The following is a 53065-nucleotide window of genomic DNA, read 5'->3' as shown; positions in this document are numbered from 1 at the left end:
GCGCGCCCGCGTAGTAGAGCGGCTCGCGCGGCCCGGGCACGTTGGAGATCACGACGTTGAACGGCACGGCCACCCGCTCTGCCATCTTGAGCGAGGCGGCGGTGCGGGCCACCAGCTCCGCCGCCGCGGGAGCGGCGAACTGGGCGTAGTCCTGCAGCAGACTCGCGGGGACGGCGGCGAAGTCCTCCTTCGCCTGCTTCATCGTCTCCCGGATCGCGGCCAGCCGGCCGAGCGGGTCGGCGACGTCGGTCGGCAGGTCAGCCACCATCGCCGAGACCTGGTTGCCGGCGTCCGCGCCCGCATCGGCAGCCCGGATCGAGACCGGGACCATCGCGCGGATCGGGCGGTCCGGCAGCTCGTTGTGGTCGATCAGCCAGCGCCGCAGCGCCCCGGTGGAGAGCGTCATGACGATGTCGTTGATCGTGCAGCCGTGCTGGTCCTTGACCTTCTTCACGTCCGCGAGCGAGACGCTTCCGAAGGCCCAGTTGCGCCGGGCCGTCGCGCTGACGTTGAAGGACAGCCGCGGCGCGGCGGGCGACTTCGTCATGCTGCGCGTGGCGACGCCGGTGATGCCCGGCAGGGACTTGCCCCACTCGGTCATGCTCTTCAGCATCAGCGCCGCCGCACGACCGGGCTGACCGAGGACACCGAGGTAGCCGCGGGTGAGCATCTCCATCTCGCTGGGCTTGGACTCGGAGGCCGGCATCGGGTCCGGCGGCGTGGGAACGGTCGCCTGCTGGTCCGGCGAGAGCATCGTGGTGAGGATCGCCATGCCCGCCTTGCCGTCGATGGCGGCGTGGTGGAGCTTGGTGTAGATCGCGACCTTGTCGCCCTCGAGACCCTCGATGACGTAGAGCTCCCACAGCGGGTGCGCCCGGTCCAGCGGGCGGGCGTGGATGCGGCTGACCTGGTCGATGAGCTGCTCGCGGCTGCCGGGAGCGGGCAGCCCGATGCCGCGGATGTGGAAGTCGAGGTCGACGTCGTGGTCGTCGTACCAGTAGGGCAGGTCGATCCCGAGGGGCACCTCAGCGAGCTTCCAGCGCAACGGCGGCAGCACAGGGAGTCGCGCGGCGACGTGCGCCTTGATGGTCTCGACGTTGATGGGATGGTCGGCGGTGCTCGGGTCGAGCACGATCAGACCGCCGACGTGCCCGGTCAGCCGTCCGTCCTCGAGGTGCAAGAACGAGGCGTCGACACCGCTCAGCTGCCGCATGGGAACTCCTCCTGTGCGCGACGCGCACGCTCACGCCCGATTCGTCGAAATCATGGACATCCCGACTGGGCGGTTTGTATGTTAGCAACGTCACACCATCTGGCCGAGAGGGCAAGAGATGAATCGCAGTGAATTTTCCGGGCCGTACCAGCGGCCGAGCGAGCTGCTCTGGCGCACCGAGGGGCTGCGCACCCTCCGCGACTTCGCCGCCTTCTGGCTGACGTGGCCGCGACTCGCCCCGCGGGAGGCCGGCGACGGCCACGGCGTGCTGGTGCTGCCCGGCTTCCTCGCCGACGACGCGAGCACGCTGACCCTGCGCACCGTTCTCACCGCGCATGGCTTCCGCGCCCGCGGCTGGCGGTTGGGCACCAACCTGGGCCCGACCAAGCGGCTCTGGGAGGGCGCACAGCGCAAGCTCGAGCGCCTGTACGCCGACACCGGCCGGCCCGTCACGCTGATCGGCCACAGCCTCGGCGGGATCTTCGCGCGCGAGCTCGCCCGCGCGCACCCGGAGAAGGTGCGCCAGGTGATCACCCTGGGCTCGCCGTACCGGATCTCGAGCGACGACGCGCCCACGATCACGACCGTGGGCCACATCTACGACGCGCTGCAGCGGCTGCACGTCGACGTGTGGTCCTCCTCCGTGCGCGAGGAGGAGCGCCCGCCGCTCCAGGTGCCGGCGACGTCGATCTACTCGCGCACCGACGGCGTCGTGCCGTGGCAGACCTGTGTCGACATCGACCGACCGCAGGCGGAGAACATCGAGGTGCGGGCCAGCCACTGCGGCATGGGCGTGCACCCGGAGGCCCTGGCTGCGATCCTCGACCGGCTGCACCAGCCCGAGGACGGGTGGACGCCGTACGCCGGCCGGTCCACGACGGACCTGCCGCTGGCCTCCTGAGGCCTCACCGGACGGACGAACGGGGTCGCTCCCGCTGGGAGCGACCCCGTTCGCATGGGTGGCGTCAGGCCTTCTTGGCGGCCTTCGGAGCGGGCGCGGCGGCCGCGACCTTCTCGCTCGACGCGGCGGCGGCCTCGAGGACCTTGAGGGTCAGGTCGCGCTGCGCGGTGAGGAGGCGGTTGGTGAACTCGAAGTTCGCCTCGACGATCTCGCTGGGCTTGGGGAGGTGCTCGGAGAGGACCTCGTTCAGCTTCGCGAAGGGCTCACCGGCGGGGAGGCTCGGGGTCGGGATGGCCTCGACGACGCGCTGGGCGTTCTCGGAGAGCTTGGCGACGGTCTCCTCGGCGGTCTTCAGGGCGGCGACCCACTGGTCGGCGATCTGCGTGGTGATCTCGGCGTAGGTGGTCATGGTGGTGTTCCTCTCGGTTGGGTGGTGCTTGGTGTGATGGAGCGATGGGACGGCGGCGCCGTCGGGCGACTCAGCCCTCGACCATCGACTTGTACGTCGCGATGAGCGCCGACTTCTGCGACTGCGAGAGCTTGTCGTCGCCGGCGATCGCGTCGAGGACGCCGGCGAACCTGCCGGGCGCCTCACCGTCGGTCGGCAGCCAGCCGGCCCGACGGAAGAGCTGATCAGGAGCCATGCCCAGTCCCTCGGCGATCGCCTTGAGGACATCCGGCGAGGGCGTGTACATCCCCCGCTCGACCTGGCTCAGGTAGGAGTCCGAGACGTTGATCGCCCGGGCGAAGGCCCGCAACGACACCTGCGCGATCTCGCGCTGGGCCCGCAGGTACTTGCCGAGGTCCGCCAGGGCCTCCGCGTTCGCTTGCTGGTTCATCTGCTTCTCCTACTTCGCATCTGCTTGATAGACCAAGCATGCACCTCGAGTGCGTGGCATGTCAAGCATGCGCGCGATCTTCTTTATCGCGCTCCGGAGATGCACGCGGCCGGCACGGTGCGCCACCGTGCCGGCCGCGTGGTCGGGGTCGAGCAGTCCCGGGAGGCTAGGCGCCCTTCACCTTCGCCAGCTCGGCGGCGACCGCCGCGTCGTGCTCGCGCAGCGCGGCCTTGGCCTTGCGCGGGTCCCAGTAGCCGGCCATCAGCCAGATCATCGGGATGAAGATGACCGCTCCGCCGACGCAGAGCCACCAGTAGTTCTGCCACTGCTTGGGTGCCTTGGCCAGCGCGGGAAGCACGATCGGTGCGTTCTCCGCGACGTACTCGACGTTGGCGGCGACCTTCGGGTCGGTCATCGCGGTCGACACCGCGCCCACCGTCTCGGCGACCTTCGGGTCGGTCATCGCGGTCGAGACCGCACCGACCGTCTGCTCGACAGCGGGGTCCGCCGTCGCCGACTTGACCGCCGCGACCGTCTTCGCGACCGTCGCGTCACCCATCGCCGACTTGACCGCGGCCAGCGTGCCGGTGACCTTCGGGTCCTTGAGCGCGCTCGCCATCGACGGGGAGGTCGCTGCCTTCGGGTCGGCGATGATCGTCGCGACCGCCTTGTTCTCCGCGGCGCTCAGGGTCGGGATCTTGCCCTGCGCGGCGGCCAGCACGGTCTGCACGCCCTTGTTCTGGTCGGCGCTGAGGGTGGGCAGCTTGCCCTGCGCCGCGCCCAGGACGAGCTCCACGCTCTTGTTCTGGTCGGCGGTCAGGGTCGGGATCTTGCCCTGGGCGGCCGCGAGGACCGTCTCGACACCCTTGTTCTGGTCGGCGCTCAGCGTGGGCAGCTTCCCGGTGGACGCACCGAGCACGAGCTCCACCTGCTGGTTCTGCGCCGGGGTCAGCCGCTTGTCGAGCCCGTTGGCCATGACGCCGACGGTGTGGCCGCGGCCGCCGTCGATGGTGAGGCCACCCGGGTTGTCGATGATGGGCGTCGCGGTGTTGATGATCGCCGGCATGATGACGACGGCGATCGCGAACAGCGCACGGATGAGCAGGCCCCAGACCGCGAGCCCGGTAGCCGTGAGCGCGGGGTTGCGGCGCTCCACGGTCTCGGTGTAGCTCGCCATCCACGACACGTAGGCCATGCCCGCGAAGAAGAGCGCTCCGGCGACGAGGAACGCGAGCTTGCCGAACAGCGGCGTCCCGCCGAACGGGAGCACCTCGGTGCCGAAGTGGGTGGCCTCCAGGGCGAACAGGATCATGAAGATCGTCGAGAGGACGCCACCGATGAGCATGAACGGCTTGCGCACGCCGAGCTTGTCGGAGATGAAGCCGAACAGCACCAGACCGGTCGCGTTCGCGACCCAGGCCGCGATGAGGACCCGGTTCGCGTCCTGCTCCTTGTAGTTGAAGACGATCTGGAAGTACGTCGGACCGAAGGCCACCAGCACGATGTAGAACACCAGGAACAGGCTGATCGCCAAGCCGGACAGCAGGATGTCGGGCTTGAGCATCTGCCGGATCGGGTGCTGCAGGCTCTCCTCGACGTCGATGCCCTTCATCTTCGCCTCGATCAGGGCCCGGTCACGCGCGTCGACCATGACCTGGTCGCGGATCGACGGAGGCAGCTCCTTGAGCCCGAACAGGGTGATGACACCGACGATCAGGCCCACGATGCCGGACACGACGAACTTGTCCTGCCAGGTCTGGGTGTCCGACCCGGACGCCACCACGATGGTCACGACGACGCTGCCGAGCACCGGACCCATCGTCCAGAAGCCCATCGCAGAGGCACGTCCGACCTGCGGGCTGAAGTCACGGACGACGGCCGGGGTCGCCACCAGGATGACGCCCTCGCACACGTTGAGCAGGACGAACATGATGCTGAAGGAGGCTTTGCTGCTGGCGTTCGGGATACCGAAGATGCACAGCAACGAGACAACGAACATGCCGATCGAGATGACGTTGGCACGTCCGTACTTGTCGACGACGTGAGCCGCCTCGGCGGCGACGGCGGCCAGCACCAGTGCCGCGACGTTGAGGTAGACGAACGGGGCGAACGACATGTGCAGCGACGCCATGACGTGGATCGCCACGCCACCGGTCAGGTACAGCTGGTAATACAGGACGACCGTCGCCGCGACCACCACCGCGAGCGATGTGTAGCGGACGGCTGGCTTCGGATAGTGGTCGAGCTCGCGCTTCAACCACCTGGGTCCGGCTGTCGCCGGCACAGGTGCAGCTGTCATGGCATCTACCTCTTCTCTTCCAGTGCTGGCGGTCGGATCTCGCGTTTGAGGATCTTCCCGGTGGCGCCCTTGGGCAGCTCGTCGAGGAACCAGACGACGCGTGGGTACTTGTAGGGCGCCACACGCTCCTTCACGTACTCGCGCAGGTCCTCGGACGTGGTGGTCGCACCGGCGACGAGGGACACCGCGGCGCCCACCTCCTCGCCGTGCGTGGGGTGCGGCAGCCCGAGCACCGCAGCCTCGCGGACCGCGGGGTGCTCGTAGAGCACCTCCTCGATCTCGCGGGGGTAGACGTTGAAGCCGCCACGGATGATCAGCTCCTTCTTGCGGTCGACGATGTAGTAGAAGCCGTCCTCGTCGACCTTGGCCATGTCGCCGGTCTTGAACCAGCCGTCCTCGTCGATCGCCTCGGCGGTCGCCTCGGGGCGCGCCCAGTAGCCCTTCATCACGTTGTGACCACGGATCCACAGCTCGCCCGGCTCACCCGGCGCGACGTCCGTGCCGTCGTCGCCGACGACCCGGAACTCGACACCCGAGATGGGTGTGCCGATCGATCCCACCCGGGCCCGGTCCACCTTGTTGAAGCTCGCCACCGGCGAGGTCTCCGAGAGCCCGTAGCCCTCCAGGATCTTGGCGCCGTACGTCGCCTCGAAGGCGCGCAGCACCTCGGCGGGCAGAGCCGCTCCGCCCGAGGAGCACACCCGCAGCGTGGCCACCTTCTCCGGCGTCGCCGTCTCGAGGTGGGACAGGGCGGTGTACATCGTCGGCACGCCCTCGAACACGGTGACGGCGTTGTCGGTGATCGAGTCGAGGACCTGCTGCGGGTCGAACCGAGGGATCAATACGATCAGCGCGCCTGCCCCGATGCTGGCGTTGAGCCCGCAGGTGAGCCCGAAGACGTGGAACAGGGGCAGGCAGCCCATGATCACGTCGGTCTCGGTGATCGTCATCAGCTCGTCGGTGCACACGCGCTGGTTGCGGTCCAGGCCGCCGTGGGTGAGCTCCGCGCCCTTGGGCGTACCGGTGGTGCCGGAGGTGTAGAGGATGACGGCGGTGTCGCCGTCGTCCTTCTCGGCGTACGGCACCGGCTCGCTGCCGGCGAGGTCGGCCAGCAGGCCGGCGCCCACGCGCACCACCCGGCAGCCCTCCGTCGCCTCCGCGGTGTCCGCCTCGGCCACGGACTCGTGCGCCCACAGCAGCGACATCCCGGAGTCGCCGGTGTAGTGCCCGATCTCGCGACCCTTGAGCAGCGGGTTCATCGTCACGACGACGGCCCCGAGCCTCAGCGCGCCGTAGAACAGCACCGGGAACTCCAGCCCGTTGGGCAGCATCAGGCCGACCCGGTCGCCCGGTCCGATACCGAGCTCCGCCATCCGGCCAGCGGCCCGCCCGGCGAGGTCCTCGAGCTCGGTATAGGTGACGGTCGTGTCGTCCAGCCGCAGGGCCGGGCGGTTCGGGAACTTCGCGGCGCTCCGCTCCAGGTTCGTGGCGAGGTTGGTCATGCGCGCTCCTAATGGTTCGGTACGACGGCGGGCTGGTCGGGCAGGTCAGGTGGTGAGGATCCCGCCCTCGACGGGGATGTTGATGCCGGTGCAGTAGCCGCCGGCGTCGCTGGCGAGGAACAGCAGCGCCGCGGCGAGCTCGTCGTGGTCGCCGAGCCGGCCCATCAGCGTGCGCGGGATGACCGTCTTCTCGATGTACTCGCCCTCGAAGACGTCGGTCATCTCTGAGGCGAAGTAGCCCGGCGAGATGGAGTTGACCCGGATGCCCTTGCGGGGCGTCCACTGCTGGGCGAGGTCGCGGGTCAGGCCGAAGACGCCGGCCTTGCTGGAGGCGTACGCCGCCTGGGGCAGGCCCATCGTGGTCATCCCGAGGACGCTGCTGATGTTGATGATCGAGCTGCCCGGCTGCATCACCTTGCCGCAGGCCTGGGCCATCCAGTAGCAGGCGTTCAGGTTGAGCTCGATGACCGAACGGAACTGATCGGGCGTCTCCCGGGTGGCGGGTACGGCAGTGCCGACGCCCGCGTTGTTGACCAGGATGTCGACGCGGCCGAAGTTCTCCATCGCCGCGTCGACCAGGCCCTGGCAGTCCTCGGGGTCGGTGACGTCGGTGCGCACCGCCACGGCCTTGCGGCCCAGGGCCTCCACCTTGGCCACCGTGTCGGCCAGCTTGTCCTCGCGCCGGGCTCCCAGCGCGAGATCGGCCCCGGCCTCGGCGAGCGCGAGGGCGAAGCTCACCCCCAGACCGCTGGACGCTCCGGTGACCACCGCGACCTTGCCCTCGAGACGGAACTTGTCCAGGACTGCCATGTCACTCTCCTCCCAGCACGTCGGCCAGGCCGACGGCACTCATCGCTTCGAACGTCTGCTCCGCGAGGAACGCGAGCATGATCAGGTCCTGCAGCTGACCGGTCCGGTCGCGGAAGTGGTCGCGCAGGAGGGCCTCGCCGGTGAAGCCGATGCCGAGGAACATCTCGATGGTGCGTTCCTGGCCGGCCGGCACCTCGACGACCACCTTGAGCAGGCCGTCGCGGATCGCCTCGGTCACGGCGTGCTGGGCCAGCCGCCTGCCGATGCCCCGGCCGCGGGTGGACGGGTCCACCACCAGACGCAGCTCGGCGACGTGGTCGGACCAGCCGGTCAGCGGGATCATCGCGGCGAGCCCGAGCACGGCGCCCTTCTGCGGGCCGTCGTCGGCCACGTCGATCCAGCGCCTCCCGGCGGCGCCGGGCCAGGTCGCCACCGCGGCAGGACTCACGTCCTCCTTGATGAAGGTGACATCGCTCTCGGGCAGGCGCTGGAACATCGCGCCCAGCGCCTCGACGTCCTCGGACCGGAACTCGGCGATCATGCCGTGACCTCGCTTCTCTTCATGAGGGTTTCGATGAGGACAGGGACGGTGTTCTTCGCGGCGGTGCGGCCCACCATCAGTCCGACGTGGCCGGCGTCGAGCCGCATCTCGTGCTTGTCCTCGGAGCCGACCAGGCCGACCAGGGGGGCTGCGGCCGGCACCGGGATGATGTGGTCGCGCAGGCCGATCACGTGCAGGAACGGCAGCTTGATGTCGCTGAGCCGGACCCGGTCGCCCCCGAGGAAGATCCGATCGTTGACAAACGCGTTGTCCTCGATGAGCTTCTTGAACTGCCGGGCCACCCCACCGGGGAGCGGCACCTGGTCGTTGCCCCACCCGGCCATCGCCTGGTAGGCGGTGACGAAATCGTCGCTCCACAGCTTCTCGAGCAGGTCGACCCGGCCGGTCACCTCACCCATCGGCGCCAGCGAGCGGAAGCCCTGCAGCACCACCGAGGGCGGCACCAGCCCGTCGACGCCGAGCACGTCCTCGAGGTCGGTCCGGGTCATCACGTCGACCATCGGGCCGAGTTCCTGGAGGTCGCACGGGGTGGTCAACACGGTCAGGCTGCGCAAGGGGCTGTCGGTGTGGTGTGCGGCGTGCAGGACCGAGAGCAGGCCGCCGAAGCAGTAGCCGAACAGGTTGATCGAGTCGCTGCCGGACAGCTCGCACACCCGCTCGATCGCGGCAGGCATGTAGGAGTCGACATAGTCCTCGAGCCCGTTGGCGGCATCACGCTCGTCAGGGACGCCCCAGTCGAGCATGTAGACGTCGAAGCCGGCGTCGATCAGCTGCTCGATCACGCTGTTGCCCGGGCGGAGGTCGAGGATGTAGCTCTTGTTGAACAGGCTGTAGATGATCAGCAGCGGCGGCCGGATCGTCACCTTGTCGCTGCGGTAGTGCCACAGCTCGGTACGGCCGTGGCTCCACACCACGTCCTTGGGGCTGAGCCCGACGGCGGTCTGCGTGATGCCGGTCGCCATCTTGATGCCGTTGCGCGCCCGCAGGGCGTTGCGCTCGACCTCCTTGCGGACCCGGTCAATCGTGCTGAGGCCCGGAATCGCCATGGCGCTTCGCCTCCTTCCGGGCTCGCTGCAGCTCCAGGGAGAGCAGCCGCAGCTCACGGTCCAGCGAGCCGACCTGCTGCTTGAGACGCTGTACGTCGGTGCCCGCGGGCAGGTTCATCGCGTGCCAGACGCGCGCCTGCAGCTTGTCCGCCTCGGTGCGCACCGTCTTGTTCACCGCGGTGAGGATCGCCGCCGCCTGGGCGAACTGTGGCGTGCGGGTCGCCTCGTTGACGATCGGAGTGACCGTCTTCTCGAACTGGTTGTAGAGGTCGCGCAGGCCCATCACGCACCCCTTCCGGAGCCGTGGGTACGACGCGTAGGGCGCGTCAGTCGCGCAGCAGCGCCCCCACGACGAGCCGAACCTTCTGCGGGTCGGGCGTCTCGCCGGCCACCACGTCGGCGTACACGAAGGTCTCGGTCATCCGGGTCACGACGTAGGCCAGGTCGTGCAACGGCAGCGCCGGCTCCAGATGACCCGCCTCGATCTCGGAGCGGATGAGGTCCTCGATGAGCACCAGCAGCCGGCCCTGGAACCAGGTCGCTTTCGTGGTCAGCAGCCGCAGCGCCCGCTCCGACTCGCGCTGCACGAAGCCCATGAACGGCGGCGAGGCGATCGTCGCCTCGGCGAAGGCGCCCATGACCGCAGCAACCCTCCGCCCGCCGGTCAGGTCGGTGGTCCGCTCCAGCGCGGACCGGAAGGTCGGCTCGGTGATCGACCAGACGATCTCCACCAGCAGGTCGTCGCGCGAACCCACCCAGCGGAAGACTGTCGCGCGGCTCACTCCCAGCTCGGCGGCCAGCTCCTGCATCTCGACGCGGTCGCCGGCGAGGAAGCGGCGGCGGGCCAGCCGGAAGGCCGCGAGAGCGTCGGGCTTCGGATCCCTCTCCGCGAGCATCCGGGACAGTGGCGTACTGCTCATGGGACACCTCCCTGCTTCCTCGACCTGTCATCACAGCAGACAGGGCCAAGGCCGCCCGGGCCGCTGCCGGACCCCCTCGCCATGAAAGTGACGCACGTCTCATGTGGCGAAACGTTAGGGGCTGTGTCACGACAATGCAACACTCTTGAAAATGTTTCACCGCGGGGTGTAGAACCGACGCGGACCCCAATTCCAGCCCAGGAGGAAACATGCGCCGCACCGTCTTCGATGAGGACCACGAGTCCTTCCGTCAGACGCTCCGCTCGTTCATCGAGGCCGAGGTGGTGCCCCACTACGACGAGTGGTTCCAGGCCGGCATCGTGCCGCGCGAGCTGTACGGCAAGCTCGCCGAGCTCGGCATCTTCGGGATCAGCGTCCCCGAGGAGTACGGCGGCGCCGGGATCGAGTCCCACAAGTTCCTCGCGATCCAGTACGAGGAGACGTCCCGCGCGGCCACCACCTTCGGCGGCTCCGGCGTCCACGTGCTGCTCGCCCTGCCGTACCTGAAGATGCTCGCCACCGAGGAGCAGAAGCAGCGTTACTTCCCCAACTTCGTCAGTGGCGAGGAGATGTGGGCTCTGGCGATGACCGAGCCCGGCACCGGCTCCGACCTGGCCGGCATGCGGACGACCGCAAAGAAGGACGGCGACGAGTACGTCCTCAACGGCGCGAAGACCTTCATCACCGGCGGCGTGCACGCCGACCGGGTCATCGTCGCGGCCCGCACCAGCCCGCCCAAGGACGACGACCGTCGCTTCGGCATCTCGCTGTTCGCGGTCAACACCCACTCCCCCGGCTACACAGTGGGCCGCAAGCTCGACAAGCTCGGGCTGCGCACCTCCGACACCGCCGAGCTCTCCTTCGTCGACGTCCGGATCCCCGCCGAGGACCTGCTCGGCGAGGAGAACATGGGCTTCAGCTACCTCGGCCGCAACCTCGCCTCCGAGCGCTGGGGTATCGCGTACGGCGCCTATGCCCAGGCCGCGGCGGGGCTCCGGTTCGCCCAGGCGTACGTCGAGCAACGCACCGTCTTCGGCAAGTCGGTCGCCTCCTTCCAGAACACCAAGTTCGAGCTGGCCGCCTGCAAGGCCGAGGTCGACGCGGCCCAGGCGGTGGCCGACCGGGCGCTCGAGGCGCTCGACGCCGGCGAGCTGACGCCTGCCGAAGCCGCGTCGGCCAAGCTGTTCTGCACCGAGGTCGCCCACCGGGTCATCGACCGCTGCCTGCAGCTGCACGGCGGCTACGGCTTCATCAACGAGTACCCGATCGCCAGGCTGTACGCCGACAACCGGGTCAACCGGATCTACGGCGGCACCTCGGAGATCATGAAGACGATCATCGCCAAGGACATGGGCCTGTGAGCGCCGACGGTGTGACCGACCGGCCGATCGCGGTCATCGGCGCCGGGACCCTGGGCCGGAGGATCGCCCTGATGTTCGCCACCGGCGGCGGCACCGTGCGGATCTGTGACCTCGACGCGGGGCAGCGGGCCGATGCGGCGGCGTACGTCGAGGAGCAGCTGCCCGACGTGCTCGCCTCGGTCCCGGGCAGCTCCGCGGCGACGCTGGAGCTCACCGACAGCATGGCTGACGCCGTGGCGGACGCCTGGCTGGTCGTCGAGTCGCTCCCCGAGCGCCTCGACGTGAAGATCCCCGTCTTCGGACAGCTGGACCGGCTGGCGCCGGCCGACGCGATCATCGCGACCAACTCATCGTCGTACCCCTCCCGCGAGGTGATCGCGGAGGTGAGCCGGCCGGAGCGGGTGCTGAACATGCACTTCTTCATGCCTCCGGCGGCGGTGGCCGTGGAGCTGATGACCTGCGGGCAGACCGATGAGACGGTGCTGGACCGGCTGATGGCGGCCCTCCCCCGGTTCGGGCTCACGCCGTTCCGCGCGCACGCGGAGTCGCGAGGCTTCATCTACAACCGGATCTGGGCCGCGATCAAGCGCGAGGCGCTGATGGTGGTCTCCGAGGGTGTCGCCTCCCCCGAGGAGGTCGACGCGCTCTACGCCAAGGTGACCGGCCAGAAGGAGGGCCCGTTCCGCAAGATGGACCGGGTCGGGCTGGACGTCGTGCTGGACATCGAGGAGAACTACGCCGCCCACCGCGACGGGATCCCGGAGGGCCCGCGCGCGGTCCTCCGCGACTACCTCGCCCAGGGCCGGCTCGGCGAGAAGTCGGGCCGCGGCTTCTACGACTACGAGGAGCAGGCATGACCGACCCGCTGTTCAGCGGTCTCAAGGTGATCGACTGCGGCAGCTACATCGCCGGCCCCGCCTCGACCACGATCCTGTCCGATCTGGGGGCAGACGTGATCAAGGTCGAGCCCCCCGGGGCCGGCGACCCCTACCGCCAGCTGCCCCGGCTGCCCGGCAACCCGGTCAGCGAGCGCGAGTTCGCCTGGATCCACGGCAACCGCAACAAGCGCGGCCTGGCGATCGACCTCGGCTCCGCGGAGGGCCGGCGGATCATGCACGAGCTCGTGGCGCAGGCCGACGTGTTCGTCACCAATTACCCGCTCGCCGTGCGGACGAAGCTGCGGATCGACCACGAGACGCTGATGGGCCTCAACGACCGGTTGGTCTACGGCTCCTTCACCGGGTACGGCGAGGCGGGTGCCGAGGTCGCGAAGCCGGGGTTCGACGCCACGTCGTACTGGGCGCGCTCGGGGATGATGGACCAGGTCCGTCCGTCGTACGACGCAACACCGGCACGCGCCGTCGTGGGCCAGGGCGACCACCCCTCCGCGATGACCCTGTACGCCGGGATCGTGACCGCGCTCTACCAACGCGAGCGCACCGGACGCGGGACCAAGGTGTCCTCCTCGCTGCACGCGAACGGGCTGTGGGCCAACTCCTACCTGGCCAGTGCCGCGCTCTGCGGCGCCGAGTTCATCCCGCGGCCGCGCCGCGAGGAGCTGTTCAACGCGCTCAGCTGCCACTACCGGGCGCAGGACGGGAAGTGGCTGCTGCTCACGATCCTCAACGAGGACCGGCACTGGCCGGTGCTGGCGCGCTGCCTGGACCGTGAGTGGCTGCTCGAGGACGACCGGTTCGCGACGAAGCCCGACCGGCTGCGCAACGCCCAGGAGCTCATCGCGCTGCTCGACGCGGCGTTCGCCGAGCACCCCCGGGCCCACTGGGAGCGGCTCCTGGCCGAGCACGGCATCGTCTTCGACATCGTGGCGACGCCGGCCGACATCCCGCACGACCAGCAGCTGCGCGACAACGGCGTCGTCCTCTCCTTCGCCGAGGACGAGCAGGCCGGCGCGATCGCGGCACCGTTCCGCCTCGACGGCGTCGAGCCGGTCGCGCCGCGGCTGCCCCCGGCGATCGGCCAGCACACCGACGAGCTGCTCGCGGAGCTGGGCTACGACGCCGCCGCGATCGCCGAGCTCCGCGCGAACGGCTCGGTGTCCTGACGTGCCGGTCGTGCTCGTGGTCGGAGCGGGCGTCATCGGCCTGTCCTGGTCGCGGCTCTTCGCCGAGCACGGGTGGCAGGTCCGGGTGTCCGACGTCCGTGCCGACCTCGCCGAGGTCGTCGCGGCCGAGCTGGCCGGGCTCGACGGCGTGACGGTCACGCCCGACCTCGCGGCCGCGGCCGTCGACGTCGACTTCGTGCAGGAGGCCGGTCCGGAGCGGATCGAGGTCAAGCAGGAGCTGTACGACGTCCTCGCGGCCCACACCCGCGACGACGTCGTCCTCGCCTCCTCGTCGTCCTCCCTGCTGCCGTCGCGGATCGCGGAGGGCAACCCGGCGGCGGACCGGATCCTCATCGGCCACCCGTTCAATCCGCCGCAGCTGATCCCGCTGGTCGAGGTAGTGCCGTCACCGGCCACGAGCGCGGAGGCCGTGGAGCGGGCCATGACGGTCTACCGCGAGCTCGACCGGCTGCCGATCGCGCTGAAGAAGGAGATCCCCGGCTTCGTGGGCAACCGGCTGCAGAAGGTGATCAACGAGCAGGCGACGTACCTGGTGCAGCAGGGAGTCGTCAGCGTCCCCGACCTCGACGAGCTGTTCAAGGCCTCGCTCGGGCTCCGCTACGCGACCGTCGGGCCGTTCGAGAGCCGCCGGCTCGGCGGCGGTCCGGCCGGCATGCGACACCTCGTCGAGCACGTGGGGTCGCAGATGCGCTTCGAGAACGGCATGCCCGACCGGGACCGGATGGACGAGGTCATCGCCCAGGTGGAGGAGACGTACGGCGCCGACGAGGCCAGCTACCGGCAGCTGGCCGAGCGCCGCGACCGGCGCACCCGCGCGGTCGCGGAGGCATTGCGCGCCAGCGACGAAGGAGAGCAGGGATGAGCGAGCTCGGGCAGATCCTGGCGCTGGCGATCCGCCACGACTCGATCGTGCGGATCGACCTGGACACCGGCACGATCGAGACCTTCCTCGCCGACGCCGGCGCGCGCCCCGACGGGATCGTGGTGCGGGGCGGATCGGCGTACTGGACGACGATGGGGCGACCGACCTTCACGCCCGGCGAGCCGCCGAGCGAGAAGACCTCCGACTACACCCACGTCAACGGCGGCGTGCACGCGATCGACCTCGACGGCACGCACCTGCGAGACGTCGTGCCGGTCGGCGCGATCACGACGGGCAAGCAGCTCGCGTGCGACGGCGAGTGGCTGTACTGGAGCGATCGCGAGGGCTGCCGGGTCAGCCGGGTGCGCCTCGACGGCACCGGGCTGTCGGACCTGGTCGTCCGCGACCCGGCCGAGGGCATCGACGCGCAGTGCGTGGGCGTCACGGTGGACCCGGCGAACGGACACCTGTACTGGACCCAGAAGGGTCCCGCGAAGGGCGGGCGCGGCCGCATCTTCCGCTGCTCGCTGGAGGCCCCCGAGGATCCGGCCGTCCGTTCCGACATCGAGACGCTCTGGGACGGGCTGCCCGAGCCGATCGACCTGGAGCTCTCCGACGGCTGGCTCTACTGGACCGACCGCGGCGCGGCGCCCGACGGCAACACCTTGAACCGCGCCCCCATCCCGGGCCCCGGCGAGCGCGGGCAGGCGCCCGAGATCCTCGTCGACGGCCTGCGCGAGGCGATCGGCCTGGCCGTCGACACCACCCGCGGGTGGGCGCACGTGTCCGACCTCGGCGGCACCATCACCTCGGTCGCCCTGGAAGCCGGCCCCGACGGCACGCGCGAGGTACGCCGTGTCGACGCCGGTGCGCCGACCACCGGCATCACCCTGTGGCCGGTCCGTTGACACCCGCGGGCGTCGTCCGCTGTCCTATCCATACCGACTAACCCGTATGTAACCATCTCGGAGGAACCCCATGCCCCATCGATCCCTGACCCGGCGGCGTCGCGCCGTCGTCGCCCTCGCAGCAGCCGCCTTGAGCGTGACCGGCGTCGCCGTCGCCGGCGCCGCCCAGGGCCCGGCGGGCGGCGCCACCGGCGACCTCACCCAGCAGGCCCACGACGCGGCCCTGCCGGCGTACGTCATCGGCTACCCGCTGGTGGTGATGCGGCGGACGGAGGCCGTCCAGACCTGCGCCACGGGCGTCAACACGCTGCACCACGCCGCCCGCCTGTTCACCTCCGCGGACCGCGACGTGGTCACCCCGAACAACGACACCATCTACTCCATGGCATGGCTGGACCTGCGCCCCGGCCCGCAGCGGCTGTCCCTGCCGCCGGCGTCGGACCGCTACTTCAGCTTCGGCTTCCTGGACATGTACACCGGCGTCTTCGACGTGGCCCACGGCGTCCCCGGCACCCGCAGCGACGTGTACGTCGTCGGGCCGGACTGGCACGGCACAGCGCCCGCCGGCGTCCGGGTCGTTCACTCACCCACCAACGACGTCTGGGCCATCGGCCGCACGTTCGTCAACGGCCCCGCCGACCTCGACGCGGCCAAGGCCTTCCAGCAGGGCTACCACCTCAGCGGGCCCGCGGGCACCCCGGTCGTGCCGCCCGGCACCGACTGCAGCACCCTGCCGACGCCGCAGAGCGTCGACACCGAGGGCGCGGGCTTCTTCGACGAACTGGACGCCGTGCTCCGGGCCGACCCGCCGACCAAGGACGAGCGCACCCAGCTCAAGCCGCTGCTCAGGCTCGGCCGCGCGGGCCACCTGCCCGGCGCCGGCTCCGACCCGGCGATCGTGGCCGGCCTGGAGTCCGCGATCCACGACGCCCAGGCTCAGATCGACGCGCGGGCCCGCACCCGGGAGAACGTCGCGAACGGCTGGAGCTGGAGCCTCGGGCACGGCATCTGGGGCACCGACTACCTCCGGCGGGCGATGGTGACGAAGTACGGCCTGGGCGCGCTGCCGGCCAGCGAGGCGATCTACTACCGGGCCGCGACCGACACCTCCGGCGCCCCGCTGAGCGGTGCATCGACGTACCACCTGCACCTCGCGGCGGATCAGCTGCCGCCGGCGGGCGCCTTCTGGTCGGTCACGATGTACGACGCCGCGAGCCGGATGCTCGTCGACAACCCGATCGACCGGTACGCCTTCAACAGCGCCAGCCCGGACCTGGTCCGCAACGCCGACGGCTCGATCGACATCACCATCCAGAACGCCGCACCCACCTCTCCGGATGCGAACTGGCTGCCGGCGCCCACGGGTGCGTACTACCTGATCCTGCGCGTCTACGTGCCGCAGCAGGCAGCGCTCGACGGCAGCTGGACCCCGCCGGCGCTCCAGGCCGGCTGAGACCGACAGCACGACGCCCCTGCACCCGTCGGGTGCAGGGGCGTCGCCGTTCCTGGGCGGGGCGGCGCTCAGCCGCCCTCGAAGATCCGGCGCGGGACGTCGACCAGCATGGTGTCGATCTGCTGCTGGGTCACGCCGTGCTCGAGGACGTAGGGGAAGACGTCCTGGAAGAGGTGGGTGAAGTGCCACTGCGGGAGCAGCGGCATCACGTCGGGCTGGATCCAGTCGATGTAGCAGGACGCGTCCTGGCTGAGCACCATCTGGTCGGCGTACCCACGCCGCACCATCTCGACGAGGGTGTCGGCGCGCGCCTCGAAGGTCGTGTCCAGGTTGATGCCGAAGCGGTCCATGCCGAGGATGAAGCCGGCATCGGCGAGCGCGGTGAGGTGGTCGCAGTCGGTGGTGTCGCCGCTGTGGCCGAGGACGATCCGGCGCGGGTCCACGCCCTCCTCGTCGCACATGACGCGCTTGACGTGCAGCCCCGCCTCCGTGCCGGGGTGGGTGTGCACGGTGATCGGTACGCCGGTCTCCAGGTGGGCCTTCGCGACGGCGCGCATCACCCGCTCGACGCCGGGCGTGAGCCCGTTGTGGTCGATGGCGCACTTGAGCATGCCGGCCTTGACGCCGGTGTCGGCGATGCCCTCGCGGATGTCGTGGACGAACATGTCGACCATCGGGTCGGGGAGGTCCGCGCCGAGCGCCTCGTTGAGCGCGGGGCCGCGGTAGTGGAAGAACTTGGGCACGTCGTCGTAGGTGTAGATGCCGGTGGCCACGACGATGTTCAGCGGCACTTGCTCGGCGATCCGCTGGATGCGCGGGATGTAGCGGCCCAGCCCGATGACGGTCGGGTCGACGAAGGTGCGCACCCCGGCGTCGTACGCCGCCTGGAGCTTGGCGACCGCGTCGCTGACGCGCGCCTCCTCGTCGCCCCAGTGCTCGGGGAACTCGGCCTGCACCTCGGGGGTCAGCACGAAGACGTGCTCGTGCATCAGCGTCACCCCGAGCTCGCCGCTGTCGACCTGACCCCGAACGGTCTCCACCATCGCCATGACCTCTCCCATCGATCGGCCACCCGAGGACATTCCGACCGGGTGGTATGCGGAGCGTAGCCACCGCTCGCGGCCGCGTCGAGGGGCGTGGGCCCTGCGCCCGGCGCGTCTTCAGACCGGCGCCCGGTCGCCGCGCCACCACAGCAGCTGCAGCGCCGCGCCGACGGCCACCGGGTTGTCCGCGAGCGGCCGCGGGAGCAGCTCGTCGCAGCGCGCGAGGCGCCGCACGATGGTGTTGCGGTGGGTGTACAGCGCCTCGGAGACCCGTACGGCGTTGCACTGCTCGTCGAGGTAGGTGCGCAACGTGAGCTGCAGCTCCGGGTCGGCGGTCGCGAGGTCGCCCAAGGTGTCCGCGATGAACTCGTCGGCCCGGCCCACGTCGCCGCTGAGCAGCGCCACCAGCTGGGCGTCGGCGTAGCTCCCCGCCCGCCGCGAGGTCGCCAGCGTCGCCATCATCCGCTGCACCGCGGCAGCCTCGAGGTGGCTCTGCCGGAAGCCGTCGAGGTCGGCGCGCGGCCGGCCCAGCGCCACCTGGACGCCGGTGAGACCGACGAGCTCGGCCTCCAGATCGGCCATCCGGGGCAGGCCGTCGACGGGCAGCCAGATCCACAGCGAGGAGCCCGTGGCGAGCACGGTCAGCCGCCGGCTGCCCCCGGTCAGCCGCAGGACGTGCTCCGCCGCGGTCTCGAGCTGCTGCCCGGTCGCTCCGGTCCCCCAGACGATCGCGGCCAGGTGCGGGCCGGTGAGCGCGTAGCCGAGCCGCGACTCGGCGGCGGCGCGCGGAACGGGCGCGCCCTCCAGCAGCAGCGACACCGTCGCGAGCCGCTCGGCGTGGGTGCCGTGGGTCAGGTCCTCGCGCTCGTGGCGCATCACCTCGGCGACGGCGGCGATGGTGTCGTCGACGAAGGTGCTCATCGACCGCGAGGTCACCGAGAGCACCTCCTGCAGCAGCGCCGAGTCGGAGGTCAGCCCGAAGCAGACGTCCATCCAGCGTCGCCACAGCACGTTCTGTCCCAGGCGCCAGGTGTGCAGCGCGGTCTCGTCCAGGTCACGGCGTACGACGTCGCGGGTCGCCTCCAGCACGGCCGGGCTCAGGTTGGGCGCGACCCGGGCTCCCGGGTTCTGCAGGTTCGCCGCGGTCCAGTACGCCGCATTCGACATGTTGGCGTTGCGCAGGCCCTCGGCGAGCACCGGATCGGCGTACATGGAGGCGGTGAGCTCGTCGTTCTGGCCCGCCTCGTTGAGCTCCTCGATCCAGTCGTGGGCGCTCTCCATCGCGAGCTCGACCGCGCGCCGGATGACCTCCTGGGCGGCCTTCGACGGCGGTGCCCAGTCCCTGCTCATGTGCACATTTCACACCATCGCGGACCCTGGTGTGGAGCATCTTGACCATCGCCGCCGACGGCTCGGGAGCGCACGCTGGTCGCATGAGCACCTCCACCACCGAACAGCTCGACGTCCTCGTCATCGGGGCCGGCATCTCCGGCATCGGCGCCGGCCACTACCTGAAGACCGAGCAGCCGTCGAAGACCTTCGCGATCCTCGACGCGCGCGACCGGATCGGTGGGACCTGGGACCTGTTCAAGTACCCCGGCATCCGCTCTGACTCCGACCTCTACACCTTCGGCTACGAGTTCAAGCCGTGGCGCGACAAGGAGACCATCGCGACGGCGCCGCGGATCCTCAGCTACCTCGAGGAGACCGTCGAGGAGAGCGGCCTCGCGCCGCACCTGCGCTTCGGCCACAAGGTCGTGCGCGCCGACTGGAGCAGCGCGGCTGCGCGTTGGCTCGTCGACGTCGAGGTGACCACGCCGGAGGGCACCAGCACGCAGCAGATCAGCGCGCGCTGGATCTTCTGCGCCGCGGGCTACTACCGCTACGACGAGGGCTACACCCCCGAGCTGCCCGGCATCGCCGACTTCGAGGGCCAGGTCGTGCACCCGCAGCACTGGCCCGAGGACCTCGACTACGCCGGCAAGAGGGTGGTCATCATCGGCAGCGGCGCCACCGCGGTCACCCTCGCCCCGTCGATGGCCGGCACCGCCGGCCATGTGCAGATCCTGCAGCGCACCCCGAGCTACATCCTTCCGGTGCCGAAGGAGGACGGCGTCGCGCGCCTCGCGAAGCGCTGGCTGTCCCCCGACCGCGCCCACCGCGTGATCCGCGCGAAGTTCGTCCAGCAGCAGCGGCTGGTCTACGGCTTCGCCCAGACCTTCCCGAAGACGGCGCGCAGCCTGATCCGCTCGGTCAACATCAAGGCGCTGCCGGAGGGCTATCCGGTCGACGAGCACTTCAACCCGCCGTACGACCCGTGGGACCAGCGCCTGTGCGCCGTGCCGGACGGCGACCTGTTCCGGGCCATCCGGCGCGACGAGGTCGAGATGGTCACCGACCGGATCGAGACCTTCACCCCGACCGGGATCCAGCTGACGTCCGGCCGGCACCTCGAGGCCGACCTCGTCATCACCGCGACCGGGCTCAACCTGCAGATGCTCGGCGGCCTCGCCCTCAGCGTCGACGGCCGGGCGGTCGACCCCGCGGAGACGGTCGCCTACCGCGGCACGATGCTGAGCGGCGTACCGAACCTGGCGATGGCCATCGGCTACACGAACGCCTCGTGGACGCTGAAGATCGGCCTGCTCTGCGAGTACTTCGTCTCGATGCTGGCCTACCTCGACGAGCACGGGTACGACGCCGTGTGGGCCGCCGCGGACCCGGACATGGAGACGCGGCCGCTCCTCGACTTCAAGGCCGGGTACGTCCAGCGGGTGCTGGCGACCCTCCCGAAGCAAGGACCGACCGCGCCGTGGTCGACCTCGCGCAGCTACGTCGACGACCGCAAGCTGATCCGCGGCGGGAAGCTCGCGGACGAGTACCTGCACTTCACCCGCGCGACCGCGGGGGTGGTGCGGGCCGAAGCACCGGTCAGCTGATCGGGCCGCCTGGGATCAGGCGCGCGGGACGTCGTTCGGCTCGACGTACGTCGTCCGGCGGCCGTCGTGGACCACGTCGGTCCGCCGGCGGGTGCCCCAGATGACCATGGTCACGACCAGCCCGATCACCCCGACGACCATCATGATCGTGCCGACGGTCTGCAGGTCGATGCCGCTGACCTGGGCGTCGACCGCCCACTTGAGGATGGCGCCGACGGCGATGAGGAAGAGACTTGCACCGATACCCATGATGTTCCTCCCAGGGTTGCGACACGGTTGACGCCACACGGTGCCCAGGCTCGCCCGGATGATGCGTCCTCGTCTCAGCCGACGCTGCGCAGGAAGGCGGCGTAGTCGGCGGCCGCGCGGCCCGGGATCTCCACCATCGGCATGTGCCCGATGCCCGGGTAGGTCACCGAGATCGCGTTCGGGATGCCCTCGGCCCAGACGCCGGCCGCTGACGGCGCGACGAGGCGGTCGAGGTCGCCCCACATGACCAGCGTGGGGGCGGTGATCTCGGCGAGGTGGTCGTCGAGCAGGTCGCGCTCGTAGAAGCCGTCGAAGATCTCGGCCAGCTGGGGCTCGCGGTCGACGTACTGCTGGGCCATGGCCGCCTTCACGATCCTCGGCGCGTACGGCGGCTTGGCCATCGTCATCGCGAAGAACGGGTAGAACCGCAGCGGGTCGCGGAAGAGGAACGGGTTGGTGCCCTGGGCGAGCATCACCTCGGCGTCGCTGGGGACCGGGGCCTTCACGCCCGCGGCGTCGGACAGGCAGATCGAGCGAGTGCGCTCGGGGTAGGCGCGGGCGAAGCTCGCCACGACGAAGCCGCCCATCGAGTTGCCGATCAGGTGGGCCCGCTCGATGCCCAGGTTGTCGAGCAGCCCCGCCACCCGCGCCGCCTGGGCCGGGGCCGAGTAGTCCGCACCGGCCACGAACGGGGTGTCGCCGTGGCCGGCGAGGTCCGGGATGACGACGTCGTACCGGTCCACGAAGCGGCGCGCGAACCGCGACCACAGCTGCCGGTCCGCCGAGTAGCCGTGCACCATCACGATCACCGGCGCCCCCACGGGACCCGCGCGGTGGTAGGCCATCCGCAGCCCGTCGACGTCGGCGTACGCCGTCCGCAGGCCGGCCCGCTTCGCATCGGCCTTCATGCCGGCGGCGTACAGCTTCGCGCCGAGGCGCACGTATCGGTCGGATCGAGTCATGGGGCCAAGGATCGCGGCGCCGCCGGCGGTGCGGAAGGTTCACTTCGAACCTCGGGCCCGGTCGGGTGGTGCAGGCTGTCCGCCCGGCCCGGCGGCCCGTGACAATGCGAAGAGCCCCGGCTGTCAGCCGGGGCTCTTGCACTGTTGGACTCGCTGCGCGCCTGTGCCGCTCGCTGGCGCTCGCGGCGCAGCGCGCTCGCTCGGCGCAAGATCTCCGGCAAGCCCCTCGCGCAGGTCGAACGCGAAAGCCCCCCGCGCCTTCCGGCGCGAGGGGCTTTCCTGCGATCTTGACCTCGCTCGCGCGCCTGTAGGGATTCGAACCCCAAACCTTCTGATCTGGAGTCGCGGCGCCTGGAGCTGGCGCCCGTGGGCGGGCGTGAGCGCGCAACGGTAGCCGAGGCCGCCGGCCGTGCCGGCGCCCGGGTCATCCCGTTCCCGCTGGGCCGCCGGAGGGCGTCGTGACCACGTTGACGGCCACGGCCCGGGAGACGATCCGCTGGTCGTACTGGGGGGACGACCAGCGGATCAAGGTCACGATCGCCGGCTACATCCGCCGGTACTTCGGTGACGGCCCGTGGCGCGGCGACAAGTGCGGGTGCGTCGACGACCGGTGCATCGGCTTCCACCACGACGAGCACGAGGAGTGCCACTGCCTGACTGCGTGGCTCGAGGAGTGGATCCGCGAACAGCGCGCCGCGCTGGCCGCCGAGCCCATCTGGGCGGCGTACCGGGCCGCGGTGGAAGCGAACGACGGCCGGGGCGACCAGGAGGCCTACGAGGCCGCGTGGGCGGCTGCTGAGGCCTGGGTCCGCGAGTTCAAGAGCCGCGCCGTGGTGTCGTTCTCGCTGGACACGGTCGTCGACGGCCGTCGCGGGATCTCGATCCGCACCAGCTACAACGACCAGGACTGGTTGGTCTGGAAGGCGCCCATCGAGGCCGTGAGGGTCGGAGGCGACGGTGCCCAGCGGGTGTGAGTTCGCGCTCTGCTCGCGGCCGGCGGAGGTTGAGGCGATCTTCGCCTCCGGCCAGGTGATGGCCCTGTGTGCGCGCCACATCACGCCGGCCTGCGAGTGGGGTCGGCCGTTCCCATTGGAGGCTCGGGTCAGGGCGTTGCGCGAGGCTTCGTGACGACGGCGCCACAGCCGCCCGAGCCAATTTCGCTGACCCGATCTGACTACGTCTCTTGGGACCCTCCTGGGACCTTGGACCTACTACTGCCGGGTAGCGGTCACGAAGGTAAAGAAACCTTCGGCGTGCCGGGTTTGCTGACAGATATTCCTTTCCTGGTGGGACCAGGTACACAACATCGAGCGCAGTGGGAATGGCAGACAGCGATCGTCGAGTGGGAGCGCTTCGCGCGCCTGCACAGGGGGCCTGAGACGACGATCCGGACACGGAAGGACCACCTTCGGCTGCTCGCGAAGTCGATCGGCGTCGGACCGTGGGACGTGACCGGCGAGCAGCTGCTCGAGTGGTTCGCCGGCCGGTCGTGGGCGGCGAACACCTACCGGTCGCGACGCACGACCATGCGGGCGTTCTACAAGTGGGCGCTCGAGGCCGGGAAGGTCGAGACATCGCCGGCGATCGTCATCCCGGTAGTGGCTGCTCCGCCACCGAACCCGTCACCGGTGCCTGATCGTGTCTACGACGCCGCACTGACGACCGCCGACGAGCGCGTCACGCTGATGTGCATGCTCGCGGCCGGACATGGCCTGCGGCGCGCCGAGGTTGCCGTCGTGCATCCGCAGCGCGACCTGGTCGAGGACCTCGACGGGTGGTCGCTGCTGGTGCACGGCAAGGGCGGCAAGACGCGCCTGGTGCCGCTCGAGGCGGAGACGGCGCGGCTGCTGCGGGCGCTGCCGCCAGGGTATGCGTTCCCGGGACGGATCGACGGTCACCTCTCGCCCCGGTACGTCGGGATCCTGGTCTCGCGTCAACTCGAGGGTGCGTGGACGATGCACAAGCTGCGGCACCGTGCGGGGACCTACTTCGCTGAGGACGCCGAGCACGACATGCGGGTGGTCCAGGAGCTGCTCGGGCACGCGAACCTCAACACGACGATGCTGTACGTGAAGGTGAACCAGAAGCGCGCCCGAGCGGCGATCGAAGCTGCGAGGTCGACGCCCGCCGCGGCGCGGGAACGCCGGCTCGGCCGGTCATCCGCTTGACCGGGTGTATATACACCCGTTACGCGCGGCCGAGCTCCGCGCTGACCCCCCTCTAGCGTCGCCGGGGTGCCTGACAAGCCCGCGACGCCGATACGGACGTTTCGGGCTCCGGACGAGGAGTGGGACCTCGCGTTGCGGATCGCGGCGTCGAGGGGCGAGACCGTCACCGACGTGTTGAGACGGGCTCTGCGGCGCTACATTCGCGAGGCCGATACCGAGATCTCCGAGGACGAGGCTTAGAAGAGGCCGGCGTCGTCGACTTGGGTGGGTGGCGCCTCGTTGGTCTGGCGCTCGAGCTCGTCGATGCGAGCGACGTGCTCGGTGTACTCGGTGTACTCGTCGGCGAGCTGCTGGTGGGTCTCGGCGTCGACCTCCATGCGACGGACCTGCTGGAGGCCGATGGCGTGCTTGTGGCCGTCGGTCATGGTGGCGAGCTCGCTTCGGAGCCGTTCGGCCTCCTGGTGGTGCCAGGTGGCGGTGTCGACGAGGTTCTGGCGGCGGGTCACTCGGTCACCGCTTCGGCGATCGCGTCGGCGGCGTCGTCGGCGGCCGCGGCGTAGAAGGCCATCGTGGTACTCACCGAGGCGTGTCCCATCTGGTCTGCGAGTGCCTTGGGGTCCTTGGTGCGCTGGTAGGCCAGGGAGCCGTAGCGGTGGCGGAGCTTGTGGAAGGTGATGTCGACGCCGGAGGCGTGGATGGCTCCGTTGACCTTCCGGCCGAGAGTGTCGATGGACCAGCCTTCGGCGCGGCCGGTGACGACGTTGCCGTCGTGAGGCTGGCCGAGCTCGTCGATCAGCTTGGCGGAGAGCTTGATGAGGCGGGTTTTGTTGCCCTTGCCGAGGACGCGGGCTCGGTTGGTCTCGAGGTCGATGTCGGCCCATTCGAGCCGAGCTGCCTCGGAGACCCTCAGTCCTGCCCATGCTCCGAGCAGGATCGCGCGGCGGAGCGCCGGGCCGTCCTTGGGGAGGAGGGCGACGAAGGTGAGCATGGTCTCGAACTCGCGGCGGGTGGCGGGTCTGGGTGTGCCACTTGCGACGTGCGGCGACTGGATACGGACTGTGGGGTTGTCGGCACGGTGCTCCCAGACCTGGCACCAGGTGTAGAAGGTCCGGAGGATCGCGAGCTCGTTGGCGCGGCTGGTGTCGGCCCGCGGGAGGCCGGTGGGGAGGGTGCGGCGGCTGTCCCACCATGCCTCGATGTCCTCGCGGGTCGCGGTGCCGGGGTTGCCGATGGCGCGGAGCACGGAGCGACGTCGGCGGATGGTGTTCTTCGGCTGCCGTTCGCGTTCGCACCAGGCGAGGTACGCCGCGGCGATCGGGTCGGTGAGCTCGGGCGGTTGGCGGGTCACGAGGCCCCACTCTCGGGCCGCGGCGTCATGCGGTGAGCTCGTCCTGGATCGCGGAGGCTGGGCACCAGTCCTCGTGCGGCGGGTCGGCGTTGTGGCAGGTGCAGCAGTGTTCCTGCGCACGTCGGATGATGGCTTCGGCCCGATCGGGGATGGCCTCGAGCGCGGCCATCGCGAACGGTAGGGCCTGCTCGCGCAGCTGTAGTTGGTCGAGCGGGCTGAGGTGTCCGAAGTCGAGCTCCAGGCGCTGAGCGATGCGGCGCGCGATCGCGTCGGTGGCGACGGTGAGCTCGTGCTCGGTGGCCCTCACCGCTTGCCTCCGGGGCGTCGGCGGCCGCGGCGCGGTGCGGTCGGCGCCGGACTCTCGGGCGGTCGCGGGTGCGCGCCGACCGGGCAGCTGGCGAAGTGTGTCATCGCGGAGTACTCCTGGGGCCGGTCGGTCGACGAGCTCGCCGCGGGCGAGGACCCGGGCGGTGAGCCGGCTGCCATGGGTGGGCCGGACAGCGACGTTGCCGGCGAGGTTCTCGACGGGGTCGATCGGCATGGCCTTGCCGCCGCGGCCGTTCGGACCGGCGACGGTGATGGTCCAGACGATGTCGCGGCCGCAGCCCTCGCAGACGCCGGCGGGGCTGAGGTCGGAGGTCGGGATGTGCCGCGGTGGGAGTGCGAGGTCGTCATTCGGCACGGATGCTCACCCTTTCGGCGGGGATGTGCTCGGTGGCGTAGCGGTGGCGGCCGAGGCTGGTGACCTTGAAGAAGCCGGCGCCGGTGAAGTAGGCCTCGCGGCGAGCCTTGACGATCTCGTCGGGCCGCAGGTCCTCGAGGCGGCGCTCGGTGTTGGTCAGCTGCTCGCGAAGGTGGCCGGCGAGGGCCTGGCAGCGGTTGACCTGGGCGTTGAGGTCGCGGATCTCGGCGACGGCGAGCCGGTGTGTCTCCTCGAGCGCGTAGAGTCGCTCGACCTCGGCCTGGAGCTCGGGGTCGAGGTAGTTGCGGGCGAGGGCGCGGAGGCGGCCGGCGGTCTGGCCCTCCAGCGTCACCACTGCTGCTCCGCTGTGACCTTGGAGATCGCGGGGTCTCGGTCGTACCGCTTGAAGGCCTCGTTGAGAGCCTGGTCGCCGCGGTAGGTGGCCTCGTGGACGAGGAGCTGGGTCTTGCCGGTGCCGGAATAGGCACGCATGCGCCAGGGGCGGGTCGCCTTGTCAGGCGACGGGCCGGTCACGACGTGGTCATCATGGGGTCCATGGTGCCGGGTGCTGCCGACGGCGCCCTGGCGCCACGCCGCTCCGTCCCGTGTAACGACAGTTATCGGGATGGATTGTCGGTGGGTGGTGTGACGCTGGCGGGCATGGGGATGACCGACGGGATCCGGATCGCGAAGATCAACGGCACCGCGGCGCGCATGGCCCACGCGCTCCACGGAGCTCCGTCACCAGCCGTCCGGACCCGGCCGACCCGCGAGCAGGCGGTGGCCGAGATCGTCGCGGCCACCGACGGCCGAACCGACCTGCTCGATCGCGTCGCCGGCGAGCTGCTCGGCGCCTGGGAGGCCGACCAGGTCACCTACTGGATCGCCGAGCGCGCTGTCCCGCTGCTGCGCGCTGCGGGGGCCGACGGCGAGCGGATGGAGCCCTGGCGGGTCGCGATGCGTGAGGAGCTCACGGCGCGGGCCTCGCGCCGCGGTGGCGAGCCGTGGAACGCGGGTCAGGCGCGACAGGTGGTGTAGGTCGCGGAGTCGGCGGCGGCGGAGTACTTCTTGATCGGCTGGCCGGTGATCGCGATGAACTGGTCCTTGCCGGTGGCGTCCTGGTGGATGTACATCGAGGAGCCGTCGGTGCAGTCAGTCGAGCCGACGTCGACGAGGGTGTCGCCGTCGAGGCAGCCCTTGTAGCCGGCCGGGAGGACCTTGCCGACCGCCCACACCTCCGCGCAGCTCGGCTGTGCGGAGTCGCTCGAGGCGCTGGAGGTGGCGCTCGTCGACGTCGCCGGTGACGGGACGCTCGCACCGTTCGTCGTGTCGTTGTTGCTGCCGCAGGCGGTCACGGTAAGTGCGAGGAGGGCAGTGGCTCCGAGAGCGATGGGGGTACGCATGACGGGGAGGTTAGCGCCGGAACGACGACGCCGCCCCGGTCTCCAGGGAAGTCGGAGACCGGGGCGGCCAGACAGGGGCGTGCGCGAGCTACACGTGTCTCGAGCGGCCGGGCGGGTTCTGCTCGCTGAGCAGCTTCGTGAGTTCGCGGGCGGTCTCGTGTGGCTCGTTCGCGCCGTGGACCACGATCTGGTGGATCTTCGGGCGGACGGGCTGCTCCTTGAGGTTCGCGTGCGCCAAGAGGCTCGACAGGCTGACGACGAAGTTGAAGACAGCCACGAGGATCACCAGGGGCGGCGGAGCGTGCTCGAGGCCGAACCAGGCTCGGGTCCAGGGCAGGCACACGATGAGCAGCGCGATCGCACCGCCGGCCGCGAGGACGCCGTACACGGCGCCTCGGAACCGGGGCGGTACGCCGCGCAGCAGGTCGATGAGCTGCATCGCGAGGGTGAGCAGGGCAGACACGTGAGTTACTCCTTCTCGGGGTCGGTCGTCTCCCACGGCGGGAGGTCGACGGTCTGGCCGGCGAGGGCGTGGGTGCTGTCGCCGAGGAACTGGATGCGGCCGTCGGTGACGAACGAGTGGCAGCGTGGGTGCTGCTTCTTCCACTCTTCGGTGACGTCCCCGTAGAACCCGTTGACGAGCACCGAGGGCGTGAAGGTCGGCCGCTCGAGGTCGCCGTTGAATACCCAGCCGTTCGGGGCCTCGACGACGACCCCGTGCACGCGGTCGCAGCCCGGGCAGCGGAAGTGGACGCGGCGGCCGGGCGCGGTGCCGTTGCTGGCGTACTTCGCCCGGGCGGTCACCGGGCGCTCCGGGGGAACCAGGTGAACAGGCCGCGCTTGTGGTCGGCGTTCTGGCGCGCGTAGTGGACGGTGCTCGCATGGCCAGGGGCGCCGTGGTTGACGCCGGCGTACAGCAGGCCGGGGCCGGTGAGGCGGGTGTAGCCGTGGAAGGTGAACCGCTTGGGCCGGTTGATGTCGCCGACGGGGAAGACGACGTCGCAGTGCCGCTCGAGGTAGCGGAGCCGCTGCTCGATGACGAGGCGGTGCTGACGCCAGCGCCACCGGATCAGGGGCGCGGCGATGATCTGCCGGCCGCGGGGTCGCCACCCGCCGGGGGCCATGTGTGTGGCGAGGAGCCCGACCCGCGGCCCGCCGCCGGCGTGGTCGAAGATCCCCCAGGTGTGGTGGCGGTCGGGCATGATGCCGCGGATCGCCTTGCAGCCGAACTCGACACCGCCCTCGACCTTGGTCCAGTCGTCGGTGTGCACGATCGGGCAGTCCGAGCCGGTCACGCCGACGCGGTTCTGGCCGAACACGTCACGGATCACCTGCTTGATGTCCGCGCCGGTGATCTCGGTGAGCCCGGCCAGGCCCGAATCGCCGAGCGCCTTGAGCAGCTGCTCGGCGTCATGCTTGACCTTCGCGGCCGACAGCGGCGGCCGGGACCGAGAGGGCGCGACCGAGACGTGGAACGGGTGCTCGATGATCGGGCGGGTCACAGCTCGGCCCTGGCGTCGTCGACGAGCTCGACGACCTTCGCGATCGCGTAGCCGAGGTAGACCATGCCTGCGCCGATCACCGCGGCCGCGCCGGCGGGCCACAGCGGGAGCCCGTCGAAGCGGATCCGGGGGCGGTTCATCGGGTCGGGATCCCGTGCTTGGCGACCCAGCGGTCGTAGTCGAACGCCGCGATCCGCCGCGGCCGGTACGTCCGGTCCATACGGGCGGCGTGCTGCCCAGCGAGGCCCTCGGCGGCGTTCATGTAGTCGACCAGCTGCGAGGACGTCGAGCCGGGGTGGCCCTGGGATGCGCCGCCGTCGACGTAGATCCCGACCTCGGTGGTGAAGTGCTTCAGATCGGCCGGGAGTGGGAAGCCGTGGACGTGGTACGCCGAGGGGCTGGCCCAGGTGCCGGTGTGGCGCCACCAGGCCGCGGCGCAGTGGTTGCGGAAGAACCGCTGGAACCGGAGCCAGCGCCAGGTGAGGGTGGGGCGGCCGAGGGTGCCGATGAACCCGAAGTCGAAGACGGCGTCCTTGTCGTGGGTGCCGGCGGAGGCGGCGACGCCGGTGTCGTAGCAGGGCTGGAGCATCACGAGCCGCGCCCGGGGGAAGATGCGGGCGAAGTCGGCGATGATCCAGTCCAGCCAGGCGACGGTTCGGCGGCTGGCCCGGAAGGTGTGCCCGAGGCGGGTCACGGTGATGAGGTCGGTCTGCTTGAGACCGGGGCTCGTGGGCATGGCGGGACTCCTGACGTGGATGCGGGTGGATGCGAACCAGCCCCTCGCCGAGCATCCGGACGACGAGGGGCTGGGGACTGCTGTGCGACCTGCTAGTCGAGGTCGGCGGGCGGTTCGGCGTGGAGCGCGGTGTCGATGACGCGGAGCACGCTCTTGGAGGCTTCGGCGGCGTTGGCAAGGGTGTCGGCCGCGACGACCAGCTCATCGGCGAGCACGGTCTCGATCCGCTCGAGGCGGTCTGCCTGGTCGTCGAACCTGCGGTCGCCGTCCTCGAGGCGGGTGCGGACCTCGCCGAGTACCCGTTCGAGCCGTGTGGCCTGGTCCTTGAGGCTGCTGCCGCCGTTGGGGTGGAGCTCGTGGTGCATGCTCGTGGCGAGTCGGGTGAGCGTCTCGAGCGCGGCCCTGAACTCGGAGATGGCGCGGCCCTGGTCGGCGACCTGCTGCCCGATGGACGGCTTGGCCGGTTGGGCGGGTTCTCCGGTGATGGGGTTGGCCGGGATTGCGTCGCGGCCGAGGAGGACCTCGTTGGTGGCCTTGCGCTCGTCGGCGCGAGCCTTGACCCGCGGGCGGGCCCAGCGCCACCAGCCGAGCGCGATCCCGGCGAGGGTGATCAGGCTGATGATGGTGTCGACGTGGTCCTTCACGTCCGGCATCTCAGGACGTCGGTCCGGCGTACTCGACCTCAATGGCGATCTCATTCTGGCTGCCGTCGGTGCTGACGCGGGTGCCGCTGCTCTGCTGGACGACCTTCATGCCGATCACGTCGCCGGCGTTACAGGGGACGGTGACGGTGCCGCTGACGGTTGTGGACCCGTTGGAGAACAGGGCGAACGGGACGCGGCCGATGGAGATCAACGGCGAGTGGCTGGATCCGGTGATCAGGACGTCGAGGTTGCCTGTCGCGTCACCTGTGCCCGCTGGGGCGGGGTTCGCGAGAGAGAACACGCCCGTGAGGCGCCAGAGTCCGGTGATCGGGATGGTGATGCCTGAGGAGCTGACGGTGAGCCCGCCGCGGTTGTAGGTCGTCGAGTTGAAGGAGACTGCGGTGGAGGTCCCTGCGCCCGACGTGAACCCGGTCTGCACGCCGATGCGCTGGCGCCGGGCGGCGGGCCGCTGTGCGAGCTTGTCCTCGGTGACGGATCCATCGATGAGCTTCGCGGTGGTGACGGAGATGTCGGCGAGCTTCGCGGTGGTGACGGATCCATCGATGAGCTTCGCGGTGGCCACCGAGACGTCGGCGAGCTTCGCGGTGGTGACGGAGCCGTTGCCGAGCTTGGTGTTGGTCACGGAGCCGTCGGGAGGGGTGCGCTGGTCGGAGAGGCGGGAGTCGTCGGCCCTGACGATCTGTGCCGGCGTACTGGTGCCTGAGGTGGCTACGGGGAGACGGGCGATGTCCACGGTGCCTGAGACGATCTGGGCCGCGTCGAACTGGATCGGCGCCCAGTTGCCTGCTCCTGCGGCACCGGTCTTGTTGATCTCGAGCTGCTGGGTGGTCGAGTTGAAGATGACGCGGCCGGCCCAGACGTCGACGCCGGTGAGGACGTCGCGGGCGGCGGTGGTGAAGGTCGTGATGCCGGGGTGTGCGTCGACCCAGTCGGCGAGGGCCTCGAGGTCGGTGGGGACGTCGTTGGGGGCGGTACCTACGGGGTACGGGGCGCCCTTGGGGGTGGTGCTCATTGTGTCCGCTCCTTACTCGGGGAGGTGGTTGGTGGCGTCGTCGTAGGTCGGGAAGGAGACCTCGAAGTCGTCGTAGGTGGGGCCGTGGATGGTGCGCATGTGGTCGTAGCTGGCGCCGGCGGCGACCTCGACGACGAGGACGATCCCGACGGGCTTCTGGGTGAGCGCGGCGGCCTTGAGGTCGTCGGCGGTGATGCCGGGCAGCAGTTCGCTGTCGTAGACGCGGACCGTGAGATGCCAGGGCGACCCGTCGCGCTCGAGGAGCGTCACGCGGCGGCTGCCGGTGAGGAACGGCACGATCGCGGCCTGGATCGCCGCGGGCGTTCCGCGGCGCCAGTAGGCGCGGTCCCGGACGAAGGATCGGGCTTCCTCGACGGTCAGGCCGCCGGGGACGCGGGAGCCGATGGCGTCACCGAGCCAGGCAGGGTCGGGGGTCGCGTCGAGGTCGAACACGGCCGCCCATCCGCGGGGCGTCGCGGCGATGCGGGAGTCGGTGTCGTCGAGTGGCGCTGCGAGAGCGTCGATGATCTGCTCGAGCAATGGGCCTGCGGCGGCGCGGTAGCCCTCCCCCAGGGCGTCGAGAATCCGGAGTGCGGCCGGAGTGGTCACGAGACCGTCCCGGAGATCGTCGAGGGCGACGTTGCGGCGTCGAGGGGGGTCGGGAGTGCGGCAGGGCCGGTCATGAGGTGGTCGGCCGCGGTGCCGTTGATGGTGATGGTGTCGACGTAGGCGACACCGGCGACGGATCCGAGGATGCGGACGGCGTCGAAGATCCGGACGGTGAGGGTCTCGACCCATGCCTGCTCGTCGTCGCTGGTGCGGCCCCAGCTGGTGAGCCAGTCGGCGAGCGCGGCCTCGGTGTCGGCGAGGACGGCGGCGTGGTCGGCGCCGGCCTCGGCCACGACGTCATAGACCAGGTTGATCGGCTGGTAGGTCGGGGAGGCGACGTGGACGATGAAGTTGACCTCGCGGGCGGCCTCGAGCATGGCCTGCACCTGAGCCTGGAGGGGCGCGGAGACGTAATGCCCGGTCTCGTCGATCGGGAACACAGTGACGGTCCGCTCGGTCTCGACGGTCGGGTTGGCCGGGTCGTAGAGGTCGACGCCGAGGGCGCGGTGCACGCCTGGCACGGATCGGGCGAGGGCCTCGAGGTCGGCCCCGGTGACGCCGCCGGGGCGGAGTGTGGAGAGGTAGTCGGTGAGGCGGTCGAGGTAGTCCTCGACGAGCTCGGCGTCGGCGCCGTTGGTGGAGGCGGTGGTCGCGGATACAGCGTCGACGTTCGTGGTGACGGTGACGACGGTGAGGGGTCCGACGGGTACGCCGTTGGTGTAGTCGCCGACCTCGGACGCTACGAGGGTGACGGTGGCGCTGGTGCCTGCGACGCCGACGTCCTCGGAGAGCTCGAAAGCGACCTCGGCGCCCGAGGGGTTGACCCCGGTCGCGGTGAAGCCGGCAGGGATGATGGTGCCGGCAGCGTTGGTGGTGATGGTCGCCGTGATGGAGGCGGGCACGCCCGGGAAGGCGGGGAAGCCGAACGCGGTCTCGCCCATGGCCGCAACGGCCAGGTCGAGGATGTCGATCGTGGTCTGGTTCATGACCGCGATCTCACGGCCGAGCTCCTCGGCGAGCGCGACCTCGGGCGCGCCCTCGTAGGCCTGCCAACCGTCGAGGCGGTCGACGAGGCCGTCGAGGATGCGCGCAGCGACGGCGTCTTCGTCGGTGTCGATCACGGGCGGGTCGAACGGCATGGTCAGTCTCCGATCCGGTAGGTGCCGTCGCCGATGCTCTCGGCGAGTGGGGTGTCGAAGTCGTAGAGGTCGCCGTAGACCACGCCGAGCCGCAGGGAGGCTCCGAAGGTGCCGTCGCGGTAGTCGGTGAGGAGCGCGAGCGCGTCTCCGGTGAGGAGCGCGATGTCGAGCTCCTGGAGGTCGGCGCGTGGTTCCCACTCAGTGACGACGGCGTCGATCTCGGACGGGCTCACGCCGCCGAACACCGGGTCCGGCAGGCCGAAGTCGGGCACGCTGCGGCGCTCTCCTGGCCTGGTGCTGAGCAAGAGGCTGACCGACTGCGCGATGTCCTGCTCGCTGTTGTGCTCGACGGTCGCGAGGCCTCGGGAGGAGACCTGTAGCGGGAACGAGAGGTGCCGGGCCATGGATGCTCCGTTCGGTCGAAAAGCCGAGCGCCGCGCCCTGTGCGTGGGGCGCGGCGCGGTCCAGTTGTCGTCGCGTGGTTCTGGGGCGAAAGCGTCACGTTGCCGTGCACGATCCGAGCACCCGAGGTTCGGCATTCGCAGGGCAAGGGCACAAAGCGACGGTTAGGGTTCGCGGCATGACGACGACACTCGGGCAACAGGACCCGTTCGCCAGACACACGGGGCTCAGCAAGCAGACGCTGAAGCGGGCCGCGCGGAGTGTCGTGCAGGCCCAGAACGACTTCCGGACGACGCTGTCCTACCCGCGCGGCGACGTCAACCGGCACGAAATGAAGGCCCGGAAGAGGTTCATGCGTCAGCTGTTCCGCTACCTGAACTTCAACCAGATCAGCGGCGACTATGTCGAGTTCGGCTGCAACGCCGCGCTCACCTTCCGACTGGCCTACAACGCCGGCACGCTGACGGGGCAGGCCCGCCACCAGTGGGCCTGCGACTCGTTCGAGGGCCTGCCCGAGCACAAGAATCTCGACGCACATCCCGAGTGGGTGCCCGGCACCATGGCCACCGACCTGGACCGCTTCCGCGCGATGTGCGGCCGGAACGGCATGACCGAAGGTGCCGACTACACCGTGGTGCCAGGGTTCTACAGCGAGAGCCTGACCGCCCCCGGCGCTGTCTTGCCCGAGAAGATCGCCGCCGCCTACATCGACTGCGACCTCTACAGCTCAACCCAGGACGTCCTGCGCTTCCTCATGCCGAGACTGCGACACGGGATGGTGCTCGCCCTCGACGACTACTTCTGCTTCACCGAGGACGCTGTCGCCGGCAACCGCCTCGCGCTCGCCGAGGCGTTCGCAGACATCACCGACTGGCGGCTGGTGCCGTACCTCCAGTACGGGTGGAACGGGATGTCGTTCATCGTGGAGAGCACCAGCCTTCTGGCTTCTCCAACGCCGTGGTGATCCCTACAAGATGCCGGTCCACGTGGGCGACGTGCCCGCCGTGGTGACCATGTAGAGCCGCTGGTTCGCGGTCGTCGGGGTGTCGGTACGGAGGTACGCGTCGCCCAGGTTGTACGTCATCGAGCCGCCCGGCGTAGTCGGGGCGCCCGAACCTGACCAGATGCGCGACCCACTCGCCCCTGGCTGGATCGCGCCATTGCCCGAGCCGTTGTTGTCGACGGTGAGCACGCCGGCCGCGGTACGCCGGAGACGCGCGTCGGGAGCGACGGTGCCCCCGCCCCAGATGATCTTTCCGTCATCGGTAATGGCGAAGGACTGGTAGCCGCCGGTGCCGATGACGTAGTTCGACAGCGTGTAGTCGGCGGGGGCGTTGCTGTACTTCCGCAGACCGCCGATGGTGGCGTCATGCGCTCCGTCGGGGCCGAGCAGGCCGGGCATCCAGAGGTCACCCGTGAAGCGCACGGCGGCAAAGGTGCCGAACTTGAGCAGGGACGGGCCTGGGAACTGGACGCGGCCGTAGCACTGCATCGAGCTGGACACGTTGGCACTGATGAATCCGACCGTGTGGTTGTCGGTCTCGCCGACCCAGTCGAGCTCGTTCTGCATGAACCCGCGACCGGTGTCAGTGGTGTTCTGCGCGTTGTTGAACATCACCAGGGGCCATAGCGACGTACCGGCGACGCCGCCCTGGCAGTTGAAGATAGTCCCGAAGGTGCCGTGGTAGACCTGCGCGTCCTGGCCGATCTTGTAGGCGATCTGCTGGGAGGTGCCGAAGTACAGGGTGACGGTGCCCGTGAACGACGAGGGCATGGACAGCGTGAGGGTGTTGCCGGAGACGTTGCTGACGGTCGTGGCGCCCTGGATCGCGGTGTTGCTGGACTGGACCGCCATGCCGGTGGTGACGCCGGGGAAGCCGCCCGAGGCGACGGTCGCGGTGTTGGAGCCGTTGGTGACGGTGACGTTGGCGACGGTCGCGGTGACGGGGTTGGCCCACAGGCCCATCCGAACGTCGATGGCGCGGGTGTAGCCGAACGATGCGAACGGGCTGCCGGCGACGGTGAAGGCCCAGTTGGCTGAGTTGCCGACGCTGCGGCCGAACTCGATCCGGGTCATCAGCGTGCGCTCGGTCCAGTGGCTCCGGTTGATGAACTGGAGGCCGATGCCGCCCATGCCGTTGAAGCCGTCGATCTCGATGTCGTCGAGGTGGCCGCCGATGAGGTCGCCGTAGTTCATGCCGGTCGCGGTCGGGCAGGCGGCGCCGTTGATGGAGAACCCGCCGTGCTTGGCGGCTTGCCACACCGAGAAGGTGGACTGTCCGTTGATGTCGAGGACCACAAGGCCCGCGAGTGCGGCCGTGGGCTGGATGCGCGTGAGTGCCGATCCGTACCCGACGACCGACACCGTGCGCCCGTTGCCAACGACGGCGGGCGTGGTCTGGCGGAAGTCGCCGGGCGGGATCAGGATTGTGCCGCCACCGACTGCCGAGAGTGCGGTGTATCCGGCGTTGATGATCGCGCCAAGGTCGCCCGAGACGCCGGTCGGGTCCGCGCCACCATCGCGCACCACGTCGTACACCGCGTACTTGCCGACGTACCGAACATCTCCCTGGGCGGTGCCGATGTTTCCGGCCGTTCCGCCTGGCGCATACGCGGACGAAAGGGCGGCGTCGAGCGCGCCGGCGGCGCCGACCTTCGCTGCCACGTCGGCCTCGAGGGACGACTTGGTCTGGAGGAGTGCGTCGGCCGCGGCGCGGGCTGTGGCCTCCGCGCTGACCGCGGATGCGTTCGCGGTCTCGGCGCCCTGAGCCCGGGTCACTTCAGCGGCCAGGTCCGCCTGGTCGGCCTTCGTGGCGAGCTGGGTCGCCGCGGCTGCCTGGGTCTGGAACTTCGCGTCGGCGCCGGCCTTGGTGTAGCCGGTGATCGTGGTCATGTCGCGCGGCCCTCCGTTCGTGATCGGGTCAGGACAGAACCCAGGGACGTTCCTGGGTCCAGACGATGAGGCAGATATCGCCCAGCTCGAAGGGGCCGCGGCCGCGGCAGGGACCGACGGGGTAGCGGTTGTCGCCACCAACCGGCACGGCCCAGATGCCGTCCGCGTCGATCTTCGCGATGCGGCCGGTGAGCGGCGGGCGGTCGATCTTCGGCGGGGCGCCGCGGAGTTCGTGGAAGACCTCTAGACCCACAGCGCCGCTCCGGTCCAGCCGCGGCTGGCTGCCCCTCCGAAGACACCACAGCCGTAGCCGGTGCCGCGTGCTTCGACGGTGGTGCCGTTGCCGAGGGAGATGACGACGTGGTTGTAGTCACCCACGCCGATGCGGAACAGGAGTGCGCCCCGGATCTTGAGGGCCTCGTGTACGGGGATGGTCTTCCCAGCGGCCTTGCAGGTCGCCCACTGGGACGCGGCCGGCTTGCCGAGGGTCTTCCCGGCTGCACGGGTGGCGGCCTGGACGAGGCCGGAGCAGTCGTAGCCATCGGGGCCGTTCCCGCCCCACACGTAGGCCTTGCCCTTCTGTGCGAGCGCGAAGCGGACCATCCGCTCGCGGGCAGGGTTGGATGCTCGGCCGCCGGTGTCGGAGCCGTTCTGCCCGGGCACGTAGTTCGGGTCGCCGCTGTCGTGGCCCTTGTTGCGGCCGCGGCCGCTGCTCTGGGCCTTGGGCTCCTTCAGGACGTGCCGGGCGCGGGTGAGCTCGAGGGTGCCGTTGGTGGAGCTCAGGCGGCGCGTGAACGTGGAGGTGATCCACAGCCCGGATCCGGGGCCGAGGGATGGGATGCTGACGGGCGCGCCGGGCGTGAACGACAGGAGCCGGGTGTCGATGCCAACGGTCGCGGTCGAGGCGCGCTTCCCGACGTCGAGGTCGAAGTCGATCGACTGGACGCCGCCGACGTTCTCCTGCAGGACGACCGGCTTCATGTAGCCGGACTTCAGCCAGTCGTCACCGCCGAGCACCAGGCGGCTGCCGTCGGAGAACCGTCGCCAGTTGATGGGCTCAGCGACGTCGGAGCCGAGGATGTCCCAGGAGCTCTGCTTGTCGCCGCCGTGGGAGCGGGTGAGTGGGTTGTGCACCTTCTCGGGGTGGCCGGGGTCGATCGCGTAGGAGACACCGGCCTCCTTGGCGAGCCTGATCGCGAACGCTCGGCGGGTGGTCTTGTTTGCGCCGACCGAGAGCGGCTTCGTCTGCCGGCGGAGCGCAGCGACGATGGAGTCCTCGAGGGTGAGGGTGAGGTAGTCGCCGGACTTCGAGACGGCGACGAGCTCGAAGTAGATGCCGGCGACGACGGCCCATGAACGCTGGTCGATGGTGTCGTCGTTGATGAACTGGCGCTTATGGTCGGCGACGGTGATGGTGAGTGTCGAGGCACCGTCGATGGTGAGCGCGAGCTCGGGGTCTTCGGAGATCGCGGCGACCAGCTCGACCTTGCGACCGGCGGGGTGGTTGACGAGAGTGATCTGCTTCTGCAAGGCGTCGATGTCCGGCGCCGACAGGGCGCGCGCTGCGCGGGCCATCAGTGCTTGCCCTTGCGCTGGCGGGATTTCTTCGCTGGGCCCTTGACGAGAGGTGCTGCGAAGTACTGCAGCAAAGTGAGGGTGAGGGCCTGGCGCACGAGCAGGCCTCGCTCGTTGAGCTCGTACTCGCCCCAGTCGATGTTGGTCAGGACCCACCGGTCGGCGTCGACGACGCGGGCTGCGCCGGTCACCTTGAGGATGGGCGGCTGCCCGGCGATTGCGTTCTTCGCTCCCCAGGAGCGGACGATGGCGAGGTCGCCCGAGATGATGGAGTCGCGAGCGACCCCGATGGCCTCGATCCCGTTGATCTCGAGCGGCAGCGTGAGGGTGCGCTCCACGCCGCCGACCCAGGCCGCTGCGGAGACCTGGCGTGGTCGTGCGATCGACTCCCACCCGCCGACGCCGCCGGTGTCGCCTTCGAAGTCGGTCGGCTGGAACGCGACAGCCTTTCCGGCCGGGTTGACGGCCCGGATGGTGACGGTCACCGGCGCGCCACCCGGTCGTCGACGCCGTCGAGCACTGCCTCGGTGAGGACCTTCCGGTCGACGACGAACTGCACGGTGATGTGCCCGCCGTGGCCGGGGCCGACGCGCATCTCGTCGATGTCGTCGAGGCGGTAGTCGCCGAGCGCGGGGTGGGCGGCGCGGGGGACGTTGCCGTGGGTGAGGGCGCGTGTGGTGGCTGCGATGTCGGCGGTGCGCTGCTGGTCGTAGTGCTTGAGGGGAACCACGGCCTCGGGGCCGGCCTCGCCGAACAGGCCGAGGGTGGGCTTGGTGACGATGCCGCCCTTGGCGAACGCGGGGATGGTGAAGTCGGGAAGTGGGCCGGGGCCGTGGATGGTGAACGGCAGGTGGAGGGCGGAGTTGATCGCACCCTTGATGGCGCCGCCGAGGTTGCCGACGAACCCGCCGACGGCCTTGAGGCCGGCGAAGAGGCCCTTGAGGATCCGGGAGCCCATGTTCTTGCCGAGGGAGAGCAGTTGGCCGGGCAGGGCCGCGAGACGACCGGGGATGCTGGCGAGCAGCTTGATGATCGTGCTGACCGCACCAGACACGAAGCCCTTGATGGCGCCGAAGGTGTGGGAGAAGAACCCGCCGATGGCGTGGAGAGTGGTGGAGGTGACGGTCCGGATCGCGGCCCAGGCTCCACCGAATGCGGAGCGGAGCACCTTCCACCCGTTGACCGCGATGTGAATGATCGTGGTGAACAGGGACTTCCAGATCCCGAAGTAGGCCTTCACGCCGCGGATGAAGAGGCCCTTGACCGCGGAGATCCCCTTGCCGATCTCGCCCTTGACGAAGCCCATGCCCTTGGTGGCTCCGGTGGAGACCTTCTTCCACAGTCCGGTCCACAGGTCCTTGGTGAGGTAGGTGATGCCCTTCTTGAAGAAGCTGAGGATCCCGAAGTTCCACCACACCTGGATCGCGCCGAGCACGGCCTTGATGGCGCCGCCGAGGATCTGCTTGAAGTCGCCCCAGAGCTTGCCCCAGTTGCCGTGCACCAGGTCGGCGATGAGGTTGAAGACGCCGGAGATGACCTGGACGACACCGACGATGACCTTGATCGCGCCCTTGATGACGCCGATGACGGCGTCGCCGAACATCTTCAGGAGGAACTTCGCGACCGGCTGCAGGACCGGGAGGATCTTGGTGAAGGCCGGCAGGAACTGGGTGTTGAAGACGCCGGCGATCTGCTTGATCCCGGGGCCGAGCGTGGACTTGAGCTTGGTTCCGAAGTCGACGAAGACGGGCACCATGGCGCCGACGAACCGCTTGACGCCGGCGAAGGCCTTGGCCGCGTTCGAGGCCGAGCCGCTGATCTTGTCGAGCGCGCCGCCGGCGGACCCCTTGCCGAGGCCCTGGAACAGGCCGACGACGGACTTCACGCCCGCGGCGATGTGTGGCACGGCGCCGGAAGCGAGGTTCGACAGCTTGCCGAGGAGCTTGGTGACGAGCGGCAGGACTGGCTGCAGCGCGTTGCCGAGACCCGACTGGAGGGTGCCGACCAGGTTGCCCCAGGCGCCTGCGACGGTCTTCGAGCCGTTGATCGCGCCGTGGTAGAAGGTGCCGCCCTTCTTGGTGGCGTCGACCATGGCCTGCTTGACCATGCCGATCGAGATGTTGCCCTTCGACATCTCCTGGCGGAGGTCGCCCATGGACTTCCCGGTCCGCCTGGAGATGTAGAGCAGCGGGTTGAACCCGTTGTTGATCATCTGGTTCAGGTCGCCGCCCATGAGGTGGCCGACGCCCTGGACCTGCGCGAACACGTAGGCCAGGCCGGAGAGCTTCTCCTGGTTGCCCATCGCGATGTCGCCGAGCATCTTCATGTCCGGCAGGACGTCCTTCTGGGCGATGCCGAACGCGAGCATCTGCTGGGCCGACTGGGCCAGAGGGGCGGTGTCGAACGTCGTCGCGTTGCCGTAGTCGGTCAGCTGCTTGACCATCATCTTCGCGGTCTTCGCCGAGCCCGTGAGGGTCGCGAGGTTCTGGGTCGCGGTCTGGATCGAGACGGCCGACTTGAATGCCCATGTCGCGGTCGCGGTGCCGAGGGCGCCCAGGGCGGCCGCGCCGTAGCCGATGCCCTTCCCGACCATGCCGAGGGCGCCCATGAGGTTGCCGGTCTTGCGGCTCGAGGTGGTGGCGCTGTGGCCGAGTCGGTCGATGTCGTCGCCGACCGCGCGCAGGCCCGCGGAGGTCTGCTTGCGGTCCTTGAGCGAGAGCCGGAGTCCGACTTCGGATTCAGCCATGGACGATCACCTCCTTGGGTCGCGCACCCGCCGCAGGTGTCAGCTGCGGAAGGCGCGTGCGATCCACTTCGTGATGGCCTGCGACGTCAGCCCCGCGGTGCGGCCAGACACGTAGTCGGCGAACCACTTGAGCTCGTCGGCCCGGATCTTCTGGGCGCGCTCGAGGACCGCTATGGCGACGTCGTAGTCCTCGGGCGCGTAGCCGAGGAACTGCAGCGGGTCGAAGCCATGCAGGAGCGCGACCGCGGCGGTCTCGACCGCCGGGTCGCTGGTCAGTTTCCCTGCTGCTCCCTGTCCAGGTCCTCGTTCATGGTCTGCGACCACTCGTACAGGCGACCGGCGGCCGCGGTGAGGGCGACGTCGTTGTCCCACAGAGCGCGGGCGACGTCGGCGGCCCGGTTGAAGGCCTCGCCCTCGTCAGCGAGAAGGGCGCCGAGCTCGGGCCCGAACTTGAGCCACTCGTCGACGTCGGGGGTGAGGTTGTCGGGGTCGATGGAGACCTCGGTGCCGTCCCCGTCGACCTGGAACACGCCGATGCAGGCGTCGATGAGGAGGGCCGCGTTGGCGAGCGTGATGGCGTCGCGGTCCTTGGACTTCTCGGCCTTCTTGAGCTCGGAGGCCAGCCGGGCCTGGTCGACCGGCTTGAACCGCACGTACACGGCGGGCTCGTAGCCGGGGACCTTGAGGTCGAGCTGCAGCTTGGCCTTGCGGGCCTTCCTGCGCTCGCGCAGCGAGCTCAGCGGCGAACCGGGGGCGGCCGGTGCTGTGGCGTCCGGCTCGCCGGCGAACTCGTCGTCGAACTGGGTCATCAGGAGACCGCCTTGCAGACCATCGTGAGCTCGAGGTCCTTGGCGTCGGTGGAGGCGGCGTCGGCGTCGCCGCCGTTCACGGTCTTGAGGATGCCGGTGTAGGTGTCCGGGGTGCCCCAGGCGTTGCCGTCGTCGTCGAGCAGCTGCTCGGAGACGACCATCTGCGCGCGGCCGGCGCGGGGCTTGAGGCCGCGGCACAGGTCGTGGTCGCGCTCGCGCTCGTACTCGCGGGTGACGACGACGTCGCCGTAGGTCTGGCGGCGGGTGGCGGACAGCTTCGGGCCCTCGCCGGTGTGGCGGATCTCGAGGCCGTCTGCGTCGACCTCGCCACCGGTGCGCTTGTCGAACACGCCGATCGGGTTGCCGTCGATGAAGACGGTGATCCGGCTGTTGTTCTGGTTCGTCATGGTCAGACTCCTTCGGCGACGGTGGTGACGACCGAGATGACGACCTTCTCGGCGTGGGAGGTGAGCTGGACGGACACCGCGGCGTGCAACTCGCCGGCGGCCGCCGTGGTGGGGTTGTTGACGTTCTTCACGTCGACGTCGAACGCGGCGGCCGCGGTCTCGCCGAAGAGGGCCTTCTGGCCCCACAGCGGGGTGAGGTAGCCGCGGAGCATGCCCTCGAGCTCGCCGTACAGCAGGCCCTGGGCGTCGATCTGCCGGAAGAGGAACTTCTCGGCGCCGCGGGTGATCCCGGAGACCAGCTGCATGGCCATGCGGCCCCAGTTGAGCTGCTTGTAGTTCGGGTCGTCGGACAGCGACACCCAGCCGTAGAGCTGGGGCTGGTTGCGCACGACGCGGAAGACGCTGACGCCGGCGTCGTTGAGGGTGTCGTGCTCGCTGTCGGTGTAGCGGACGGCGAGGTCGGTGGCCCCGGTGACGAACCCGGCGCCGCGTCCCTGGTCGCCGGCGGGTGCGTTGTTGGCGTGTCCGACGGCGGCGTCGCCGCGGCCGACGAGGCCGGCGGCGATCACGGAGGCGGGGACCTGGCGGGTCGTGCCGCCAGCGGCAGGCAGGACGGACCAGCCGGCCATGAGCCCGGCGCGCTCGGCGCCGTCGGCCGCGGTCAGGCTGGCGGCGAGGGTGGCGATCTCGGAGGCGGTGGCGTCGGCCTCGGTGTCGAGGAGGACGCATCGGATGGTCAGCGCGGCGGCGTGCGCGAGGAGCGCGGCGTGCGCGGCGGTGGTCGCGACGCCGGGGATGAGGACCTGGCCGGCGCCGTAGTCAGGGCCGAGCTTGGCCAGGGCGGTGGCCCACTCGGTCTGGGTGACGGCGCTGGTGTCGACCGCACTGGCGCGCAGCAGGATCACCGAGGGCGCGCCCTGGGTGAGTGCGTCGGAGACGAACTGGGCGATGGTGTCGGGCGCGCCGCTGGCGGTGGCGTCGGCCATGCTGTGGCACTCGACGGGGTCGGTGGTTCCGGTGGCGCCGGCGTACACCAGGAAGGCGACGCCGGTCTCGGTGGGGACACCACGGCGCTGCAGCGCGGCCGTGACGTTGACGACGATCTGGGGTCGCACGGTTCCTCCTGGTTACTGGGGTGACTGGACCGACAGGGTTGTCGGCGTCGTGAGCACCGTCGGCAGGCCGCCGGCGTCGATGGTGGGGTCGAGGGCCATGCGGACCTCGACGTCGAAGGAGATGACGCCGGCGCCGAAGGTCCGGGCGTCCTCGCGGGACGGGAACAGGTCGAACCGTTCGCCGATCCACTTGGTGGAGATCGCGATCCCGCCGAGGCTCTTGTGGGCGAGCACGGTGGAGCGGGTGGCGGCGCACCAGTCGCGGACCTTGGCCTGGGTCTCGGCGTGGGTGCGGCCGCGGGCGTAGAGCCCGACGGCGATGCCCCAGGTGGCCCGGGTGCCGGACGTGGTCGTGGTCGGCGCACCGACGATGCCACCGGTGGTGACGGCGATCGCGGGGAGCTTGGCGGTGGCGATCGCGTCGGTGACGGGCAGCTGCTGCCACTCGCGGATCGTGCCGAGGCGCTCGGTCCAGCCGAGGGTGTCGACGGTGGCCGCCAGGTGCTCGCGCAGGACGGTCTCGACGCCGACGCAGATCTGGTCGGCGGAGACGACGGGCGTGGTCATCGGCCGTCCGCGATGTAGTCGACGAGGATCCGGCTCCACTGGTCGGTGACCGGCCGGGGCGGGCGGGGCGCGGGGTTGCGGCCGGGGACCTTCTTGCCGTTCTTCCCGGGCTTGCGGCCCTTCTTGACGTACTTCGCGTAGGCGACGTCGGAGAACAGCGCGACCTCGTCCTCGCCGACGCGGGGGCGGCCGGTGAGGGACTTCATCAGCAGGCCGGAGTCAATGAGGACGCGGCTGGAGTGCTTCTCGCGCACGGTGTCGGGGCTGAGGCGCCGCCACCGTCCACGGTTGCTCGAGTCGAAGATGACGTGCTCGTAGGCCACGAGGACCTCGCCGAGCATGTCGAGCGCGGGGCGGCCTTCGGCGCGGTCGGCGATGTCGCGGAACATCTGCATCGCGCGGTCACCGAAGACCTCGACGGTGAACTTCACCGGAAGCCTCGGATCCGGACGGGGTCCGGGTAGCACTGGGCGGGCGGGAAGTTGCCGCGCGGCCGTGCCGTGCTGGTCGAGATCCCGCCGGCGCCGCCGTCGGTCGGGACGCCGCCGTTGTTCTCGATGACCTTGCGGAGCTCGGCGAGGAGCTCGAGGTACCGCTGGTGCAGGTGGTAGCCGCGGCCACTGTCGCCAGCGGTCTGCTGCTCGGGGTACTCGGCGTATTCGATCTCGGAGGCCGTCTGCACGGCGATCGCCTCGACGGCCAGGTCGCGCACCGGCCCGGCGACCGGGTCGGGGCCGGTGAGGAGCACGACCTGCCGTGCGGCGCCGGAGACACGGGCCTCGAAGAACGGGACCTGGTCGGGCAGGTTGGGGTCGAGGATGTCCGGGTCACGCTGCTGGAGCAGGCCCTTGACCTTGACCTGGGTGACCTCCGCGAGCATCCCGTTGAGCGTCATGGGTCAGGCCTTCGCCTTGGCGATGCGGTCGGCGAGCTCGGCCCTGGTGCCGGAGGTGTCGAGGCCGAGCTCGGCGGCCTCGGCCTCGAGCGCGGCCTTGCTGCCCGGCTTCGGCTCCTCGGCGGACAGCCGCTCGGGTACGACCTGGAGCACGCCGGCGTCGACGAGCCTGTCGACCTCGCTGGGGAGGACGTCGTTCGGGACGTCCTCCCCAGCGTTGACCATGACGGTGCCGGCCGTCGCGCGGACGAAGGCCGGCACCGTCGCGGTGTAGCTGGTCATCAGCTGGCGCCGCCGGCCGCCGCGGCCTTCTTGGCCGGCGCCGACTTCTTGGCGGGCTCGGCCTCGTCGGGGTCGACCGGCGCGGCGTACTCGGCCAGGTGGCCGAGCTCGAGGAGCCGCTCCGCGTCCTCGGGGTCGAGGGCGGCCGCGTCGACCGTCTGACCGCGGTAGAGGTACCGCTGCCGGCCGTCGGTGTCCCGCGCGATGGTGAGCGCGGTCGTGGACTCGAGGATCTTGGCCATGGCTCAGACCCCCGTCACGATCACGGCCGCGTTCGGCTCCTGGACCATCGGGACGCCGGTCTTGCGGACCTGCACCTTCCAGCCGTCGCGGTCGTCGTCGCGGATCCGCTTGACCTCGACGTCGAGCGGGTTGGACGGGTCGCCCATGTAGCCGCCTCCGAGGTCCTCCCAGCCGATGGATCCGAGCACGGTGTTGTCGGCGACCAGGACCTTGACGCCCGAGGGCAGGTTGGTCGTCTTCATCAGGCTGAGGCCGGCGATCTCGAGGATCGTGCCGTTCTTGAGGATGTCGGCGTAGTCCATCGCGCCGGCAAACAGCTTGGCGACCGACGCCACGAGGCGGGCCCACGAGATGGGGTCTGCGGCGACGGTGTTGACGCTGTAGCCCTGGTTCAGCGCGTCGACCTTCGCCCCGGAGAGCAGCAGGTCGAGGAACTGGTCAGCGCCGGCAGTGTTCCAGGCCGCGGAGGCAGCCTGGGTCTGCGTGACCGCGGTGCCGATGGCCGACAGGGCGATCGCGTCGAAGCCGAACACGATGCGGTTCGCGAGCTTGATGAGCTTGCGCTGCACGATGTCGGTCCGGTTCCGGGCGACGTCCTCGTCGGACACCATCGACGCGAAGCCTCGCTTGAGGCTGGCCGCGATCGAGGTGGTCGCACCGCTGGTGTCGGTCAGCGGGTACTCGCCCAGCTGGTCGATGATCTCCGCGTCGTCGGCCGAGAAGATCGACTCGTTGGTCTCGAAGACCGCGGAGCCGGTGCCGGTCAGGTCGACACGGCCGGTAAGCAGGCGGCCGCCGACGAGGCGCTGCTGCACCAGGGTGCGGAGGGCCCGGTACAGGATGACCGGGTTGTTCATCAGGTAGTCGACGGTGATCTGCCCGTTGCTGAGCGACGGGTTGGTCGAGTAGGTCTGGTTCGTCATGTTCTCGGCCCTCTCAGCGGATGAACTTCGCGGCGAACTTGTTGCCGGCGGTGCCGGCCTCGAGGGCGATGCCCACGAAGAGGTCCGCGGCGTCGGTACCGGAGACCCAGACGGTGAGCTGGCCGGCGGCCGCGCACTTGAGGCGGTCGCCGACGTTGATGGCGCCGGCGGCGATCGGGCGCTGGATGTCGTCGAGGTAGACCGTGACGGTCTCGCCGACGGCGGCGTCGCGGGCGGCGATGCCGAGCCAGGTCGCGGAGTTGGCGCCTGCGGTGGCGCCGGCGGTGGTGACCATCAGGCCGCCGGTGATGGCGCCTGTGGCGACGACCTTCCAGGCGAGGGACTCGTCGGTCTTGGGCAGGTACTCAGCCACGGAGGGCCTCCTTCGGGATGCCGAGGCCGGCGGCGAACGCGTCGACCGCGCCGTCCGGGACCTCGGTGAGGGTGTTCTCGGCGTCGCCGGCGTGACCGACCTCGGAGACCGGCACCAGGCCGGGCGCGAGCTGGGTCAGGAGGGCGTTGGTGCCCGTCGGGTCGGCGTCCCACAGCGACGCGAAGTGCGCACGCTGCGTGGGGGCGATGCGGCCGGTGGCGATCGCCTGGTCGAGCGCGGCGTTGCGGGTGGCCTCGCGCTGCTGTGCCCGGGCCTCGCGGCCGTCCTGGGCGCCGGCGCGCAGATCGTTGAGGACCTCGGTCGAGACGAGGGTCATGCCCTCGGGGATGACCGGGGTCGTCGTGGCCTGGGCCTCGGGGGCGTCGGCGCGCTCCGTGAGTGCCTCACTGACAGCGGCCACGATCGTGTCGGCGTCCGCGTCCTCAGCGAATCCGACCTGCTCGCGCAGGGCCGCGAGGTGCTGGGGGTTGAGGTCCACAGCAGCTCCCTTCATCTTGTGTTCCCCGGACGCGGACGCGGCCGGGAGTGCGGTGGCGCCGTAGCGGCGCTGGTGGTGGGCGTCGGCCTCGAGGGGGTCGACGACCTCGACGACGAGCAGCTCGTCCTCGTCGTCCTCTCCGGGGGTCGCGGTCGGGCCCGCGTCAGGGACTACGGCGACGGAGTCGGCGAGCTTCGCGGCGACGGCCTCGCTGGCGCTGTACCAGGTCTCCTCGGCGAGGATCGCAGCCCAGTCGGCATCGCCGGCCTTGGCCTTGTAGACCTCGATGAGGCCGGAGGTGATGGACTCGAGGATGTCGGCCTCCTTGCGGAGGTCGGCCGCGGTGCCGTAGGTGTACATCCGCGCGTCGTGGATCATCAGCTGCGTGCCGGGGCTCATCACGGTCTCGTCGCAGCCGACCGCGATGACCGAGGCAGCCGAGGCGGCCAGGCCGTCGACGACGGCGGTCACGCTGGCCTTGTGGGCCCGGACCATGTTGAGGATCGCGAGGCCCTCGAACACCTCGCCGCCGGGCGAGTTGATCCGGAGCACGATCTGGTTGACCTGCGGACCGAGCGCGTCGAGTGTCGCCGACATCTCATCGGCAGACACGCCCCACCATCCGCCCCACGAGTCAATCGGGCCGTAGAGGCGGATGGTGGCGACCTCGCCGTCGCCCGCGGGCGCGGGGCTGGTCACGACGTTGAAGAACTCGGCCTTGTTCTTGGGCGGGGTGAGCTTGCCCCAGTAGCGGTTGCGCCCGAGGGCGGTCTTGCTGGTCACGGCGCCTCCTGGGTGGCGTTGTCGTCGGCGGGCGTGACGCCGCCGAGGTCCTCCTTGATGGAGGTCTTCGGAACGGGGTTGAGTGCGGCGCCGCCGCGCGGCGGGAGGCCGAGCGTGGTGCGGATGAAGGTCTCGAGGTCCTCGTCGGGCTGGAGCACGCCGGCGTCGACGAGCGTGGCGAGGGCGGCGACGATCGCGTCGTTCTTCGAGCCGATCTCGTCGAACACCAGCCGGGGTGCGGGTTCGTCGGGGCCGTAGTTGAGGTCGACCAGGTCCTCGATGATGTGCCGGCTGGCGGTGTCGCGGATGTTCTCGGCGATGGCCTCGATCGCGAGCGAGAGGACGTCGTTGAAGGTGTTGCCGAGGGCGTAGGAGCCGGTGCCGCGGGCGCCGCCGAGGTTGAGGATGTTGGCGAGCATGGAGCGGGCGATCTGCTCGTCGTGGTAGCGGATCGCACCCAAGAGGTCGGGCACGGTGCCAGAGACGCCGAGGAGCTTGAGCGCGGCGCCGTTCGGGAGGGCGGCTCCGGCGTTCTCTCCGGCGCGAAGGCCGGCGGCGATCTCCTCGCCGGCGTCGAGCTCGTCCTGGCCCTTGCCGGCGGCCTCGTAGACGGGGATGCCCATGCCGTTGCGCTCGGCGGCCTCGGCCTGGATCCGGAGGAGCCGGTCCTTGAGCCGCCAGTGCTTGTACGCCGGGCGGAGGACCGAGCGTCCGACCCAGTTGCCGCCACGCTTCTTGTGGACGTACACGACCAGGCGGCCGACCGGCAGGGTCGGGCCGGCGGGGCCGCCGCCGGTGAACATGCCGAGGCCGGGCGAGAAGAACCCGCGGGCGTACTGCTGGATGCTGATCAGGCCGCCGTCGCTGGCGACGTTCCACTGATAGATCGTGCGAGCGGGCCGGTAGCCGAGCTTGCGAAGGTGGAGCAGACCGTCGTCGACGGCCGGGTAGTAGACCTGCTCGAACACGGCGTGCCCGAACTGGAGGTGGTCCGGGACGGCCGTCTGGATGTGCTCGGTCCAGGAGAAGCGGCCGCGGGAGCGGATGGCTGCGATGTCGGTCTGCTCGCCGACGATCGGGAGGCCGAGGTCGCTGGCCACGTGGGCGGTGACCTCAGGTCGGCACCCCTTGCCGTCGACGCGCCAGCCGGCGCGCAGGATGGGCGTGACGACGGACTGGAGGACAGCCCCGACCTGGGCGTCCTGGGTCTCCATGTCCTCGTAGACCTCGAGCGCCTGGGGCCAGCGCAGCTCGGGCGTCTTCTCGAGCTGCAGCATCGCCCAGAACGGGCCCGGGTTCGAGACGGCGTAGCCACGCTCCCGGACCGGCATCGGAGGTGCTGGACGCGTGGCTGCCTGATCGACGGACACGGGCGTCACCTCCTTCCTAGAATCCGCTGCTGCGCGGGCTGAACCCGCTCGAGCGACGGCGAGCTGGTCGCTGCGCTGACGCCGAGCTCGTGGACGGCGAGCTCGTGGACGTGCGCGGGGCGGTGGCACCGACGCGCCGGGGCGGGGCGACCTTCTCGGGCGGCTTCGCGATCGCGAGCGCCCACCGGTGGACCGCGACGGAGAACGCGACGAGCGGGCTGATGTCGAGAGTCCGCTTGCGGCGGTCCCACTGCTGGGTGTCGCCGACGTACTTCGTGATCGCGGACTTCGCGCTCATGTCGAGCGTGGGCTGTCCGACGTGCGCGAGCTCGCCGTCGGTGATCATCTTCTGCACGGCCATGCAGGCGGAGCCGACCTCGGACTGGGTCAGCTTCTTGTGGCTGGTCTCATCGCTCGGCGTCTTGCTGGTGTGCTCGTCGATGCCGAGCTCGGTGAGCTGGGCCGAGAACATGTGCGCGGTCGGGGTGAGGAACACGGGCTCGAGCAGCTCGTCCAGGTCGTCGACCAGCTGCTTGATCCGCTTGACGACCCATCCGGTGCCTTCGTGTCGGTCGACCAGCCCGAGCGGCTTCCCGTGTGGCCCGTCGGTGGCGAGCGCGACGGTGGACCAGGCGAGGTCGGGCGCGACATCGACGACGATCAGGCCGCGGGCGGGCAGCTTGTCGCCAGCGACCCGGAGAGCGCGCCACTGGTCCATGTCGATCACTCCCCGGTGGCTCTTCGCCTCGGGGTTGCCCCACCAGCCGAGTCGTTCCCTGGCGTAACCGTCGGGGCTGAGCTCCTCGCGCTCGCCCTCGATGGTCTCGAAGTCGAGGCCGTGGGATCCGTCGCCGCGGACCAAGCCGAGTGAGGGGTTGCACTCGAACAGCAGATCCTCGTCGTCGAGGTCAGGTCGTGGTCCGTCCGGCGCGCCGTACTCGATCCAGGCGAAGCCCTTCTTGCCCGCTCCGGTGCGGATGCGAACCCAGGCCTCGCCGCCCTTCTCGTCGAGCTTGTCCGGGTCGGGCGGGGTGCCGAGGTAGATGATCTGGCTGTTGCCGAGCGGGCCCGAGGAGATGACCGGGCGGACGGCCTGCAGGTCCTCCTCGGACAGGTGCTGGGCCTCGTCGATGACGAGGAGGTCGTAGGTGGTGCCGCGGCCGCCTCCGCCGGTTCGGGTGGAGAACTCGATGAAGCCGCCGCGGGCGACCCATTCGACCTCGTCACCGTCAGGCCGGCCGACGGAGCGGACGGTCTGTCCGTCGACGCGCCAGACGTCCTTGAGGAAGATGGCCTCTTGGCCGTTGGTCTTCCGGACCGCCTTGACCAGGGCGTTGAGGTCGGGGAAGTTCGCCTTCGGGTCGTCGGCCTTCTCGCCGAAGAAGTGGATCAGCCGAAGGAAGGCCTTCCGGCTGGTCTTGATCTCGTGGGCGGTGTGAAGGATGGCTTCGCCGAGGACGACGAGGCCGAACATCTCGCGTACCTCGAGGACGCCGTTCTTGCCGTTCTGTCGAGGGACGGCGAGGCCGCAGCGGGGGTGGGTCCACTTGCCGTCGGGGCGACGCGAGAGCCAGGCGGCGAGGATCTCGGACTGCCACGGGTCGGGGACCAGGCGGTAGGCGGCCGCGAGGAACTCGGCATCGACGGCGTCTTCGGCGAGGCCCTTCTGGACGAGCTTGACGCGAGGGATGCCCTGGCGCCGGATGAGCTCAGTGGCCGGTGGTCGCTTGCTCACGGGCGGCTCGCCTGGTTGCCAGCTGGTCGACCGCGGAGACGGCCGGTGATGCTGGTCCGGCGGCCGCGGCCGGTGCTGGGGTTGCCGGCTTGCCGGCGGTCTGGGCGGCGATCGCCGCACGCAGCTCCTTGAGGAGGTCCTTGAGCGTGGTCTGCTGGAGTCGGGCCTCGGTCAGGACCGACTGGAAGCCGACGGTGACGTGGACGTGGTGGTCGCCCTCGTCGTCCCACCATCCGTGGCCGTCGAGGCGGAACTTCATGAGCTGGAGAACGCCCTTGCCGGCGATGACGTTGTCGAGCTCGTTCAGTCGGTCGACGGATCGGCATGCCTCGAGCGCGAGCTCGCCGGCCGGAGTGCCTTCCTTCTGCCCGAGCGAGATCCACAGCTCACGGCCGCGGGGATGCAGGCCCTTTGGGGTGTTCAGCGGCGTCGACTCGTCCGCGGGAGGTGTCTCGGCGTCCGGCTTGCGGGCGCCCCCCTTGCATCCGTCGCATACCCGCCGGCGAGGGGGGATATCGGTGCCGCAGTGACGACAGGAAGCCATCTGACACCTCCTATTGACACGTAAGCCGCCAGGAGGTACGAGCTGCGGTCAGTTTTCGAGGGCTCGGGGGGAGAGAAGGGGCGAGTCCGGTCTCTCCGCTCTGAGGCCCCTCCCCCGTGATTTTTCAGCCGTCGATCTCGTGCAGCGGCTTGAAGATGTCGAGGGCCCGGGGCCTTGGAGTGGATGTCGCTTCGGAATCGCTACCGCCAGCGGCGCCGGCCCCTCGCTTCTTGTTGCATGGCTCGCAGGAACCACGCAGGTTCGTCCGCTCCATCGCCAGGTGAGGGTGCGTCTTGACCGGCTTGATGTGGTCGGCCGTCGTGCTCGCACCGGTGCAGCCAGGCAGGCGCAGCCGGCAGTCGGGTTCCTCCTCGACGACCTGGTCGCGCAGCTTCCTCCAGGCGCGGGTCTTGCGTGGGTCGCTGGGCTGCGCGGTCATGGGCAACCTCCGGCGGGCTGCCCCGGCCCGGGCTCGCACCGGGCAAGCCCCTGCCCCACATGCCCGGGCCGGAGAACGAAGAAGGCCCGGGCGTTGATCGCCTCGGGCCTCGCTGCGGGTACACGTGTACCGCTGGCACAGTTCTACATTCCATGCTCAGCGAAGGCAAGGACGCTGTGCTCGACGCGCCGAGATCACCCCGATCTGCGGCGCGCCTGCCTGGCCTTCATGGCGTGGTACCGGTCGGCCAGTGGCTGTAGCTCGGCCAGGGTGAACAGCGGCTTGAGTCCTCCCGGCACAGCGGCCGTGAGCATCCCAGCCGGCGCTGCCCGCTCTGCCTTCCACCACTGGTAGATCAACGAGGGCTTCACGTCGAGCAGCACCCCAGCCTGCTCGGCCGTGTACATCTCCTGGCTCACGCGTCGACCTGCAGCAGCTCGCGTGTTCGTGCCGATGATCCCGACTTCGAAGTGTTCGGTGATCCAGCGGTCCTGCTCGCTCATCGACGTCATGACGACTCACCCCCGGACCGTATGCGCGGCTCAGGCCCTTCGACGACGCCCAGTCCAGCCTCTTCTTCGATCCGGAGGGCCCGGAGGAAGAACCACGACATCTCTTGCCTGTTGATCTCGCGGGATCCGTTCCTGGTATACCAGTCCCGCGCAGCGGAGCGGATCGCCTCCGCCGCGTTGCGAGCAGCGTGCTCCTTAACGCGCTCAGCGAGCAGTCCGTCGATGTAGGCCCGGGCGTCGAACCGGTCGCCGTCGCAGATCGCGTCGTGCAGCGGCTCCCACTCGGCGTCGGTGAGTCGCACATCCTCGGTCGTCATGCTCGACCTCCCTCGTTGATCAGGACGGGCGAGTGCGCGGGACAGTCACCCGCGATCAGGTGGCCGTTCGTCGGCGACGGCGGACACGTGCATGCGTTCGGGTCGGACACGAACTCGCAGTTGCGGCGGAAGTACTCCTCGTAGGTCGCCCCACGTCGGAACGGCTTCTCGGTCGTCTCCCAGCCCACGTCGTAGTAGGGCTTCTCGTTGCTGCCGTGGTTGCGCAGGACGGTGATCGTGCGCAGCGCGCCGGTCTTCTTGACCCGCCACACCTGGGCGACCGCGAGTCGCGCTTCCTCGGTCGTCATGCTCGGTCCTCCTCACTCGGGGCGGCGGGCCGTATGCGCGGCTTGCAGTACGCCGGTCCTGCCGCCGTCGAATGCTCGGAGCACCAGCCGTCGGGCGTCATCCGACACGACG

Annotated in this window: 67 protein-coding genes (1 of these 67 cut by a window edge); 13 read left to right on the top strand and 54 right to left on the bottom strand. The window is 70.1% G+C overall.

Translation table 11 applies throughout. From position 1 onward, the window contains the following. A protein-coding gene (locus ACYVAQ_RS20990) for a WS/DGAT/MGAT family O-acyltransferase (RefSeq protein ID WP_460792490.1) crosses the window boundary here: on the bottom strand, positions 1-1213 show its 5' portion. It extends 185 nt beyond the left edge of the window; only the first 1213 of its 1398 coding nucleotides appear in the window; its start codon is at positions 1211-1213; its stop codon lies beyond the left edge, outside the window. A 118-nt stretch (positions 1214-1331) separates the two neighbouring features. On the opposite strand from ACYVAQ_RS20990, the gene ACYVAQ_RS20985 reads away from it, so the two are divergent. Then, on the top strand, positions 1332-2114 hold the full coding sequence (locus tag ACYVAQ_RS20985) for an alpha/beta fold hydrolase (protein WP_460792488.1): 783 nt from the start codon (positions 1332-1334) through the stop codon (positions 2112-2114). 64 nt (positions 2115-2178) lie between these two features. On the opposite strand, the gene ACYVAQ_RS20980 is transcribed toward ACYVAQ_RS20985, so the two are convergent. The 9 genes from ACYVAQ_RS20980 to ACYVAQ_RS20940 form a co-directional block, all read right to left on the bottom strand. Further along, on the bottom strand, positions 2179-2523 hold the full coding sequence (locus ACYVAQ_RS20980) for a hypothetical protein (RefSeq protein WP_460792487.1): 345 nt from the start codon (positions 2521-2523) through the stop codon (positions 2179-2181). Positions 2524-2593: 70 nt separating this feature from the next. Further along, positions 2594-2953, bottom strand: coding sequence for a helix-turn-helix domain-containing protein (locus ACYVAQ_RS20975; RefSeq protein WP_460792485.1), 360 nt, complete (start codon positions 2951-2953; stop codon positions 2594-2596). Between the two features lie 166 nt (positions 2954-3119). Beyond that, positions 3120-5252: an MFS transporter gene (locus tag ACYVAQ_RS20970; RefSeq protein ID WP_460792483.1), complete on the bottom strand. Its 2133-nt coding sequence runs from the start codon at positions 5250-5252 to the stop codon at positions 3120-3122. Between the two features lie 5 nt (positions 5253-5257). Beyond that, positions 5258-6754: a long-chain-fatty-acid--CoA ligase gene (locus ACYVAQ_RS20965; protein WP_460792482.1), complete on the bottom strand. Its 1497-nt coding sequence runs from the start codon at positions 6752-6754 to the stop codon at positions 5258-5260. A gap of 45 nt (positions 6755-6799) precedes the next feature. Then, positions 6800-7564 (bottom strand): SDR family NAD(P)-dependent oxidoreductase, encoded by a 765-nt coding sequence (locus ACYVAQ_RS20960; RefSeq protein ID WP_460792481.1) that lies wholly within the window; start codon positions 7562-7564, stop codon positions 6800-6802. A 1-nt stretch (position 7565) separates the two neighbouring features. Then, positions 7566-8105: a GNAT family N-acetyltransferase gene (locus tag ACYVAQ_RS20955; protein ID WP_460792479.1), complete on the bottom strand. Its 540-nt coding sequence runs from the start codon at positions 8103-8105 to the stop codon at positions 7566-7568. Continuing rightward, on the bottom strand, positions 8102-9172 hold the full coding sequence (locus ACYVAQ_RS20950; protein ID WP_460792478.1) for an alpha/beta fold hydrolase: 1071 nt from the start codon (positions 9170-9172) through the stop codon (positions 8102-8104). Before ACYVAQ_RS20950 ends, ACYVAQ_RS20955 begins: the two co-directional genes overlap by 4 nt. Beyond that, the gene (locus tag ACYVAQ_RS20945; RefSeq protein ID WP_460792477.1) at positions 9144-9455 is read right to left on the bottom strand and encodes a poly(R)-hydroxyalkanoic acid synthase subunit PhaE; all 312 of its coding nucleotides are present in this window, start codon (positions 9453-9455) and stop codon (positions 9144-9146) included. The genes ACYVAQ_RS20950 and ACYVAQ_RS20945 overlap by 29 nt, the downstream gene beginning before the upstream one ends. Before the next feature lie 43 nt (positions 9456-9498). Next, on the bottom strand, positions 9499-10092 hold the full coding sequence (locus ACYVAQ_RS20940) for a QsdR family transcriptional regulator (protein ID WP_460792475.1): 594 nt from the start codon (positions 10090-10092) through the stop codon (positions 9499-9501). A 209-nt stretch (positions 10093-10301) separates the two neighbouring features. Here ACYVAQ_RS20940 and ACYVAQ_RS20935 point away from each other — a divergent pair, with 209 nt between their 5' ends. The 6 genes from ACYVAQ_RS20935 to ACYVAQ_RS20910 all read left to right on the top strand — a co-directional run bounded on the left by ACYVAQ_RS20935 (position 10302) and on the right by ACYVAQ_RS20910 (position 16759). Then, a complete protein-coding gene (locus ACYVAQ_RS20935; RefSeq protein WP_460792474.1) occupies positions 10302-11453 on the top strand; it encodes an acyl-CoA dehydrogenase family protein in 1152 nt (383 codons plus the stop codon). Beyond that, positions 11450-12310: a 3-hydroxyacyl-CoA dehydrogenase family protein gene (locus ACYVAQ_RS20930; RefSeq protein ID WP_460792473.1), complete on the top strand. Its 861-nt coding sequence runs from the start codon at positions 11450-11452 to the stop codon at positions 12308-12310. Before ACYVAQ_RS20935 ends, ACYVAQ_RS20930 begins: the two co-directional genes overlap by 4 nt. After that, complete coding sequence (locus ACYVAQ_RS20925; protein ID WP_460792471.1) at positions 12307-13515, top strand: CaiB/BaiF CoA transferase family protein; 1209 nt, start codon at positions 12307-12309, stop codon at positions 13513-13515. Before ACYVAQ_RS20930 ends, ACYVAQ_RS20925 begins: the two co-directional genes overlap by 4 nt. 1 nt (position 13516) lies before the next feature. Beyond that, positions 13517-14398: a 3-hydroxyacyl-CoA dehydrogenase NAD-binding domain-containing protein gene (locus ACYVAQ_RS20920; protein WP_460792470.1), complete on the top strand. Its 882-nt coding sequence runs from the start codon at positions 13517-13519 to the stop codon at positions 14396-14398. Beyond that, positions 14395-15306, top strand: coding sequence for an SMP-30/gluconolactonase/LRE family protein (locus tag ACYVAQ_RS20915; RefSeq protein ID WP_460792468.1), 912 nt, complete (start codon positions 14395-14397; stop codon positions 15304-15306). Before ACYVAQ_RS20920 ends, ACYVAQ_RS20915 begins: the two co-directional genes overlap by 4 nt. A 70-nt stretch (positions 15307-15376) precedes the next feature. Further along, a complete protein-coding gene (locus ACYVAQ_RS20910; protein ID WP_460792466.1) occupies positions 15377-16759 on the top strand; it encodes a DUF1254 domain-containing protein in 1383 nt (460 codons plus the stop codon). Between the two features lie 68 nt (positions 16760-16827). Here the strand turns inward: ACYVAQ_RS20910 and ACYVAQ_RS20905 are convergent, their stop codons facing one another. Both ACYVAQ_RS20905 and ACYVAQ_RS20900 read right to left on the bottom strand, forming a co-directional pair. Beyond that, positions 16828-17802, bottom strand: a complete 975-nt coding sequence (locus ACYVAQ_RS20905) for a phosphotriesterase family protein (protein ID WP_460792464.1) — start codon at positions 17800-17802, stop codon at positions 16828-16830. A 117-nt stretch (positions 17803-17919) separates the two neighbouring features. Then, positions 17920-19152 (bottom strand): PucR family transcriptional regulator, encoded by a 1233-nt coding sequence (locus tag ACYVAQ_RS20900; RefSeq protein WP_460792463.1) that lies wholly within the window; start codon positions 19150-19152, stop codon positions 17920-17922. 83 nt (positions 19153-19235) lie between these two features. Here ACYVAQ_RS20900 and ACYVAQ_RS20895 point away from each other — a divergent pair, with 83 nt between their 5' ends. Then, positions 19236-20741, top strand: coding sequence for a flavin-containing monooxygenase (locus ACYVAQ_RS20895; protein ID WP_460792462.1), 1506 nt, complete (start codon positions 19236-19238; stop codon positions 20739-20741). A gap of 15 nt (positions 20742-20756) precedes the next feature. Here ACYVAQ_RS20895 and ACYVAQ_RS20890 read toward each other — a convergent pair whose 3' ends face one another. After that, positions 20757-20990: a DUF6458 family protein gene (locus ACYVAQ_RS20890; RefSeq protein ID WP_460792461.1), complete on the bottom strand. Its 234-nt coding sequence runs from the start codon at positions 20988-20990 to the stop codon at positions 20757-20759. Positions 20991-21064: 74 nt separating this feature from the next. Next, positions 21065-21952 carry an alpha/beta fold hydrolase gene (locus tag ACYVAQ_RS20885; protein ID WP_460792460.1) on the bottom strand — a complete coding sequence of 296 codons (888 nt, stop codon included), beginning with the start codon at positions 21950-21952 and terminating at the stop codon, positions 21065-21067. A gap of 458 nt (positions 21953-22410) precedes the next feature. Here ACYVAQ_RS20885 and ACYVAQ_RS20880 point away from each other — a divergent pair, with 458 nt between their 5' ends. The 3 genes from ACYVAQ_RS20880 to ACYVAQ_RS20870 all read left to right on the top strand — a co-directional run bounded on the left by ACYVAQ_RS20880 (position 22411) and on the right by ACYVAQ_RS20870 (position 24360). Beyond that, positions 22411-22926, top strand: coding sequence for a hypothetical protein (locus ACYVAQ_RS20880; protein WP_460792459.1), 516 nt, complete (start codon positions 22411-22413; stop codon positions 22924-22926). A gap of 474 nt (positions 22927-23400) precedes the next feature. Beyond that, positions 23401-24120 carry a tyrosine-type recombinase/integrase gene (locus ACYVAQ_RS20875; RefSeq protein ID WP_460792457.1) on the top strand — a complete coding sequence of 240 codons (720 nt, stop codon included), beginning with the start codon at positions 23401-23403 and terminating at the stop codon, positions 24118-24120. A 66-nt stretch (positions 24121-24186) separates the two neighbouring features. Beyond that, complete coding sequence (locus tag ACYVAQ_RS20870; RefSeq protein WP_460792455.1) at positions 24187-24360, top strand: hypothetical protein; 174 nt, start codon at positions 24187-24189, stop codon at positions 24358-24360. Here the strand turns inward: ACYVAQ_RS20870 and ACYVAQ_RS20865 are convergent. The 5 genes from ACYVAQ_RS20865 to ACYVAQ_RS20845 are packed head-to-tail and all read right to left on the bottom strand — an operon-like array spanning position 24357 to position 26684. After that, entirely contained in the window at positions 24357-24626 is a 270-nt protein-coding gene (locus ACYVAQ_RS20865; RefSeq protein ID WP_460792454.1) for a hypothetical protein, read from the bottom strand. The two genes, ACYVAQ_RS20870 and ACYVAQ_RS20865, sit on opposite strands and share 4 nt — an antisense overlap. Further along, the gene (locus ACYVAQ_RS20860; protein WP_460792453.1) at positions 24623-25468 is read right to left on the bottom strand and encodes a tyrosine-type recombinase/integrase; all 846 of its coding nucleotides are present in this window, start codon (positions 25466-25468) and stop codon (positions 24623-24625) included. The genes ACYVAQ_RS20865 and ACYVAQ_RS20860 overlap by 4 nt, the downstream gene beginning before the upstream one ends. Positions 25469-25493: 25 nt before the next feature. Beyond that, on the bottom strand, positions 25494-26150 hold the full coding sequence (locus ACYVAQ_RS20855) for a hypothetical protein (protein ID WP_460792452.1): 657 nt from the start codon (positions 26148-26150) through the stop codon (positions 25494-25496). Next, on the bottom strand, positions 26140-26505 hold the full coding sequence (locus ACYVAQ_RS20850; RefSeq protein WP_460792451.1) for a hypothetical protein: 366 nt from the start codon (positions 26503-26505) through the stop codon (positions 26140-26142). Before ACYVAQ_RS20850 ends, ACYVAQ_RS20855 begins: the two co-directional genes overlap by 11 nt. Then, the gene (locus ACYVAQ_RS20845; RefSeq protein WP_460792450.1) at positions 26499-26684 is read right to left on the bottom strand and encodes a hypothetical protein; all 186 of its coding nucleotides are present in this window, start codon (positions 26682-26684) and stop codon (positions 26499-26501) included. The genes ACYVAQ_RS20850 and ACYVAQ_RS20845 overlap by 7 nt, the downstream gene beginning before the upstream one ends. Before the next feature lie 102 nt (positions 26685-26786). Here ACYVAQ_RS20845 and ACYVAQ_RS20840 point away from each other — a divergent pair, with 102 nt between their 5' ends. Further along, positions 26787-27188 carry a hypothetical protein gene (locus ACYVAQ_RS20840; RefSeq protein WP_460792449.1) on the top strand — a complete coding sequence of 134 codons (402 nt, stop codon included), beginning with the start codon at positions 26787-26789 and terminating at the stop codon, positions 27186-27188. On the opposite strand, the gene ACYVAQ_RS20835 is transcribed toward ACYVAQ_RS20840, so the two are convergent. From ACYVAQ_RS20835 to ACYVAQ_RS20785, 11 genes are all read right to left on the bottom strand, one after another. Then, positions 27167-27553 (bottom strand): hypothetical protein, encoded by a 387-nt coding sequence (locus tag ACYVAQ_RS20835; RefSeq protein WP_460792448.1) that lies wholly within the window; start codon positions 27551-27553, stop codon positions 27167-27169. The genes ACYVAQ_RS20840 and ACYVAQ_RS20835 overlap by 22 nt on opposite strands. An 88-nt stretch (positions 27554-27641) precedes the next feature. Next, positions 27642-28016 (bottom strand): hypothetical protein, encoded by a 375-nt coding sequence (locus ACYVAQ_RS20830; RefSeq protein WP_460792447.1) that lies wholly within the window; start codon positions 28014-28016, stop codon positions 27642-27644. 5 nt (positions 28017-28021) lie between these two features. After that, positions 28022-28357 (bottom strand): DUF6527 family protein, encoded by a 336-nt coding sequence (locus tag ACYVAQ_RS20825; protein WP_460792446.1) that lies wholly within the window; start codon positions 28355-28357, stop codon positions 28022-28024. Then, positions 28354-29055 carry a hypothetical protein gene (locus ACYVAQ_RS20820; RefSeq protein ID WP_460792445.1) on the bottom strand — a complete coding sequence of 234 codons (702 nt, stop codon included), beginning with the start codon at positions 29053-29055 and terminating at the stop codon, positions 28354-28356. The genes ACYVAQ_RS20825 and ACYVAQ_RS20820 overlap by 4 nt, the downstream gene beginning before the upstream one ends. Continuing rightward, a complete protein-coding gene (locus ACYVAQ_RS20815) occupies positions 29052-29195 on the bottom strand; it encodes a hypothetical protein (RefSeq protein ID WP_460792443.1) in 144 nt (47 codons plus the stop codon). Before ACYVAQ_RS20815 ends, ACYVAQ_RS20820 begins: the two co-directional genes overlap by 4 nt. Further along, positions 29192-29791 carry a hypothetical protein gene (locus ACYVAQ_RS20810; protein WP_460792441.1) on the bottom strand — a complete coding sequence of 200 codons (600 nt, stop codon included), beginning with the start codon at positions 29789-29791 and terminating at the stop codon, positions 29192-29194. Before ACYVAQ_RS20810 ends, ACYVAQ_RS20815 begins: the two co-directional genes overlap by 4 nt. A gap of 92 nt (positions 29792-29883) precedes the next feature. Then, on the bottom strand, positions 29884-30435 hold the full coding sequence (locus ACYVAQ_RS20805) for a hypothetical protein (protein ID WP_460792440.1): 552 nt from the start codon (positions 30433-30435) through the stop codon (positions 29884-29886). 10 nt (positions 30436-30445) lie between these two features. Then, entirely contained in the window at positions 30446-31468 is a 1023-nt protein-coding gene (locus ACYVAQ_RS20800; protein ID WP_460792439.1) for a hypothetical protein, read from the bottom strand. A gap of 12 nt (positions 31469-31480) precedes the next feature. Further along, complete coding sequence (locus ACYVAQ_RS20795; RefSeq protein WP_460792438.1) at positions 31481-32077, bottom strand: hypothetical protein; 597 nt, start codon at positions 32075-32077, stop codon at positions 31481-31483. Further along, positions 32074-33216, bottom strand: a complete 1143-nt coding sequence (locus ACYVAQ_RS20790) for a baseplate J/gp47 family protein (protein WP_460792437.1) — start codon at positions 33214-33216, stop codon at positions 32074-32076. Before ACYVAQ_RS20790 ends, ACYVAQ_RS20795 begins: the two co-directional genes overlap by 4 nt. Before the next feature lie 2 nt (positions 33217-33218). Then, positions 33219-33620: a GPW/gp25 family protein gene (locus ACYVAQ_RS20785; protein WP_460792436.1), complete on the bottom strand. Its 402-nt coding sequence runs from the start codon at positions 33618-33620 to the stop codon at positions 33219-33221. A gap of 176 nt (positions 33621-33796) precedes the next feature. On the opposite strand from ACYVAQ_RS20785, the gene ACYVAQ_RS20780 reads away from it, so the two are divergent. Further along, on the top strand, positions 33797-34582 hold the full coding sequence (locus ACYVAQ_RS20780; RefSeq protein WP_460792435.1) for a TylF/MycF/NovP-related O-methyltransferase: 786 nt from the start codon (positions 33797-33799) through the stop codon (positions 34580-34582). Positions 34583-34585: 3 nt separating this feature from the next. Here ACYVAQ_RS20780 and ACYVAQ_RS20775 read toward each other — a convergent pair whose 3' ends face one another. The 24 genes from ACYVAQ_RS20775 to ACYVAQ_RS20660 all read right to left on the bottom strand — a co-directional run bounded on the left by ACYVAQ_RS20775 (position 34586) and on the right by ACYVAQ_RS20660 (position 52953). After that, entirely contained in the window at positions 34586-36511 is a 1926-nt protein-coding gene (locus ACYVAQ_RS20775; protein WP_460792434.1) for a hypothetical protein, read from the bottom strand. Positions 36512-36539: 28 nt separating this feature from the next. Then, the gene (locus tag ACYVAQ_RS20770) at positions 36540-36764 is read right to left on the bottom strand and encodes a hypothetical protein (RefSeq protein ID WP_460792433.1); all 225 of its coding nucleotides are present in this window, start codon (positions 36762-36764) and stop codon (positions 36540-36542) included. Beyond that, positions 36755-38086, bottom strand: coding sequence for a C40 family peptidase (locus ACYVAQ_RS20765; RefSeq protein ID WP_460792431.1), 1332 nt, complete (start codon positions 38084-38086; stop codon positions 36755-36757). Before ACYVAQ_RS20765 ends, ACYVAQ_RS20770 begins: the two co-directional genes overlap by 10 nt. Next, complete coding sequence (locus ACYVAQ_RS20760; protein WP_460792430.1) at positions 38086-38571, bottom strand: hypothetical protein; 486 nt, start codon at positions 38569-38571, stop codon at positions 38086-38088. The genes ACYVAQ_RS20765 and ACYVAQ_RS20760 overlap by 1 nt, the downstream gene beginning before the upstream one ends. Further along, positions 38568-40832 carry a tape measure protein gene (locus ACYVAQ_RS20755; RefSeq protein ID WP_460792429.1) on the bottom strand — a complete coding sequence of 755 codons (2265 nt, stop codon included), beginning with the start codon at positions 40830-40832 and terminating at the stop codon, positions 38568-38570. Before ACYVAQ_RS20755 ends, ACYVAQ_RS20760 begins: the two co-directional genes overlap by 4 nt. Positions 40833-40871: 39 nt before the next feature. After that, on the bottom strand, positions 40872-41156 hold the full coding sequence (locus ACYVAQ_RS20750) for a hypothetical protein (protein WP_460792428.1): 285 nt from the start codon (positions 41154-41156) through the stop codon (positions 40872-40874). After that, positions 41105-41641, bottom strand: a complete 537-nt coding sequence (locus tag ACYVAQ_RS20745) for a hypothetical protein (RefSeq protein WP_460792427.1) — start codon at positions 41639-41641, stop codon at positions 41105-41107. The genes ACYVAQ_RS20750 and ACYVAQ_RS20745 overlap by 52 nt, the downstream gene beginning before the upstream one ends. Continuing rightward, positions 41641-42048: a hypothetical protein gene (locus ACYVAQ_RS20740; protein ID WP_460792426.1), complete on the bottom strand. Its 408-nt coding sequence runs from the start codon at positions 42046-42048 to the stop codon at positions 41641-41643. Before ACYVAQ_RS20740 ends, ACYVAQ_RS20745 begins: the two co-directional genes overlap by 1 nt. A 2-nt stretch (positions 42049-42050) precedes the next feature. Beyond that, positions 42051-43163, bottom strand: coding sequence for a hypothetical protein (locus tag ACYVAQ_RS20735; protein WP_460792425.1), 1113 nt, complete (start codon positions 43161-43163; stop codon positions 42051-42053). 12 nt (positions 43164-43175) lie between these two features. Next, on the bottom strand, positions 43176-43730 hold the full coding sequence (locus ACYVAQ_RS20730) for a hypothetical protein (RefSeq protein WP_460792424.1): 555 nt from the start codon (positions 43728-43730) through the stop codon (positions 43176-43178). Continuing rightward, a complete protein-coding gene (locus tag ACYVAQ_RS20725; RefSeq protein ID WP_460792423.1) occupies positions 43727-44161 on the bottom strand; it encodes a hypothetical protein in 435 nt (144 codons plus the stop codon). Before ACYVAQ_RS20725 ends, ACYVAQ_RS20730 begins: the two co-directional genes overlap by 4 nt. Next, complete coding sequence (locus tag ACYVAQ_RS20720; RefSeq protein WP_460792422.1) at positions 44158-44625, bottom strand: hypothetical protein; 468 nt, start codon at positions 44623-44625, stop codon at positions 44158-44160. Before ACYVAQ_RS20720 ends, ACYVAQ_RS20725 begins: the two co-directional genes overlap by 4 nt. A 3-nt stretch (positions 44626-44628) precedes the next feature. After that, positions 44629-44907 carry an SAP domain-containing protein gene (locus tag ACYVAQ_RS20715; protein WP_460792421.1) on the bottom strand — a complete coding sequence of 93 codons (279 nt, stop codon included), beginning with the start codon at positions 44905-44907 and terminating at the stop codon, positions 44629-44631. After that, positions 44907-45149 (bottom strand): hypothetical protein, encoded by a 243-nt coding sequence (locus ACYVAQ_RS20710; protein WP_460792419.1) that lies wholly within the window; start codon positions 45147-45149, stop codon positions 44907-44909. The genes ACYVAQ_RS20715 and ACYVAQ_RS20710 overlap by 1 nt, the downstream gene beginning before the upstream one ends. A gap of 3 nt (positions 45150-45152) precedes the next feature. Beyond that, a complete protein-coding gene (locus tag ACYVAQ_RS20705) occupies positions 45153-46073 on the bottom strand; it encodes a phage major capsid protein (protein WP_460792418.1) in 921 nt (306 codons plus the stop codon). 13 nt (positions 46074-46086) lie between these two features. Continuing rightward, positions 46087-46446 carry a capsid cement protein gene (locus tag ACYVAQ_RS20700; protein WP_460792417.1) on the bottom strand — a complete coding sequence of 120 codons (360 nt, stop codon included), beginning with the start codon at positions 46444-46446 and terminating at the stop codon, positions 46087-46089. Continuing rightward, on the bottom strand, positions 46439-47728 hold the full coding sequence (locus ACYVAQ_RS20695) for a head maturation protease, ClpP-related (protein WP_460792415.1): 1290 nt from the start codon (positions 47726-47728) through the stop codon (positions 46439-46441). Before ACYVAQ_RS20695 ends, ACYVAQ_RS20700 begins: the two co-directional genes overlap by 8 nt. After that, the gene (locus ACYVAQ_RS20690) at positions 47725-49098 is read right to left on the bottom strand and encodes a phage portal protein family protein (protein ID WP_460792414.1); all 1374 of its coding nucleotides are present in this window, start codon (positions 49096-49098) and stop codon (positions 47725-47727) included. The genes ACYVAQ_RS20695 and ACYVAQ_RS20690 overlap by 4 nt, the downstream gene beginning before the upstream one ends. A 16-nt stretch (positions 49099-49114) precedes the next feature. Further along, positions 49115-50833: a hypothetical protein gene (locus tag ACYVAQ_RS20685; RefSeq protein ID WP_460792412.1), complete on the bottom strand. Its 1719-nt coding sequence runs from the start codon at positions 50831-50833 to the stop codon at positions 49115-49117. Further along, on the bottom strand, positions 50808-51377 hold the full coding sequence (locus ACYVAQ_RS20680; RefSeq protein ID WP_460792411.1) for a hypothetical protein: 570 nt from the start codon (positions 51375-51377) through the stop codon (positions 50808-50810). Before ACYVAQ_RS20680 ends, ACYVAQ_RS20685 begins: the two co-directional genes overlap by 26 nt. A gap of 124 nt (positions 51378-51501) precedes the next feature. Then, positions 51502-51816, bottom strand: a complete 315-nt coding sequence (locus ACYVAQ_RS20675) for an HNH endonuclease (protein ID WP_460792410.1) — start codon at positions 51814-51816, stop codon at positions 51502-51504. A gap of 194 nt (positions 51817-52010) precedes the next feature. After that, the gene (locus tag ACYVAQ_RS20670; protein WP_460792409.1) at positions 52011-52319 is read right to left on the bottom strand and encodes a hypothetical protein; all 309 of its coding nucleotides are present in this window, start codon (positions 52317-52319) and stop codon (positions 52011-52013) included. Between the two features lie 5 nt (positions 52320-52324). Then, the gene (locus tag ACYVAQ_RS20665; protein WP_460792408.1) at positions 52325-52645 is read right to left on the bottom strand and encodes a hypothetical protein; all 321 of its coding nucleotides are present in this window, start codon (positions 52643-52645) and stop codon (positions 52325-52327) included. Next, positions 52642-52953, bottom strand: coding sequence for a hypothetical protein (locus ACYVAQ_RS20660; RefSeq protein WP_460792407.1), 312 nt, complete (start codon positions 52951-52953; stop codon positions 52642-52644). The genes ACYVAQ_RS20665 and ACYVAQ_RS20660 overlap by 4 nt, the downstream gene beginning before the upstream one ends. Between the last annotated feature and the right edge of the window lie 112 nt (positions 52954-53065).

Source organism: Nocardioides maradonensis, from assembly GCF_054777115.1.
Note: the sequence above shows the minus strand (reverse complement) of the source record. Positions and strands in the feature narration are given on the sequence as shown.

Bases quoted from the DNA above. Each gene is read 5' to 3' on its own strand.
- ACYVAQ_RS20985 (WP_460792488.1), top strand. From the start codon at position 1,332: ATGAATCGCAGTGAATTTTCCGGGCCGTACCAGCGGCCGAGCGAGCTG.
- ACYVAQ_RS20980 (WP_460792487.1), bottom strand. From the start codon at position 2,523: ATGACCACCTACGCCGAGATCACCACGCAGATCGCCGACCAGTGGGTC.
- ACYVAQ_RS20975 (WP_460792485.1), bottom strand. From the start codon at position 2,953: ATGAACCAGCAAGCGAACGCGGAGGCCCTGGCGGACCTCGGCAAGTAC.
- ACYVAQ_RS20970 (WP_460792483.1), bottom strand. From the start codon at position 5,252: ATGACAGCTGCACCTGTGCCGGCGACAGCCGGACCCAGGTGGTTGAAG.
- ACYVAQ_RS20965 (WP_460792482.1), bottom strand. From the start codon at position 6,754: ATGACCAACCTCGCCACGAACCTGGAGCGGAGCGCCGCGAAGTTCCCG.
- ACYVAQ_RS20960 (WP_460792481.1), bottom strand. From the start codon at position 7,564: ATGGCAGTCCTGGACAAGTTCCGTCTCGAGGGCAAGGTCGCGGTGGTC.
- ACYVAQ_RS20955 (WP_460792479.1), bottom strand. From the start codon at position 8,105: ATGATCGCCGAGTTCCGGTCCGAGGACGTCGAGGCGCTGGGCGCGATG.
- ACYVAQ_RS20950 (WP_460792478.1), bottom strand. From the start codon at position 9,172: ATGGCGATTCCGGGCCTCAGCACGATTGACCGGGTCCGCAAGGAGGTC.
- ACYVAQ_RS20945 (WP_460792477.1), bottom strand. From the start codon at position 9,455: ATGGGCCTGCGCGACCTCTACAACCAGTTCGAGAAGACGGTCACTCCG.
- ACYVAQ_RS20940 (WP_460792475.1), bottom strand. From the start codon at position 10,092: ATGAGCAGTACGCCACTGTCCCGGATGCTCGCGGAGAGGGATCCGAAG.
- ACYVAQ_RS20935 (WP_460792474.1), top strand. From the start codon at position 10,302: ATGCGCCGCACCGTCTTCGATGAGGACCACGAGTCCTTCCGTCAGACG.
- ACYVAQ_RS20925 (WP_460792471.1), top strand. From the start codon at position 12,307: ATGACCGACCCGCTGTTCAGCGGTCTCAAGGTGATCGACTGCGGCAGC.
- ACYVAQ_RS20915 (WP_460792468.1), top strand. From the start codon at position 14,395: ATGAGCGAGCTCGGGCAGATCCTGGCGCTGGCGATCCGCCACGACTCG.
- ACYVAQ_RS20910 (WP_460792466.1), top strand. From the start codon at position 15,377: ATGCCCCATCGATCCCTGACCCGGCGGCGTCGCGCCGTCGTCGCCCTC.
- ACYVAQ_RS20905 (WP_460792464.1), bottom strand. From the start codon at position 17,802: ATGGTGGAGACCGTTCGGGGTCAGGTCGACAGCGGCGAGCTCGGGGTG.
- ACYVAQ_RS20900 (WP_460792463.1), bottom strand. From the start codon at position 19,152: ATGAGCAGGGACTGGGCACCGCCGTCGAAGGCCGCCCAGGAGGTCATC.
- ACYVAQ_RS20895 (WP_460792462.1), top strand. From the start codon at position 19,236: ATGAGCACCTCCACCACCGAACAGCTCGACGTCCTCGTCATCGGGGCC.
- ACYVAQ_RS20890 (WP_460792461.1), bottom strand. From the start codon at position 20,990: ATGGGTATCGGTGCAAGTCTCTTCCTCATCGCCGTCGGCGCCATCCTC.
- ACYVAQ_RS20885 (WP_460792460.1), bottom strand. From the start codon at position 21,952: ATGACTCGATCCGACCGATACGTGCGCCTCGGCGCGAAGCTGTACGCC.
- ACYVAQ_RS20835 (WP_460792448.1), bottom strand. From the start codon at position 27,553: ATGCGTACCCCCATCGCTCTCGGAGCCACTGCCCTCCTCGCACTTACC.
- ACYVAQ_RS20815 (WP_460792443.1), bottom strand. From the start codon at position 29,195: ATGAACCGCCCCCGGATCCGCTTCGACGGGCTCCCGCTGTGGCCCGCC.
- ACYVAQ_RS20810 (WP_460792441.1), bottom strand. From the start codon at position 29,791: ATGCCCACGAGCCCCGGTCTCAAGCAGACCGACCTCATCACCGTGACC.
- ACYVAQ_RS20800 (WP_460792439.1), bottom strand. From the start codon at position 31,468: ATGAGCACCACCCCCAAGGGCGCCCCGTACCCCGTAGGTACCGCCCCC.
- ACYVAQ_RS20790 (WP_460792437.1), bottom strand. From the start codon at position 33,216: ATGCCGTTCGACCCGCCCGTGATCGACACCGACGAAGACGCCGTCGCT.
- ACYVAQ_RS20785 (WP_460792436.1), bottom strand. From the start codon at position 33,620: ATGGCCCGGCACCTCTCGTTCCCGCTACAGGTCTCCTCCCGAGGCCTC.
- ACYVAQ_RS20780 (WP_460792435.1), top strand. From the start codon at position 33,797: ATGACGACGACACTCGGGCAACAGGACCCGTTCGCCAGACACACGGGG.
- ACYVAQ_RS20775 (WP_460792434.1), bottom strand. From the start codon at position 36,511: ATGACCACGATCACCGGCTACACCAAGGCCGGCGCCGACGCGAAGTTC.
- ACYVAQ_RS20765 (WP_460792431.1), bottom strand. From the start codon at position 38,086: ATGGCCCGCGCAGCGCGCGCCCTGTCGGCGCCGGACATCGACGCCTTG.
- ACYVAQ_RS20755 (WP_460792429.1), bottom strand. From the start codon at position 40,832: ATGGCTGAATCCGAAGTCGGACTCCGGCTCTCGCTCAAGGACCGCAAG.
- ACYVAQ_RS20745 (WP_460792427.1), bottom strand. From the start codon at position 41,641: ATGACCCAGTTCGACGACGAGTTCGCCGGCGAGCCGGACGCCACAGCA.
- ACYVAQ_RS20740 (WP_460792426.1), bottom strand. From the start codon at position 42,048: ATGACGAACCAGAACAACAGCCGGATCACCGTCTTCATCGACGGCAAC.
- ACYVAQ_RS20730 (WP_460792424.1), bottom strand. From the start codon at position 43,730: ATGACCACGCCCGTCGTCTCCGCCGACCAGATCTGCGTCGGCGTCGAG.
- ACYVAQ_RS20720 (WP_460792422.1), bottom strand. From the start codon at position 44,625: ATGACGCTCAACGGGATGCTCGCGGAGGTCACCCAGGTCAAGGTCAAG.
- ACYVAQ_RS20715 (WP_460792421.1), bottom strand. From the start codon at position 44,907: ATGACCAGCTACACCGCGACGGTGCCGGCCTTCGTCCGCGCGACGGCC.
- ACYVAQ_RS20710 (WP_460792419.1), bottom strand. From the start codon at position 45,149: ATGGCCAAGATCCTCGAGTCCACGACCGCGCTCACCATCGCGCGGGAC.
- ACYVAQ_RS20705 (WP_460792418.1), bottom strand. From the start codon at position 46,073: ATGACGAACCAGACCTACTCGACCAACCCGTCGCTCAGCAACGGGCAG.
- ACYVAQ_RS20680 (WP_460792411.1), bottom strand. From the start codon at position 51,377: ATGGCTTCCTGTCGTCACTGCGGCACCGATATCCCCCCTCGCCGGCGG.
- ACYVAQ_RS20675 (WP_460792410.1), bottom strand. From the start codon at position 51,816: ATGACCGCGCAGCCCAGCGACCCACGCAAGACCCGCGCCTGGAGGAAG.
- ACYVAQ_RS20670 (WP_460792409.1), bottom strand. From the start codon at position 52,319: ATGAGCGAGCAGGACCGCTGGATCACCGAACACTTCGAAGTCGGGATC.
- ACYVAQ_RS20665 (WP_460792408.1), bottom strand. From the start codon at position 52,645: ATGACGACCGAGGATGTGCGACTCACCGACGCCGAGTGGGAGCCGCTG.
- ACYVAQ_RS20660 (WP_460792407.1), bottom strand. From the start codon at position 52,953: ATGACGACCGAGGAAGCGCGACTCGCGGTCGCCCAGGTGTGGCGGGTC.